Source organism: Streptomyces sp. NPDC048461 (assembly GCF_055587105.1).
On record NZ_JBVJGW010000018.1, the window covers coordinates 115,343 to 166,226 of the forward strand.

Here is a 50,884-nt window from a genome sequence, read left to right on the forward strand (position 1 = left end):
CCGCGTCGAGCAGTGCGGCGACGGCGGGGCGCTGGAGCAGGTCGCGGGCCTGCCAGGGGTGCAGGGGAAGGGGGACGGCGCCGTCGGGGAGCGGGATTCCGGGGGCGAGGCGGCCGAGGAGGCGCGCCGCCGAGACCGGCCGGCCGCTCTCGGTCCAGGCGGAGTCGGTGACCAGGGCGGACGGGGCCACCGCGAACCAGTGGAGGGGGAAGGATCCGTGGAGTTCGGGTGAGTAGCGGCGCACTTCGGCCTCGGAGAGTCCTTCGCGGCTCTTCGGGTCCGGTTGGAGGGGGTGGCCGAGGAGGAGGGACTGTTCGGCGGTGAGGAAGCGGTCCGCTCCGACCGGGGCGGGGGCGGTGGGGCGTTCCCGCCGGTCCGCGATGAACTCGGCGGTGCGGCGCACCGAGTCGGCGACGCGGCCGACGAGGTCGGCGCTGCCGGTTCGCGTGCCGGTGGGGGCGGTACCGGTGCCGGCGGCCGTGGTGGTATCGGATCCGTCGGCGGGCGTGCCGGTGCCGGCGGCTCCCTCGCGGGCGAGGAGCGCGGCGAGGGTGACGGCGTCCATTGTGGGGGCGGTGGCGGGAGCCCCTTCCAGTCGGGCTGCGGCGAAGCGGTGCCAGCCGGACGCCGACCAGTGCCGGACGGTGACGAGCAGAGCCGTGCCGGATGCGGGGAGGGGTACGCGCAGGGGGGTACCGGCCGGGCCGTCGGGCCGGGCGATCCCCGCTTCGCGTACCCAGCACCTGAGGAGGTTCTCCACGGCCGCCGTGTCGGCGACGGCGGTCGGGTCGGAGTGGTCCAACGGGTCTTCCCACAGGGCCCGTTCCCCGCCGGCAAGTCCCTGCCGCGACGCCCGCTGACCGGGCGTGCCGTCCTTTTGCCGCGGCACGGTGGCTTGCCCGTCGGCGGCCGGATCGGCGGGATCGTGCACCCGCGGAGCCCTCGCTGCCCCCGTACCGTCCGTCGGACCCGACGTGCTCGGGGTCGTCCGGGCCGCCGGCGTCCGGGCTGCCGGTTCCTCCGCGCTGGAGAGCTGCCCCGCCGTCGCAGTGCTCCGGGGCTCGGCCGTCACGTCGGCGTGGTTCGGGTGCGGGTCCGGGTCCACAGGACCGTTCAGCTGCTGTGGGGAGGCGGCGGACGCTTCCGCTGCCCGCACCGCCGGTTCGGGGGTGGCTCCGGGTTCGTCCGCCACGGGACCGGCGTGCGCGAGGTCGGAAGGCTGCCACGTGGCAAGGGCGGGGGCCTCCTTCGAACCCTCCGAGCCGGGCCAGGTGGGGAGGGCCGGGAAGGGCGGGTACTCGGAGGCGACCCACGAGAGTCCCGGGCCGGGGGCGGTCGGGGGAAGCTGCGGAGTGCTCGCCACCTGACCGGGCTCGCCGGTCTCCGCGGTACGGGGCCGGTCCGGGTACGGCACGAGCAGGTCGGCTGCCGCGTCCGGGCTCACGGGCGAGGCCGCGGACCGGGCGAGTGCCGAACCCTCCGCCGACGCCGGCGAAACGGACGGGACCGGGTGTCGTACCGGGCCCGCCGAGGTGGACCGGGTCGACTGCGGTGCGGCCGACGCCACCGCTGCGGGCGCTGTGGCGGACGAGGGCCGCTCCCCCACCGGGGTCGCCTCTCCGGCCGGGGTGGGCGGAGTCGGCTTCCCCGCCGGGACTGCCGGCACGGTCACGTGAGGTGGCTCCGCCATCGTCGACTCCGCCGGGACGGCGGGCGTTGCGGGCATCGCCGCCGCGGTCGGCGGCGCCGCCGGAACAACCGGTTCTGCTGACGTCTCCGAGGCAGCCGGAGCCTCCGGGCCCGCCGGGACAGCTGGCGCTAGCCATGCCCTCCCGGGCGGCGGAGTCGGCGCGCCGGGCGCCGGCCGGGCACGCTCGGCCAGGCCGGGGGGTTGGACGTTCCCGACGGCAGCCGCGAGCGGGGCGAAGAGCGCGTCCATGGCCGAGGGCGCGGGCGCGGGCGGGGGCGGGGCCATGCCAGGTGCCGTGGCGGTCCCCGTGGCCAGGCGCGAGGGCGAAGTCGACGCCGGGTCCGAGGGTGTGGCGGCAGTGGTGACCTCGGCCGCGAACCGCGTCATGGCCGTGGCCGGCACCGCGGCCGGGGCCAGGGCCATGTCTGCCCCCCGGGACGGGAGCTGCATCGCCGCCGGAGCCTGGGCCTTGGCCGAAGATGCGGCCGTATCCGGGGCTCCAAGTGCCGTCGCCGCTCCGGGCGCGGACGGAAGTACCGCCGACGCCGCGGCCAGGAACGGCGGCGCAGCCGTGCCCGCACCCCGGGGCGGGAACTGCGTCGCTGCCGGAGTCTGGGTTGCGGCCGGGGACGGGAACGCCGTTGCCGTCACACTCGGCGTCGAGTCCGGGGCTGCGGGTGGGGGCGTGGTCGGCAGCGCGGCCGTGGTGGCCGCTTCGGCCAAGGCCGCGCTGGCCTCAGCGGCCGGCGGCGAGAACTGGGCCGCGGTCGGAACCCGGGGGGTGACCGGGAGACCCGCCGGGGCCTGAGGGGCGGACGGGAGCCCCGCCGCAGCCTGGAGGGTAGCCGCCACTGACTCCGGAGCATGCGGGGCGGCCGGGGTTGCGTCCGCAGCCAGCGTCGACAGCAGGGCCTCGCCCGGGGCGGCGTCAGCAGCCGGCGGCGAGAACTGGGCCGCGGTCGGAACCAGGGGTGTGACCGGGAGACCCGCCGGGGCCTGGGGGGTCGACGGTGCAGACGCCGGAGGTTGCGGGGCTGCCTGGTGCGCAGCCGGAGGGTGCGGGGCGGCCGGGGGTGCGGCCGGGGTCGGAACCCCGGCCGCAGTCGGGGTCGGCAGCGCCGTCGCGGCCGGGTTCGGGAACACCGCCACGGCCGGGGGCTGGAGGCCCGGGGGGAGCGCCGTCGGCGGGGTCGCGGCCACGGGCGGGAGCGCGGGGGTGGCCGGGAACGCCGTCGCGGCCAGCGGCGGGAGCGCGGAAGTGGCCGGGAACGCCGTCGTCGCCGGGGGCGGGGTCGGCTGGTGGGGGTCGGGCATCGCGGGTCCTCCGGGTGCGGTCAGCGGGGCCGGCGGGCGGCGGCCGGGATGGCGTCGGCCAGGCGGTCGAGGACCGCCGAGGCCTGCTCGTCGGTCAGGGTCAGCGGCGGCAGCAGCCGGACGACGGCGGAGTGGCGGCCGCCGAGTTCGACGATCAGCCCCCGGTCCAGGCACTCCTGGCGGACGGCCGCGGCCAGCGCGGGCGCGGCGGCCCCCGTGTCGGGGTCGACCAGTTCGACGCCGATCATCAGGCCGCGCCCCCGGACCTCCCCGACGCAGGGGTGGGCCGGAGCCAGCCCGCGCAGGGCCGACGTCATCCGCTCCCCGAGCACCGCCGCGCGCTCGGCCAGGCGGTTCTCGCGTACGTAGGCCAGCGTGGCCGTACCGGCGGCCATGGCCAGCTGGTTTCCGCGGAACGTTCCGGCATGGGCGCCGGGCGGCCACACGTCGAGGTCGCCCCGGTAGACCACGACGGCCAGCGGAAGGCTGCCGCCGATGGCCTTGGACAGGACCATGACGTCGGGCACCACTCCGGCGTGGTCGACGCCCCAGAAGGCGCCGGTACGGCCGACCCCGGTCTGCACCTCGTCGGCGATCAGGGGGATCCCCCGGGCCGCGGTGATCTCCCGCATCCGGCGCAGCCACGCGTCGGGCGCCGGGAGGACGCCGCCCTCGCCCTGTACGGGTTCCACGATCATCCCGGCGGGCGCGGCCACCCCGCCCTTGGGGTCGTCCAGCAGGTTCTCCGTCCAGAGGGCGCCGAGTTCGGCCCCCTCGGGGCCGCCGACGCCGAACGGGCAGCGGAGGTCCTGCGGGTACGGCAGGCGCGTCACCCGTACGTCCGGCGCACCGCCCGAGGCGCCCAGAGCGCCGGCGGTCATGCCGTGATAGGCCCCGGTGAAGGCGAGCAACCCGTGGCGTCCGGTCGCGGCGCGCACCAGCTTGAGGGCGGCCTCGACCGCGTCCGTCCCGGCGGGCCCGCAGAACTGGATGCGGGCGTCGGCGGCCAGCGCGGGCGGGAGGTTGGCGAACAGCTCGGTGGTGAAGGCGTCCTTGACCGGGGTCGCGAGGTCGAGCACGTGCAGCGGGGCGCCGGAGTCCAGCACGCCCCGGATGGCTTCGAGCACCACCGGGTGGTTGTGCCCGAGGGCCAGCGTGCCCGCGCCGGAGAGGCAGTCCAGGTAACGACGCCCGTCGGCGCCCTCGATGGTCAGCCCCCGGGCGCGCACCGGGACGATGGGCAGGGAGCGCGCGTACGTCCGGGCCGCGGACTCCCGCTGCGCCTGCCGGCGCAGGATGCCCTCGCCGGCGACGGTCGCGCCGGGGCCCGCTCCGGGGCCCGCTCCGGACCCGCCGAAGTCCGCCGGACCGGCCGGAACCCCGGCCGGGGCCCCCGCGGGGGCCCCGCCCGCCGTGGACCCCGTCACGCCCCCGGGCGCCGGTGCCCGTACGCCCTGCGCGGGCACCTGCGGGGGAAGTTGCGCCGCGGCCGCAGCCGCCGCAGGCTCGGTCAAAGCCACGAGTGTCGGTCCTCCCGCACGGATTGCTCTTCCGGATTGCGCCTCGAACATGAACGCTGCTCCCCCATCCCCCGTACGTACCAACGACGATGGCGGCGACGGATCACGGGTGGGCCCAAGATCCTTGCCCGGCACGGGTCGCGCACCGGGAACCGCGGCCCCGGGCTGTGTCGTCATGGGCGGCAGCGGCATAGTGGGGTGCGGTACTCCACGCTCGAAAGAACTTCAGGGGGACGAAAAGACATGCGACCGAACCGACCGGTCACCGCGATCCTGTGCGCGGCCGCGCTCGCGCTGACCGCCTCGGCCTGCGGCCCCGGCGACGCGGAGGCCGGCGGCGACGCCAAGCCGACCGTGGCGGCGACCCTGCCGAGCACGGACGGGATCCAGATCCCGGACCACCTCAAGGAAAAGCTCAAGGAGCACGGCTTCGACCTGGAGAAGTGGAAGGGGGGCGCGTGGAAGAACTGGAAGAGGGAGGACTGGCTCCGCGAGGCGGGCGACTACGTCAACCCGATCATCGAGGGTCTGTGGGACTCCGACCGGATGCGTGACGCCGAGCAGCCGCAGCGCCCGTCCGTCGATCCGGACGCGGGCAAGGACCAGGGCGTCACCGACCCGGCCCCGGCCGCGGTGGCCGCCAAGCCGGCGGTCGCGCCGTACCACAAGAGCGTTCCGGAAGCCGGCAAGGTCTTCTTCGACGGGCCCGAGGGTTCGATGGTCTGCTCCGCGACCGTGGTCAAGGACCCGGCGCGTCCCGGCAAGTCCAACATGGTCTGGACCGCGGGCCACTGCGTGCACGCGGGCAAGGCGGGCGGCTGGTACCGCAACATCGCCTTCGTCCCGTCCTACAACAACGCCGGCAAGCCGTCCGCGCAGCTCAAGGGCGCGCCCCGCGAGCAGGTGGCCCCGTTCGGCGTCTGGTGGAGCGACTGGGCGCAGACCTCCGACCAGTGGATCGCGAACGGCGGCCCGACCGGCGGCGCGGGTGCCCCGTACGACTTCGCGGTGCTCCACGTGACCCCGGAGGCCGGCAGCGGCAAGTCCCTGGAGGAGACCGTCGGTTCGGCGCTCCCGGTGGAGTTCAACGCCCCGGCCGTGCCGAAGGTCGCCGGCATCACCGCCACGGGATACCCGGCGGCGGCTCCGTTCGACGGCCAGAAGGCCTACCAGTGCGCGGACAAGCCGGGCCGGCTGTCCCTGAACGCGGCCGACCCCGTGATGTACCGCATCGGCTGCACCATGACCGGCGGTTCCTCGGGCGGCGGCTGGATCGCGTCCGGCGCGGACGGCAAGCCGGCGCTGGTGTCGAACACCTCGATCGGCCCGGTCAAGGCGGGCTGGCTGGCCGGACCCCGGCTGGGTCCGGAGGCGAAGGGCATCTTCAACGCGGTGAGCGGCAAGTTCAAGTAGCCGGCGGGCGGGTGCCTCCCGCAGCGTGGTGAACGTACGGCTGAGGGCCCCCTGCGGTGCAGGGGGCCCTCAGCCGTTGTCAGGTCGGACGGCCGTTGTCGCGCCGGACGCCCGTTCTCGCGTCACACCCGCCGACGCGTCACCGCTTGGCCAGCGCGTACGGCGCCAGGTCGGAGGCCAGCTCCGGGTGGACCCGCGCCTTCAGCAGGGTGCCCTCCGGGGTGTGCTCCTCGGAGATCACCTCGCCCTCGGCGTGCGCCTTGGCGACCAGCGAGCCGAGGGTGTACGGCACCATGGCCTCCACCTCCACCTCGGGCCGCGGCAGCTCGGTGTCGATGAGCGCGAGGAGTTCCTCGATGCCCATGCCCGTGCGGGCCGACACCGCGAGGGAGTGGCGCTCGATCCGCAGCAGCCGCTGCAGGACGAGCGGGTCCGCCGCGTCCGCCTTGTTGATCACGACGATCTCGGGCACGTTCACCGCGCCGACCTCGCGGATCACCTCGCGCACCGCTGCCAGCTGCTCCTCCGGCGCCGGGTGCGAGCCGTCCACGATGTGCAGGATGAGGTCGGCGTCGCCGACCTCCTCCATCGTGGAGCGGAACGCCTCGACGAGGTGGTGGGGCAGGTGCCGGACGAAGCCGACCGTGTCGGCCAGGGTGTAGATCCGGCCGCTGGGCGTCTCGGCCCGGCGCACGGTCGGGTCGAGGGTGGCGAACAGCGCGTTCTCCACCAGCACGCCCGCGCCCGTGAGGCGGTTGAGCAGCGAGGACTTTCCGGCGTTGGTGTAGCCGGCGATGGCGACCGAGGGCACCTTGTTGCGGCGCCGTTCCTGCCGCTTGATGTCACGGCCGGTCTTCATCTCCGCGATCTCCCGGCGCATCTTCGCCATCTTCTCGCGGATCCGTCGCCGGTCGGTCTCGATCTTGGTCTCACCGGGGCCGCGGGTGGCCATGCCGCCACCGCCGCCGCCACCCATCTGCCGGGACAGCGAGGCGCCCCAGCCGCGCAGGCGCGGAAGCATGTACTGCATCTGCGCGAGTGCGACCTGCGCCTTGCCCTCACGGGACTTGGCGTGCTGGGCGAAGATGTCCAGGATGAGGGCGGTCCGGTCGACCACCTTGACCTTGACGACGTCTTCGAGCGCGATGAGCTGGCCGGGGCTGAGCTCGCCGTCGCAGACGACGGTGTCGGCCCCGCTCTCCATCACGATGTCGCGCAGTTCCCGCGCCTTGCCGGAGCCGATGAAGGTGGCCGGGTCGGGCTTGTCACGGCGCTGGATCACGCCGTCGAGCACGAGGGCGCCGGCGGTCTCGGCGAGGGCCGCGAGCTCCGCGAGGGAGTTGTCCGCGTCCGTCGCCGTCCCCGAGGTCCAGACACCGACGAGCACGACGCGCTCCAGGCGCAGCTGCCGGTACTCGACCTCGGTGACGTCTTCGAGCTCGGTGGAGAGGCCGGCGACGCGGCGCAGGGCCGCGCGCTCGGAGCGCTCGAACTGCTCGCCGTCCCGGTCTCCGTCGATCTGGTGGCTCCAGGCGACGTCCTCTTCCATCAGGGCGTCGGCCCGGAGGCTCTCGGTGAAGCTCGGCGAGTCCGGCACGTCCTGTGCGTCCCGCGCGTCCTGGGAAGGGGAAGAAGAGGAGGTCATTGGATCCTTACGTCGATTTCGTATGCGTCGGCCGCGGCCCGTGGAACGCGCGCCGTGTGTGCCGTCACGTTGCACGGCACACTGTCACGTTCAACGTGTCACATCTTCGGGTGATTCCCCGAACGACCCCGTCGATGGTGACATGCCCGCTCCACCCCGGTCACACGCTTTTCGGGGTGCCCCACTCGGGGTGCCCGGGCATCGCCGGGGTCGTCGTGCCGTACAGCCAGGGCTTCAGGAACGCTTCGAGGTCCCGGCCCGCCTCCTGGGAGGCCAGGCGTACGAAGTCCGCCGTGCCCGCGACGCCGTCCCGGTGCTCCGCCACCCAGCGGCGCTGGATCCGGTCGAAGGCCGCGGTACCGATCTCCTGCCGCAGGGCGTACAGGACGAGGGCGGAGCCGTCGTAGACCACCGGCCGGAACAGCCCGATCTTCTCGCCGGGGGCGGCGGCCTTCGGGGCGGCCGGGGGGCCGCCCGCGGCCCGCCACTGGTCGGAGCGCTGGTACGCCTCGCGCATGCGCCGCTCCAGGGAGTACTTCCCGAGGCCGTCGGCGTACAGCGCCTCGTACCAGGTGGCGTGTCCCTCGTTGAGCCACAGGTCTGACCAGGTGCGCGGGCTCACGCTGTCGCCGAACCACTGGTGGGCCAGCTCGTGGACCATCACGGCCTCGACGTACCAGTCGGGGTAGCCCTCCCCGGAGAACAGGCTGTGCTCGAACAGGGAGAGGGTCTGCGTCTCCAGCTCGAACCCGGTGGTGGCCCGGGCGATCAGCACCCCGTAGTTCTCGAAGGGGTAGCGGCCGACCCGCTTCTCCATCCACGCGACGTGGCCCGCGGTCTTCTTCAGCCAGGGGTCCAGCCGCTCCCGGTCGGCGGCGGGCACCACGTCGCGCAGCGGCAGGCCGTGCGGTCCCGTGCTGTGGACGACGGCGGAGCGGCCGACCGACACCTGGGCCAGCTCGGTGGCCATCGGGTGCAGGGTCCGGTACGTCCAGGTCGTGGCGGAGCCGGCCCGGCGGGCCGGGAGGGCGCCCGGAATGCCGTTGGCCACGGCCGTGAGCCCGTCCGGGGCGGTGATCCGGAAGGTGAAGAACGCCTTGTCCGCGGGGTGGTCGTTGCAGGGGAAGACCCGGTGGGCGGCGTCGGCCTGGTTGGCCATGGCCAGGCCGTCCTCGGTGGGCACCCAGCCTCCGTCGCCCCGTCCGCGCGGGTCGCTGGTGTGCCGGACGGTGATGTGCAGCGGCCCGCTGCCCGCCACCGGCCGCGCGGGGGTCAGCACGAGGTCCTCCCCCGCGCTCTCGAACCGGGCCGGCTCCCCGTTGACCTCGACGGAGGCCACCTTCCCGTGGGTGAAGTCCAGGTTGATCCGCTCCATCGGCCGCAGGGCCCGGGCATTGATCACGGTGACGGCGTCGAGGGGGGTCCGGTTGTCCTTGTACGTGAAGGACAGGTCGTACGAGAGCACGTCGTACCCGGGGTTCCCGAGCTCCGGGAACAGCCGGTCGCCGATGCCCAGCGGCGCCGGCGGGGGCAGCACGGCGGCGACGAGGGTCAGGGAGGCCGCGGCGAGCAGGGCGGCGCGCAGGCGCGGGGAGGTGAGCTGCATCCACCACCGCTTACCAGCGCCCGCCGCACGGCCGCGAACGGCGCGCGACGGAGCCACCCGAACGGGTCGGCCGGGTGGGGGAAGCCGCTACGCCCGGCTGACGTCGTAGACCCCCGGCACGTCCCGCATCGCCCGCATCAGCGCGGCCAGCCCCGTGGCGTCGGGCAGCTGCAGCGTGTACGAGTGGCGGACGCGCTGTTCGACCGGGGGTTCGACGGTGGCGGAGACGACCTCGACCCCCTCGCGGGCGATCGCCTCGGTCAGGTCGGCCAGCAGGTGCGGGCGGCCGAACGATTCGGCGAGCAGCGTGACCCGGCAGTCCGCGGTGGCCCGCCAGTGCACGGCGACCGAGGTGCGGCCCACCGCGCGCATCTGCGCGACGGCGGCGCACTGCACGCGGTGCACGGTGACGGCGCCGCCCCGGACCACGAAACCGGCGACCGCGTCGGGCGGTACCGGGGTGCAGCAGCCGGCGAGCCGCACGGTGGCGTCGGGCAGGTCGGCGACGGCGTTGCCCCCGCCGCCCCGGGCGCCGACCACGGACAGCGGCGCGCGGGCGGCCGAAGTGGTGGCCATGGCCGGGTCGGGGTGGGTCTGGAGCCAGCTGCTGATGGCGATCCGGGCGGCCGGGGTCCGCGCGTGGTCGAGCCACTCGGCGGCGGGCCCCGAGGAGGCGTCGTGCGCGAGCAGCAGCTGCACGGTGTCCCCGTCGGAGAGGGAGGAGGAGAGCGAGGTGAGGCGCCCGTTGACCCGGGCGCCGATACAGCCGTGCGCCGCCTCGCCGTGCTGGGCGTAGGCGGCGTCGATACAGCTGGCCCCGGCGGGCAGGCCCAGGGTGCCGCCGTCGGCCCGGAACACGGTGATCTCCCGGTCCTGGGCGAGTTCGGCGCGCAGGACGCTCCAGAAGGTGTCGGGGTCGGGCGCGGACTGCTGCCAGTCGAGCAGGCGCGAAAGCCAGCCGGGACGGGTCGGGTCGACCCTCTCCTCGTCGCAGTCGGCGGCCTCCGGCGGGGTGCCGGTGGTGTACGGATTGCCGAGCGCGACCACGCCGGCCTCCGCGACGCGGTGCATCTGCCGGGTCCGGACGATGACCTCGGCGACGTAGCCCTCGGGCGTGGCGACGGCCGTGTGCAGGGACTGGTAGAGGTTGAACTTCGGGGTGGCGATGAAGTCCTTGAACTCGGAGACGACCGGCGTGAAGCAGGTGTGCATCTCGCCCAGCACCGCGTAGCAGTCGGCGTTCTCGCCGACGAGGACGAGGACGCGGCCGAAGTCGGAGCCGCGCAGCTCGCCGCGCTTGAGCGCGATCCGGTGCACGGAGACGAAGTGCCGGGGCCGGACCTGTACCTCGGCGGCGATGCCGGCGTCGCGCAGTACGGACCGTACGGAGTCGGCGATGGCGGGCAGCGGGTCGCGCTCGCCTGCGTGGGCGGCGATGAGGGCGCGGGTGCGCTCGTACTCCTCGGGGTGCAGGATCGCGAAGACGAGGTCTTCCAGCTCGGTCTTCAGGGCCTGGACGCCGAGCCGCTCGGCGAGGGGGATGAGCACGTCGCGGGTGACCTTGGCGATGCGGGCCTGTTTTTCGGGGCGCATCACGCCCAGGGTCCGCATGTTGTGCAGACGGTCGGCGAGTTTGATGGACATGACGCGGACGTCGTTGCCGGTGGCGACGAGCATCTTGCGGAAGGTCTCGGGCTCCGCGGCGGCGCCGTAGTCGATCTTCTCGACCTTGGTGACGCCGTCGACGATGAAGCGGACCTCGTCGCCGAACTCCTCGCCGACCTGATCGAGGGTCACGTCGGTGTCCTCGACGGTGTCGTGGAGGAGCGACGCCGTCAACGTCGTGGTCTCGGCGCCGAGTTCGGCCAGGATCAGGGTGACGGCGAGCGGATGTGTGATGTACGGCTCACCGCTCTTGCGCATTTGACCGCGGTGCGAGGTCTCCGCGAGCAGGTAGGCGCGTCGCAATACGGACAGATCGGCGTCCGGATGATGGGCGCGGTGCGCCTCGGCGACGTGCCCGATGGCATCCGGGAGGCGGTCCCTGGACGTGGGCCCGAGCAGGGCCGCGCGCCCGAGCCGGCGCAGATCGAGCCTGGTCCGGCCGCGTCTGCGGAGCTCAGGGCGCGCTTCGGGGTGTGCTTCGGGGTTCGTGGCCTCTGCACTCATGGGCACCTCCGGCGGCTTCGACCGGCGGTGGCGGGCATGCGGTGAGCCCTCAGGGCCGGTGCCTGATATTACCGACCCCACCACGTGGCGCAGTCCACCTCTCGCTCAGCGTGAAACGGATCACCCATTAGAGGGAAGCTTCAGGCGAAAGCCGTTTCGGTGAGCCAGGCCGGGTCGAACTCGCCCTCGGCGACGATCACGGCGGGTCCGGTCATGTCGATCCGCCCGTCGGGGTGCTCGGTGATGACCAGCGTGCCGCCGGGGAGGTCGACGGTGTACGTGACCGGCGCGCCGGTGGCGGCCGGGTCCGCGCCGTCGCGGCGGATGGCGGCCACGGCGACGGCGCAGGCGCCGGTGCCGCAGGAGCGGGTCTCGCCGGAGCCGCGCTCGTGGACGCGCATGGCGACGTGCCGGGGGCCGCGGTCGACGACGAACTCGACGTTGACTCCCGTCGGGTAGGCGGACACCGGGGCGAAGGAGGGGGCCGAGAGGAGGTTCCCGGCGTCGTCGAGGCTGTCGACGAAGGCCACGGCGTGCGGGTTGCCCATGTTCACGTTGCGCGCGGGCCAGCTCGTGGCGCCGACCGTGACGGTGACCTCGCCGGCGGGGAGCTCGGCGCGGCCCATGGAGACGGTGACGTCGCCGGTCTTGTCGAGGTGGACGTGCTTGACCCCGCCCCGGGTGGCGATGGCGAGGTCGCCGGGCTCGACGTGGCCCGCATGCTGGAGGTAGCGGGCGAAGACGCGCACGCCGTTGCCGCACATCTCGGCGACGGAGCCGTCGCTGTTGCGGTAGTCCATGAACCACTCCGCCTCGCCGGCCAGGTGCGCCGCCTCGGGGTGGGCGGCGGACCGCACGACGTGGAGCACGCCGTCGGCACCGATCCCGGCGCGCCGGTCGCAGAGCCTGGCGACCGCGGACGCGGGCAGCTCGACGGCGTTGTCCGGGTCCGGGACGATCACGAAGTCGTTCTCGGTGCCGTGGCCCTTGAGGAAGGAGAGGGTGGTGTGCGTCACCGGCCCATGGTACCGAGGGCCAGGTGGGGGCCGCGGAAGCCCTCCCGGGCGGCACGGACGGCGTTCCCCGGCCGGAGCCCGGACACGGGGCTCCGGCGGGCCCACGGCCTAGCGGAGCCTGGCGACCCGGTAGACGGCCAGGGCGACGATGCCCAGCGCGATCACGGCGTACAGCGCGGCCATGCGCCAGTCGGGGCGGCGGCCGCTCCCCCGGGCGGGGAGCCCGGGCCAGGTGTAGCCGACGCGGCGGGCGGCCATCATGCCCCAGCCGCCGGCGCAGCAGCTGATGAGGAAGCCCAGCATGGCGACGACCGCTCCGCCGTCGCCGAACTCGAAGGCGAGGGGGAAGGCGAACATCAGCGAGCCGGTGGCGGCCAGCAGCACGATGGGGGCGATCTGCCACAGGCGCAGGCGGCGCTGCGGACGCAGTTCGACCTCGAATTCGGGGCCCGCGGCCGCGACGGCCTCGGCGGGGTCCGGGGCGTCCGGTCCGTCCGGGGTCAGGCGCGCGGGATCCGCGGGAAGCCCGAGCCCTGCGGGACCGTCAGGTCCGTCCGGCTGGTGCAGGAGCGTCGGGTCCGCTTCCCGCAGGGTGTCGTCCCGCCCGGTGTCACGAGGGCCGGCCTCCATCGCCACGCGCCCTCCCCACTCGGACTCAGTACGCCGCAGTTCAGCACCGATGACCACACCGGCACGAGTTTGATGATGGCACGCCCCCGGCCCCTCGACAGGCGCCCGGGGCGTCCCGATGCCATCACGTGATCAGGCTGTGACCGCTCGTTCGACCAACGACTGCGCGAGTCCGGGGAGTTCCCCGCGGTCGGCAACGGCCCCGCTGAGCCAGTTGACCCGCGGGTCCCTGCGGAACCAGGAGTCCTGGCGGCGCGCGAAGCGCTTGGTGGCCCGGACGGTCTCGTTCCGCGCCTCTTCCTCGGTGCACTCCCCGGCGAGCGCGGACAGCACCTGCTGGTAGCCGAGCGCCCTGGAGGCGGTGATTCCGTCGCGCAGGCCACGGGCCTCCAGCGCGCGGACCTCGTCGACCAGGCCGTCCTCCCACATGCGGTCCACGCGCAGCGCGATCCGCTCGTCGAGCTCGGGCCGGGCCACGTCGACGCCGATCTGGACGGTGTCGTAGACGGACTCGTGGCCGGGGAGGTTCGCGGTGAAGGGGCGGCCGGTGATCTCGATGACCTCCAGCGCGCGGACGATCCGGCGGGCGTTGCTCGGCAGGATGGCCTGCGCAGCGGCCGGGTCGGCGGCGGCGAGCCGGGCGTGCAGGGCGCCGGGGCCGCGGAGCGTCGCCTCCTCCTCCAGCCGGGCGCGGACCTCGGGATCGGTGCCGGGGAACTCCATGGCGTCGAGGGCGCCCCGGACGTACAGGCCGGAGCCGCCGACGAGGACCGGCGTACGGCCCTCGGCGAGGAGGGCGTCGATCTCGGCGCGGGCCAGGCGCTGGTACTCGGCGACGCTGGCCGTCTCGGTGACGTCCCAGACGTCGAGGAGGCGGTGCGGGACGCCGCCGCGCTCCCCCGGCGTCAGCTTGGCGGTGCCGATGTCCATCCCCCGGTACAGCTGCATGGAGTCCGCGTTGACGACTTCACCGCCGAAATGACGGGCCAGGGCTACGCCCAGATCGGACTTCCCGGCCGCGGTGGGACCTACGACGGCGATGACCCGCGGGGCGGGGGCTGCTTTCCTCACCGCCCCAGTCTCGCAAACCCGGCGGCATGTACCCGATCGGGCTACGTGACGGGGCCGGGCCGGAGTCGTTGCCCTGGCGTGGTTCCGGCCCGGCGCGCCACCGTGTGAGGCCGGTCCGGTCACCGCGGAACTTCACTCACACGAGTAGCGTTATGGGAGTAGACATGGGCATTTTTCGTCGGTTTTTCGGCAGTAAGGACGAGGCGGCGACCGATCAGGTCGCGGCCGAGGCCCTGACTGCGGAGTCCGGTTCGGCCGACGCGGCCGAGGCCGCGCCGGCTGTTGCGGAAGCGGAGGTCCCGGCCGAGGCCGTGGAGATTCCGAAGCAGCAGTCGGCCGAGGTCGCAGCGGACAGCGAGGCCGGCGAGGGCGCCCGTACGTAGCCACGCCAACGGAAGGTGCCCCATGGGTCTGCTGGACAATCTGAAGGCCAAGCTCGCTCCGGCCAAGGACAAGGTCGGCGCCCTCGCGCAGCAGCACGAGGGCAAGATCGGCGAGGGTCTGGACAAGGTGGCCAAGGCCGTCGACTCCAAGACCAAGGGCAAGTACAGCGGCCAGATCACGAACGGCACGGGCAAGGCGAAGGACGCCTTGGGCAAGGTCGCGCACAAGGACTCTCCCGGCGGGCCGACGCCGCCGGTCACTCCCTGACGCGGCCCGGAGGGGGCGCGCACCGGCTGCGGCCGGTGCGCGCCCCTTTCGTACGTCCGGAACCCGACCCGGTACGCCGCTAGGACCAGGCGGCGACGAAGTACCCGACCCCGTACGGCGCGTCCTCGTACAGCAGGCGCCCGTCCAGGCCCGCGCCCTCGGCGGCGCCCGCCAGGACCTGCCACGGGGCCCGGCCGGCGGCCTGCAGCTCGGCGGCGAGCCCGGCGTCGAGGGCGGCGAGCGCGGCGGTGTCGGCGGCGCCGAGCGCGCGGGCCGCGGCGGTGTCGAAGGCGGCGGCCCGCTCGTCGAGGTATCCGGGGGCCTTGAGGGTCCTGCAGGCGCTGCCGTCGCCCATCACCAGCAGCGCGACGCGGGCGTCCCGGGCGGCGAGCTCCGCCCCGGCCTCCAGGCACGCGGCGGTGTCCAGCGGCTCCGCGACGCCGAGCCCCTCCACCGGGGCGGCGCCCCAGCGGGCGTGCTCCAGCAGCCAGGCGCCCACGGCGAGGGACGGGGGCAGCAGCCGCGGCCCCTCGTCACCGGCTCCGAGCTGTACGCCGGCCTCGACGCCGTAGCCCCGGAAGGTGCCGCGGGCCCCCTGCGGGTACGGCCCTCGGTGGTCCCGGTCGGCGGCCCCGACGACGACCAGGAGGTCGGGGCGCGAGGCGGCGAGCACGGCGAGCGCGTCGGAGCAGGCGGTGCGCGCGTCGCCGAGTTCGGCGGCGGCGCCCGCCGCCACCTCGGGCACGAGCAGCGGCGGGGCGGGGCAGACAGCGGCGGCAACAAGCATGATCGGCAGCCTAACGCGGGTCCGCCGGGCGGACCCGGCGGCCGTCCCGGCGACGCGGACGGTCACGGCCGCCCGGCGGCGCGTTCCCCGGCGGTTCCGGCGGCGGGATCCGGACGCGGGTTCCGGACGCGGGTTCCGGACGCGGGGGCGTCAGCCCTGCGGCACCGCGCAGCCGGACGTCACGGCCGGCAGCGGCGCCGGAACGCCCAGGGTCGGAATGCCGAGCATGACGCCCGCCGGACCGGCCGGGGCGGCGTTGCGCTTCTCCCAGGCGTCTCCGGCGCGGGTGCGGCGCACGGCCAGCGTCGGGCCCTCGGCCAGCAGGTGGTGGGGGGCGGCGTAGGTGATGTCCACGGTGACGACGTCGCCGGGGCGGACCTCCGCGTCCGGCTTCGTGAAGTGCACCAGGCGGTTGTCGGGGGCGCGGCCGGAGAGGCGGTGGGTGGCGCCGTCCTTGCGGCCCTCGCCCTCCGCGACCATGACCTCGAGGGTGCGGCCGACCTGCTTCTTGTTCTCCTCCCAGGAGATCTCCTCCTGGAGCGCGACCAGCCGCATGTAGCGCTCCTGGACGACCTCCTTGGGGATCTGCCCGTCCATGTCGGCGGCGGGGGTGCCGGGCCGCTTGGAGTACTGGAAGGTGAACGCGTTCGCGAAGCGGGCCTCGCGCACGGCGTGCATCGTCTGCTGGAAGTCCTCCTCCGTCTCGCCGGGGAAGCCCACGATGATGTCGGTGGAGATCGCGGCGTGCGGGATGGCGGCGCGGACCTTCTCGATGATGCCGAGGAACCGCTCCTGCCGGTACGAGCGGCGCATCGCCTTCAGGATCGGGTCGGAGCCGGACTGCAGGGGCATGTGCAGCTGCGGCATGACGTTCGGGGTCTCGGCCATGGCCGCGATCACGTCGTCCGTGAAGTCGCGCGGGTGCGGGGAGGTGAAGCGGACCCGCTCCAGGCCCTCGATCTGCCCGCAGGCGCGCAGCAGCTTGCTGAACGCCTCGCGGTCGCCGAGGTCGGAGCCGTACGCGTTCACGTTCTGTCCGAGGAGGGTGATCTCCGAGACGCCCTCGGCGACCAGCGCCTCGACCTCGGCGAGGATGTCGCCGGGGCGGCGGTCCTCCTCCTTGCCGCGCAGCGCGGGGACGATGCAGAAGGTGCAGGTGTTGTTGCAGCCGACGGAGATCGACACCCAGGCGGCGTAGGCGGACTCGCGGCGGGTCGGCAGCGTGGAGGGGAAGGCCTCCAGCGACTCGGCGATCTCGACCTGCGCCTCTTCCTGGATGCGGGCGCGCTCCAGCAGCACGGGGAGCTTGCCGATGTTGTGCGTGCCGAAGACGACGTCGACCCAGGGGGCCCGCTTGACGATCGTGTCGCGGTCCTTCTGGGCGAGGCAGCCGCCGACCGCGATCTGCATGCCGGGGCGCTTGGTCTTCATCGGGGCGAGCCGGCCGAGGTTGCCGTAGAGCTTGTTGTCGGCGTTCTCGCGGACGGCGCAGGTGTTGAACACGACCACGTCGGCGTCGCCGTCGGAGCCTTCGGGGGCGCGCGTGTAGCCCGCGCCCTCCAGCAGACCGGACAGCCGCTCGGAGTCGTGCACGTTCATCTGGCACCCGTAGGTGCGCACCTCGTATGTTCCCTTGACGTCCACTGCCGTGCTCCGGTCGCTGCTGCTGGTCATACGACAAGGGTAGGCGGTACCCGGGAGCCCTCCGGTCCCGCGTGCGGGCTGCCCCGGGGGAGGCGGCGGCCGAAGAGGACGAGAGGACGAGCAGCAGGTCCTGGGCGTCGCGGTGGTTCCGCCCGGTGCCGAGGCGGCGGAGGCGGCCGGGGACGGGGTGCGGGGCTGCCGCGGCAGGACGCGCCGTGACAGGACGGCGGGCGGGTGGCAGGATCGCGGCCATGCCTCTCGTACCGCCCCGGATCAGCAGGCGCCACGCCCTGCGGGCCCTGGTGGCCGTCCTGGCCGTGCTCGGCGTCCTGGTGTGGTGGCTGAAACCGTTCGGGGAGCCGGAGCTCAAGGGCGAGCTGGCGTTCAGCACGGGCGTCCGTACCGGGGTCTACCACCGCTACGGGCAGTTGCTGGAGCAGGAGCTGCGCCAGGACATGCCCGAGATGAAGGTGCGGCTGGAGACCAGCGAGGGGTCCCAGCAGAACCTCCAGCGGGTGGCCTCCGGCGAGGCGGACTTCACGGTGGCGACGGCGGACGCGGTCGCCAAGTACCGGCAGGACGGCAAGCCCGGCGCGGCCTGGCTGCGCGGGGTCGCGCGGCTCTACGACGACTACGTGCAGCTGGTGGTCCCGGCGGGGTCCCCCGTGCAGTCGGCCCGTGACCTGCGCGGCAAGCGGGTGGCGGTCGGGCAGGACGGTTCGGGGGTGCGGCTCATCTCGGAGCGGCTGCTGACGGCGGCCAAACTGAACCCGCGCCGCGACATCACCCCGGTGTCGATAGGGATCGACACCATGCCGTCCGAGCTGGAGGCGGGCCGGATCGACGCCTTCTTCTGGTCCGGCGGCCTCCCGACGAACGCGGTGCGCGAGCTGTCGGAGCGGTTCGAGATCCGGCTCGTGCAGCTGGGCGACCTGGTGGAGCAGCTCCAGGCGAGCGGAAGTCCGGCCCGGTACTACCGGGCGGCCGTGATGCCGCAGGACGCCTACAAGCTCTCCCGGAACACCAGCGCGGTGGCCACGCTGGCCGTGCCGAACCTGCTGGTGACCACGGAGAAGGCGGACCCGGAGCTCACCGAGCAGTTCACGCGGACGGTGATCCTCAGCCGCGACGGGATCGGGCGCGAGGTGCACGCGGCGCAGCTGGTGGACCTGCGCACGGCGATCTACACCGATCCGCTGGACCTGCACGAGGGCGCCCGGCGCTACTACCGCTCGGTCAAGCCGTAGCCCGCGGCGCTCCGCGGCCCTCCCCCGGGCAGGGCGCTCCGCGGACCGTCCCCAGGCGACCCGGCTCCGGGGCTCAGGCGGGCAGCAGCATGGTCGCCGCCGCGGCCGCGCCGATCAGTCCCGCGTCGGTCCCCAGGGCCGCCGGGACCACCCGCAGCTCCTCGACGAAGGAGAGCGTGGCGTAGGCGGCGAGGTGGTGGCGGATCGGGGCGAAGAGGGTGTCGCCGGAGGCGGCGACCCCGCCCCCGATGACCGCGATGTCCGTCTCGACGAGGGTCGCGGTGGCCGCGATGGCGGCGGCCAGGGCGCGGCCGGCCCGGTCGAAGGCGGCGCGCGCGATCGGGTCGCCCGCCTCGGCGGCGGCCGCCACGCCCGCCGCGGTGGCGTCGTCGCCGGGGGTCCAGCCCTGGGCCAGGGCCCAGCGGGCGATGGCCGTACCGGAGGCGATCGACTCGACGCAGCCGTGGCCGCCGCAGGCGCAGCGCTCGCCGTCGAAGGCCACGCTGATGTGGCCGATGTGGCCCGCGTTGCCCGTGGGTCCGGGGTGGAGCTGGTTGTTGAGGATCAGGCCGCCGCCGACCCCCGTGGACACCACCATGCAGAGCGCGTTCGCGTGTCCCTGGGCGGCGCCGAGCCAGTGTTCGGCGGCGGTCATCGCGACGCCGTCACCGGCCAGGACGGTGGGCAGGTCCGTCCCGCGCGCCGCGAGTTCGGCCGCGACGCGGGCCTGGACCGGGAACTCCCGCCACGCCCCGATGTTGACCGGGCTGACCGTGCCCCGGGAGGTGTCCACCGGGCCCGCGCTGCCGATCCCGCAGCGGACCGCCGAGGGCCACAGCGCGGAGCCGGACAGGTCGGCGATCACCTCGGTCACCGCCGCCATGACGGCTTCCGCGTCGGTGCCGCGCGGGGTCGGGCGCCGGGTGGCGGCCGTCATCGTGCCGTCGGGGTGCACGAGCGCACCGGCGATCTTCGTGCCGCCGATGTCGATCGCCACGGTCGGTCCGGACGCCTGGGCGCCGGCCCGCGGCGCGGGGAAGGGGGCGGTGGGGGTGGTCACGGTGGCGGCTCCAGTGAGGGGTCAGGATTCAGTATGCGCCGAAGGCGCAGACGTGCTCTCCCGGGGCTCCAGCCGCGGCTGCTCGCCCTCGCGGATGCGCGGGGCGCTGCCGCCGAGGACGGCGAGGAGTTCCTCGGCCGCCAGCCGCCCGAAGCCCGCGGTGTCGCGTACGAGGGCGGTGAGCCGGGGGTGGGTGACCCTGCAGAGCGCGGAGTCGTCCCAGGCCACGATCGACAGCCCGCCCGGTACGGGGATGCCCCGTTCGGCGGCGACCGCGAGGCCGGCCAGGGCCATCACGTCGTTGTCGTAGACGAGCGCGGTGGGCGGTCCGGGTTCGGCCAGGACCCGGCGGGTGGCCGCGGCCCCCTCGGCGTCGGAGTAGTCGGTGACGACGGACCGCACCTGGCCGGGGCCGAGGCCGCGCGACGCGGCCTCCGCCCGCAGGGAGGCGATGCGGCGGGCGGTGTGGGCGAGGCCGGGCAGCCCGGCGACGTGGACGATGCGGCGGTGGCCCAGCCCGTGGAGGTGGTCCAGGACCTGGGCCATGGCACGGGCGTCGTCGGCGCGGACCGAGGACAGACCGGCGTCGGGTTCGGCCTCGCCGACGGTGACGGCGGGCAGGGCCAGCTGTGCCAGGAGCTCTGGACGCGGGTCCCGGGTGCGCGGGTCGACGACGAGCACCCCGTCGACGCGGCGCTCGGCCCACCAGCGGCGGTAGAGCGCGCACTCCGCGTCGATGTCCTCGACGACCTGGAACAGCAGGGCCGTCCGGGCGGCGGAGAGGGCCTCCTGGATGCCGGAGACGAGCTGGAGGAAGAAGGACTCGACGCCGAGGGTGTGCGCGGGCCGCGCGAGGACGAGCCCCACGGCGCCGGAGCGTTCGCCGGACAGGGCGCGCGCGGCGCTGTTGGCCTGCCAGCCGAGCTCGTCGGCGACCCGGCGGATGCGGGCGCGGGTGTCCCGGGAGACGCCCGGCCGGTCGTTGAGCGCGAAGGAGACGGCGCTCTCCGACACCCCGGCCCGGCGGGCGATGTCCTTGATGGTGGGTCTGCGGGCCATGGCCTGCCTCATTCGTCCTTCGGGTGGATCGCGTTCCGGGTGGATCGCGCGCGGCGGAACACGGACGGCAATGGCCGGACGGTACGCGATCACGCCACGGGACACCGCTCCGGCCGCCGCCAGCACGTACGGGCGGCCGCGCCGGGGCCGTGCGCACCGACGTGCGGAGGGGGACGGTCGGGCCGTCCCTTACGGATGCGGATGCGGATGCGGATGGGGGCACAGATACGGATGCGGACGCGTACCGGATGCCCGATTGTTTCCGGCGGGCGGAATACCGCTTCCTCTCTCCCGGAGACGTCCGATGTCGAGCCATTCCCCGCGCGTGACTAAAGCGCATTAGCTCCAGCAAGCCTGAGGCGTCGGATCCCCTGTGTCAACGGGGCTGAAGCGCTTGAGCACACCCGTCCCGAGGAGGGTTCGACGCCCTGTTGACTTACCGGTCGCCAACGCGGAAAGTGCGTCCTCCGGCATTTCCCAGAACTCGGACTCCGGGAACCCCCATGCACGGTGAATCCACTCCCCGCACCCTCCGCTTCGGCGCGAACTACACCCCGACACGGGGCTGGTTCCACCACTGGCTGGACTTCGACCTCGACGAGGTCCGGGCCGACCTCGACTCGATCGCCGCCCTCGGGCTGGACCACGTCCGCGTCTTTCCGCTCTGGCCGGTGTTCCAGCCGAACCGGACGCTGATCCGGCCGCGCGCGGTGGAACAGCTCGTCGCTCTGGCCGACGCGGCCGCCGAGCGGGGCCTCGACGTCACCGTGGACGGGCTGCAGGGGCACTTGTCGAGCTTCGACTTCCTGCCCTCCTGGACCGGGACCTGGCACCGCCGCAGCATCTTCGGCGATCCGGAGGTGGTGGCCGCGCAGGAGGAGTACCTGCGCACGCTCGCCGGCGCACTCGCCGACCGGCCGAACTTCCTCGGCATGACGGTGGGCAACGAGGTCAACCAGTTCGCCGGCGACCCGCACCCCGAGCCCGACCGGATCACCCGCGAGCAGGCCGGGCGCTGGCTGGAGCGGATGCTCGCCGCCTGCGAGGAGGGCGCGCCCGGCCGCTCCCACGTGCACGCCGAGTACGACGCCGCCTGGTTCCGGGACGGGCATCCCTTCACCCCGGCCCAGGCGGCGCGCCTGGGCGCCGCCACCGCCGTGCACTCCTGGGTGTTCAACGGCACCGCGCAGCGCCACGGCCCGTCCGGGACGGCGACCGAGCACCACGCCGCGTACCTGATCGAGCTGTCGAAGGCCTGGGCCCCCGACCCGCACCGGCCGGTGTGGCTCCAGGAGGTCGGGGCGCCCGCGCCGCTGATCCGGCCGGGACGGGCGGCGCGCTTCGCCGAGGCCACCGTGGCGAACGCCCTGGACTGCGCGGACGTCTGGGGGGTGACCTGGTGGTGCTCGCACGACGTGTCCCGCGAGCTGGCGGACTTCCCGGAGCTGGAATACGGGCTCGGCCTGCTCACCAACGACCGGCGGACCAAGCCGGCGGGCGCGGCCATCGCCCGGATCGCCGCTGAGTGGCGGGGCCGGGAGCACCGGCCGCCGGTACGGACCACCGCGCTGGCCGTGGACGTCGGCGGGGCGCAGGAGGCGCCGCGGCGCTCGGTGTGCGCGCCGGGCGGAGCCTTCTTCGAGGCCTGGGCGGCGCTCACCGCCGACGGGGTGCGCCCGGCGGTGGTGCTGGCCGAGCGGGCCGGGGACCAGGCCCACCTGGCGGCGCGCGGCATCACGGAGGTCCTCCACGTGCCGCCCCCCGCCTGACGGCCCGCGGCTCCCGCCCGCGCGGACGGCCGCCCCGCGCGGACCGCCGTTCCGACGCCGCCGGATCCGCGCCGCCTGCTGCCGCGGCCCACCGGTCGTCCGACCGCCGGCCGCGCACGGCGGGACCGGCGCCCGCCTCCTGCCGATCCGCCCGGTTCCGATCCCGCCCCCGCATCCCGACCGCATATCCCTCGCCCGCCCCTCCGGAGGAGCCCCGCATGTCCGAGACCGACCACGGCGTCGCCCCTCGTACCGCCGCCGACGCCACCACCGCCGCCCGCGGCCTCCCCGTACGCCCGACGCGGCGCGGGGTGCTCACCGCGGGTGCCGGGGCCGGGGCCGCCGCCCTGCTCGGAGCGCCCGCCCCCGCCCGGGCGGTCCCCGTGTCCGCGCCCCCGGCCACCGGGCCGGCGGCGGGCGGTCCGGCGGCGGGCGGTCCGGACGACGCCGACCCGGCCCCGTACGCCTCGTACTGGTTCCCGGACTCGCTCCCGCCCGGTACCCCCGGCCCGGGCATCGTGTGGCGCTCCCTGAAGCAGTGGACCCCCGAGTCCGATCCCGACCTCGCCCACAACACCGCCACCGTGCCGCTCGCCCCCCGCTTCACCCCGGTCCCGCCCCATCCGGGCGCCCGCGCCGGCCAGGCCCGGATCTCCTCGCTGGTCTCCTTCGGGCCGACCGCGGGGAACCCGTCGCAGGGCTCCCCGACCGCCGACTCCTACGCCCTGACGCACTGGGCGTACATCGACGAGCTGGTCTTCTGGGGCGGCTCCGCCGGCGAGGGGATCGTGCTGGCCCCGAACGCGCCAGTGGTCGACGCCGCCCACCGCAACGGGGTCCGCGTGCTCGGCAACGTCTTCCTGCCCCCCGTGGCCTACGGCGGCGACCTCCGGTGGACCCGCGACCTCGTCCACAGGGACTCCCTCGGGCGCTTCCCGATCGCCGAGAAACTGGCCCTGGTCGCGTCGGCGTACGGCTTCGACGGCTGGTTCGTCAACGCCGAGACCGACGGCGGGAACAGCGAACTCGCCTCCCGGATGCGGGAGTTCCTGCGCGCGTTACGGGCGGCCGGGGCTCCGCACGGGCTGCGCACCACCTGGTACGACGCCATGAACAGCACCGGCCGGGTCGGCTGGCAGGGGGCGCTGAACGGGCTCAACCAGGAGTTCTTCGAGGACCGGACCGGACCGGTCAGCGACACCCTGTTCGTCGACTTCCGCTGGACCCCGGAGAAGCTGGCCGCGTCCGGCACGCTCGCGGACCGCCTCGGCCGCAGCCGCCACGAGCTGTGGGCGGGCGTGGACGTGGAGTCCAACGGCTGGAACAGCGCGGCCCGTTGGGACGCGATCGTCCCGCGCGGGCGCGACCACGTCGTCAGCTACGGCTTCTACCGGCCGGAGTGGACGCGCAACCACCTCGCCGACCGCTCTCCCGGCGCCTTCCACCGCGCCGACGACCGGTTCTGGACGGGCGAGTCCCTCGATCCCTCCCGCCCCGCCCCCGAGGGCACGTGGCGGGCCCCCGCCACGGTCGTCGCCGACCGGTCCACGGTCGCCTCGCTGCCGTTCGCCTGCGCGTTCAACACCGGGCACGGGGAGCGCTGGTACGAGGCGGGCGAGGTGGTCTCCGACGCCCCCTGGAGCCACCTCGGGCTGCAGGACCGGCTCCCGGGCCGCCGCTGGGTCGTGGACACCTCCGGGACGCGGCCCGCCGTGGCCCTGGACTTCGCGCGGGCCTGGCGCGGGGGCTCCAGCCTGCTGGTGACGGGGCCGCTCACCGCGCCGGCCGCGGTCGGGCTGCACGCCACCCGCCTGCGGTTGACCCGCTCCACCGTGCTGGAGCTGGTGCACGCCGGCGGGGCGGTCCCGGTCGGGGTGGAGGTCGGGGTGGCCGTCCGCGAGCCGGCCGCCCCGGGGGCGCCGGTCCCGTACCTCTGGTTCCCGGCGCGGGAACCCGCCCCGGGGCCGGGCTGGCGCACCGCGCGGTTCGGGCTCGCCGCCCTCGCGGGCAGGACGGCGTACGGGCTCGCCGTACGGATCACCGCGCGCGGGAGCGGTCCGGTGGAGTGGCGGCTCGGCGCCCTGTCGGTGCGCGACGGCTCCGCCGGAGGGCGGCCGGCCCCGCCCGCCGCACTGAGGGTGGACGCCTCGGCCGTACGCGACGGCACGGCGGCGGTCCGCCTGTCCTGGCACCGGGCGCCGGGGCGGGGTGCGGGTCGGAGCCCGTTCCGGCACCACGAGGTCTCCCGCGTCCTGCGCGACGGCACCCGGCGCTTCCTCGGCGGCACCTGCGGGACGGCCCTGTACCTCCCGGCGGTCCCCCGCGCCGGCCGGGAGCGGGCGGTCACCTTCGAGGTACGGGCCGTGGACGAGCTGTACGCGGTCTCCGCCCCGGCCCGCACCGCGCTCGCCTGGGACTGAGCGCTCAGGCGGCGCCGGGGTCGGTGCGCGGGACGGTCACGGTCACCCGGAGCCCGTGCGGCGGGTTGTTCTCGTATGCGAGGGACCCGCCGCCCGCGGCGAGCAGGGCCCGGGAGATCGACAGGCCCAGGCCGGAGCCCTTGACGTTCTGGTGCCGTCCGCTGCGCCAGAAGCGGTCGCCGACGCGCAGCAGCTCCTCCTCGGTGAGGCCGGGCCCGCGGTCGGCGACGACCACGCGGACGGTCCGTGCGGCGGCCGCGACCGACACCTCGACCTCCTCTCCCGAGGGGGTGAACTTGAGGGCGTTGTCAATGACGGCGTCGAGCGCGCTGGACAGCGCGATGGGGTCGGCCCAGCCGGTGACGGCGCTGCGGCCGGTCACGGTGAGCCGTACGCCCTGCTCCTCGGCGTACGGGCGCCAGGACGCCGCCCGCTCGGCGACGAGCGCACCGATGTCGGTGAGGCTGATCTCCGCGGAGGCGTGCTCGGCGAGCGCCAGGTCGAGCAGGTCGTCCAGGACCTGCGTGAGGCGCTTGCCCTCGGTGCGCACGGAGGCGATCTCCTCGTTGCCCTCGGGCAGTTCCAGGGCGAGGAGCTCGATGCGCAGGAGCAGCGCGGCGAGCGGGTTGCGCAGCTGGTGGGAGGCGTCGGCGACGAACGCCCGCTGCTGCTCCAGCACCTCTTCGACGTTGTCGGCCATCTCGTTGAACGAGTGGGCCAGGCGCTGGAGTTCCGGCGGTCCGCCGGCGGCCGCGACCCGCGAGTTCATCCGTCCGGTGGCGATGCCGTGGGCGGCCGCGTCCAGGGTCTGGACGGGCTTGAGGACCCAGCTGGTCAGGCGCAGGGCGGCGCCGAAGGCGACGAGCATGGCGGCGGCCAGTCCGCCCGCGATGATCAGCCAGCCGCGCAGGATCCGGCCGCGCATCAGGTCGGTCGGCGATTCGGTGGCGACGACGGCCACGACGTCCCCGTCGAGGATGACCGGGGAGGCGACGAGCAGCTTTCCGTGCGCCTGCCAGGGCCACACCTGCGGGGGGTCGTGGCTGCGGCGCCCGGCGAGCGCCTCGACGAAGGCGGCCCGGCCCTTGCCCTTCTCCGGGAGCTCCCACCAGCCCGGAGCCCGGGCCATGGCGTTGTCGTCGCGGTAGAAGATGCCGACGCGGATGCCGTACAGCTCCTGGTAGCGGGCGAGCTCCAGCTGCAGGGTCGCGCGGCGCTCGTCGGCGCCGGTGGACCCGGAGCCCTCGGCGTCGACGACGAACTGGGCGAGGGCGGCGAAGCGGGCGCTGTCGTCGATCCGGTCGACCACCACCCGCTGCTGCTGGCCGGCGGCCAGGCTCACGGCCAGCGGGAACCCGAGGGCGAGCAGCATGCCCGCCATCAGGACGACGAGCAGCGGGAGCAGCCGGGCACGCACGTCGGGATCCCGCTAGGGGGCGGCCGGGGCGACGAGCCGGTAGCCCACCCCGCGGACGGTCTCGATGAGGGCGGGCATGCGCAGCTTGGAGCGCAGCGAGGCGACGTGCACCTCCAGGGTGCGGCCCGTGCCCTCCCAGCTGGTCCGCCAGACCTCGCTGATGATCTGTTCGCGGCGGAAGACGACCCCGGGCTGCTGGGCGAGCAGGGCCAGCAGGTCGAACTCCTTGCGGGTGAGCGGCACGTCGGCGCCGTCCACGCTGACCCGGCGGGTGGGCAGCTCGATGCTGACGGTGCCGAGCCGGACCACGGCGGGCGTGCCGGTGCCGGTGGCGGCGGCCTCCTCGGAGGCGCCGGCCCGCCGGGCGACGGCGTGGATGCGGGCGAGCAGCTCGCCGGTGTCGTACGGCTTGGTGACGTAGTCGTCGGCGCCCATGTTCAGCCCGTGGATGCGGGAGCGGACGTCGGCCCGGGCGGTCACCATGATGACGGGCGTGGCGGTGCGCTTGCGGATCTTGCCGCAGACCTCGTAGCCGTCCTGGTCGGGCAGGCCGAGGTCGAGGAGGACGACGCCGAAGGGCGGGGCTCCGGCGGGCAGCAGCGCCTGCAGGGCCTCCTCGCCGTTGCGGGCGTGGGTGACCCGGAAGCCGTGCCGGGCGAGGATCGCGGACAGGGCGGCGGCGACGTGGTCGTCGTCCTCGACGAGCAGCAGTCTCATGCCGTCCCCCTCTCCTCTTCTTGCTCTTCAGCTTCCGTACGCATGGCCACCCTGCATCCACGCCGATGCGGAGTCCCACGTCAAGGGGGTTCCGGTACGGCGCGCCTTCCGTTATGCACCCGGTACGCGCCCGGAGCGGCCGCGGGGGCGGCGCGCACGGAGCGTGTCCGGGCGAGGCCGGATCGTTATCCTCAATTCTCCCTCAGATGTGATGACGTTGTGCGCGCCACGTCACTACTGTCCTCCCAACCGAGGAGGACGGAGCAAGAAGCCGATGAGCGGAGTATCAGTGACCAAGGACGTGCAGGACGCGGCCGGTGCCGCGGACGACCTGGTCGTACTGAGCAACGTCAACAAGCACTTCGGCGCGCTGCACGTGCTTCAGGACATCGATCTGAGCATTGCCCGCGGTGAGGTCGTCGTCGTGATCGGTCCTTCGGGATCGGGCAAGTCCACGCTGTGCCGGACCATCAACCGTCTGGAGACCATCGACTCGGGCACCATCACGCTCGACGGGAGCCCGCTGCCCGCGGAGGGCAAGGCGCTGGCCCGGCTGCGCGCCGACGTCGGCATGGTCTTCCAGTCGTTCAACCTCTTCGCGCACAAGACGGTGCTGGAGAACGTCATGCTGGGCCAGCTCAAGGTCCGCAAGACGGACCAGAAGGTCGCCCGCGAGAAGGCCGTGGCCCTGCTGGACCGGGTGGGCGTCGGCTCGCAGGCCGACAAGTACCCGGCGCAGCTGTCCGGCGGTCAGCAGCAGCGCGTGGCGATCGCCCGCGCGCTGGCGATGGACCCGAAGGTGATGCTGTTCGACGAGCCGACCTCGGCTCTCGACCCGGAGATGATCAACGAGGTGCTGGAGGTCATGCAGCAGCTCGCCCGGGAGGGGATGACGATGGTCGTCGTCACGCACGAGATGGGCTTCGCCCGCTCCGCGGCGAACCGCGTCGTCTTCATGGCCGACGGCAAGATCGTCGAAGAGGCCGCGCCCGAGCAGTTCTTCAGCAACCCGCGCAGTGACCGGGCCAAGGACTTCCTGTCGAAGATCCTGCACCACTGAGGTTCGGGTCTGGTAGTGATCCGGTGACGGGCCGCAGCCCGACCGGTCCCTGCCCCCTGCGCACGTGCCCGTAAAGCGTCGCTCGTCGTTCAACAACGTCTCATCCGAGGGAAGTTCACCATGAAGATCTCCAAGGTTGCCGCGACCGCGGCCATCGCCGTCGCTCTCGCCCTGACCGCGACCGCCTGTGGCGGCAGCGCCAAGGACGCCGCGAGTGACGGCGGTGCGTCCGGTGGCACCGCCAAGGACAAGCTCGTCGTCGGCATCAAGTTCGACCAGCCCGGCCTGGGCCTGAAGACCCCGGACGGCAAGTTCACGGGCTTCGACGTCGACGTCGCGACGTACGTGGCCAAGGAGCTCGGCTACCAGCCGGACCAGATCGAGTTCAAGCAGGCCGTCAGCGCCGAGCGCGAGAACCTGATCGGCAACGGCGACGTGAAGTTCATCGTCGCGACCTACTCGATCAACGACAAGCGCAAGGAGAAGGTCGACTTCGCCGGCCCGTACTTCCTCGCGCACCAGGACCTGCTGGTCCGCGCCGACGACACCTCGATCACCAAGGCCGAGGACCTGAACAAGAAGAAGCTCTGCTCGGTCACCGGTTCGACCTCGGCGCAGAACGTCAAGACCAAGCTGGCCCCCGAGGCCGACCTGCTGGAGCAGGGTGGCTACTCCGAGTGCCTCACCGGCCTGGAGAACAAGGCCGTCGACGCGCTGACCACGGACAACTCGATCCTGGCGGGCTACGCGGCGCAGGAGAAGAACAAGGGCAAGTTCAAGCTGGCCGGGCTGAGCCTGAGCAACGAGAACTACGGCATCGGTCTGAAGAAGGGCGACAAGGAGCTCCAGACCAAGATCAACGCCGCGCTCAAGAAGATGGTCTCGGACGGCAGCTGGCAGAAGGCCGTGGACACCAACCTCGGTCCGGCCAACTTCAAGAGCGAGCCTGCCCCGCAGATCACCGAAGGCAGCTGATTCATCGGTGAGGAGCGTCGCCGCCCGCCTGCCGCGGGCGGCGGCGCACCTCACCGGCCATCCTGGGGAGAGCGCAGGGCATCGTGTTCGATTTTCTTGATTCCGGGCAGTACGACGTGCTCGGAGCCTTCTGGGTGACGGTTCAGCTCACCCTCTACTCGGCGGCCGGATCCCTGGTCTGGGGCACCGCCCTGGCCGGGATGCGGGTCAGCCCGGTCCCGCTGCTGCGGAGCTTCGGCACCGCGTACGTCAACCTGGTGCGCAACACCCCGTTGACCTTGCTGATCATCGCCTGCTCGCTGGGACTCAACCAGACCCTCGGCATCGCTCTGGGCGGCAGCACGTTCAAGGAGATCGGCTTCCGGCTGGCGGTCCTCGGACTGACTGCCTACACCGGCACCTTCGTCTGCGAGGCGCTGCGTTCCGGCATCAACACCGTGCCCGTCGGCCAGGCCGAGGCGGCCCGCGCGCTGGGGCTGAGCTTCTTCCAGGTGCTCACCCTGATCGTGCTCCCCCAGGCCTTCCGGGCGGTCATCGCACCGCTCGCCAACGTACTGATCGCGCTCACCAAGAACACCACGGTGGCCGCGACCATCGGCGTGGCCGAGGCGGCCCTGCTGATGAAGGAAATGCTCGAGAACGAGGCGCAGGCGGTCTTCGCGGTCTTCGCGGTCTTCGCCCTCGGTTTCGTCCTGCTGACCCTGCCCACCGGTCTTCTGCTGGGCTGGGTCGCCAAGCGAGTGGCGGTGAAGCGATGAGTTCCGTGCTGTACGACACCCCCGGCCCCAAGGCCAAGGTGCGCAACTGGATCTACAGCGGGATCTTCGTCGTGCTGTTCGGGCTCGTCCTGTGGTGGGCGCTGTCCCTCATGGGCGAGAAGGGCCAGCTCGACGCCGACAAGTGGACGCCGTTCGTCACCGACAGCCGGGTCTGGACCACGTACCTGCTCCCCGGCCTGGTGGAGACCCTCAAGGCCGGCGCGCTCTCCATGGTGATCGCCCTCCCGCTGGGTGCGCTGCTGGGCATCGGCCGGCTGTCGGACCACGCGTGGGTGCGGGGGCCGGTCGGGGCGTGGGTGGAGTTCTTCCGCGCCATCCCGGTCCTGATGCTGATGCTGTTCGGCAGCGCGCTGATGGCGCCGCAGTTCCTGGACGTCCCGTCCGACACCCGGCCCTTCTGGGCCGTGGTCACGGGCCTGGTCCTCTACAACTCGGCCGTCATCGGCGAGATCGTCCGGGCGGGTGTGCTCTCGCTGCCCAGCGGCCAGACCGACGCCGCCAAGGCGATCGGCATGCGCAAGGGCCAGACGATGTTCTACGTGCTGATCCCGCAGGCCGTGACGGCGATGCTGCCGGCCCTGGTCAGCCAGCTCGTGGTGATCCTCAAGGACACCGCGCTCGGCGGCGCGCTGCTGGGCTTCGCGGAACTGCTCTCCACGAACCGGCAGATCTCGGCCAACTACAGCAACACCATCGCGACGCTCGTCGTGATCGCCCTGATCTACATCGTGGTGAACTTCGGCCTCACCAGCTTTGCCTCCTGGCTGGAGCGCCGGCTGCGGAAGTCGAAGAAGGGCACCGGCGCCGTGGTCGGCGCGGCCGATGTCGACGACATGGCCACCGGCGGGGTCTGACCCCCTCCCCGGTCCGGACCCCCCGGTGGGTCTGACGTACGGTCAGTCATAGTGCGCAGCCCGCGTGGTGCGGCGGAACCCTTCCGCCGCACCACGCGGCGTTGACGCGACCGGTGTCACTTGACGCAGGCACCTCCAGTGGGTTGCATACCTTCTGTGATCACATACCGGACATCGGGAGCCGCGCCATGGACCCGGTGATCGTCGTCGGCGCGGGGCCCGTCGGACTGTCCCTGTCCCTCGCCCTGGCCGGCCAGGGCGTACCCACCGTCGTGCTCGACGAGGGGCCCGGCAAGGAGGAGCCCCGGCCTGCCCGTACGGTCGTACTGCACTCCGACACCGCGGCCATGGTGAACCGGCTGGGCTGCACGACCCTGCGCGACGAAGGGGCGTACTTCGCCGCCTGGCGCACCGTACGGCGTCGGCAGTCCGCCCAGCGCAGCACCTTCGACGACGGCCCGGCCCCCCTGCACCTGCCGCAGCACGCCCTGACCCGCGGACTGCGCGACGCCGCCTCCGCGCACCCGCTCGTCCAGCTGGTCACCGACAGCCGCCTCGACTCCGTGGAGCAGGACGGCCGCGGGGTCACCGCCCACACCCGGGGCTCCGAGACCACGTGGTGGCGGGGGAGCTTCCTGGTCGGCTGCGACGGCGCCCGCTCGACCGTGCGCAAGCTGCTCGGCATCCGCTTCCCGGGCCGGACCGCCGTGGAACGCCACGCGGTGGCCGCCCTGCGCACCGAACTCCCCTGGCCGGGCGAGGCATTGCTGCACCGCAATCCGCCGTCCGGGCCCGACGAGGCCACCGCCCGGCCGCTGCCCGACGGGGTGTGGCGGCTGGACTGGCTGCTGCCGCCGCGCGGCGACCTGGTGACCCCCGACGCGCTGGTCCACCTCGTGCGCGACACCCTGGCGGTGTGGTGCGGGGGTACGACTCCGCCGTACGACCTGATCGACACCGGGGTCCACACGCTGCACCACCGGCTCGCCCGGCGCTGGCGCGAGGGCCGCGCCTTCCTCGCGGGGGACGCGGCGCACCTGCTGGGCGCCCTCGGCACCCAGGGCGTCGAGGAGGGGCTCCGGGACGCCGAGAACCTGGCGTGGAAGCTGTCCCTGGCCTGGCACCAGGGGGCCTCCGAGGCCCTGCTCGACTCGTACGAGGCCGAGCGGCGCACCGCCGTCGCCTCCCGGCTGCGCGCCGCGGACCAGGCGATGCCGGTGCTGCGGTCCGGCGGCGGCCTGCGCACGTACCTGCCCGGGGCGGCCCGTTCCGCCGAGTCCCTGCTCGCCGACGGCCACCTCGGGCGCGGCCCGCTGGGCGCGGAGCCCGCGTACGCCCCGCCCGTGGCCGTACGCGAGGTGCCGACGGCCACGGAACCGGGCGGACCGGTGGCGAACGTGGCGGTGACCGCGACCGACGGCTCGACCGTGCCGCTGCGCGACCTGCTGGGCGGCCGGCTGCTGGTGGTCCTGGTCGCCCCGGGCACGGGGGTCTGGGACCGCCGCCACTGGCTCGGCGCCGGGCTGATGCCGCGGCTCGCGGCCGCGGTGGGCGCCCTGCCCGTCCGGACCGACCTGCTCGTCGCCGACAGCTACCCGGGGGCCCCGGCGCACACCGTGCTCCTCGTACGGCCCGACGGACACCTGGCGGCGACCTTCGCGGGGGTCCGCCCGGCGGAGTTGTACGAGGCGGCGGACGCCGTCCGGGCCGGAGCCCCGGACCCTGCGCCGCTGCCGGCCCCCTCGACGACGCCCACGGTGGTGGTCGACTGACGGCCGCCCCTGGTCGGCGGCCGTGCTCGACCGGGACTCGAACCGTGATCGATTGACCCTCCCGCGGACTCGTGGTTCACTCGCGAACATGACCGGCAACGACGTACGCCTGTGGCGGAGGGTCCATATGGACCTGCTCCGCTACGCGGGCTGCGTGTGTCGCCCTTCCTGCTGATTCGCCTCTCCTCCGCGCGCCCCGTGCCGTCACCGGCCCGCGCGCACCTCCGCGAACCCCAGGAACGGTCCCCTTCATGTCTGCACCCACGCACGCCCCCGCTCCGGCATCCGTCCCCGTCCCCGCTCCGGGTCTCGTGCCGGCGCCGGCCGCCGCACCGGCACCGGCTGCGCCTCCCGGCCCGACGGCGCCTTCGGGCCCGACGGCGCGCGAGCTCCTCGACTTCGCCCTGAACACCGCGGCCGACCCCGACGTCGTCGCGTCGCTGCCGCTGGACCCGCAGGGCCGCACCTGGATCCGGCTGGACGGGCCCGCCGGCAGCGAGGCGTGGCTGATCGGCTGGCCGCCGGGCACCGGCACCGGCTGGCACGACCACGCGCAGTCGCGGGGCGCGTTCGCCACCGCCCGGGGCCGGCTCACCGAGAACTCGCTGGCCGTACGCCTGCCCTCGGAGGGCTGGAAGTCCCTGGAGCTCGCCCCCGATGTGGACCGCCTGCGCCACCTGGACGCGGGATCCGGCCGGGCCTTCGTCGAGCACCACGTCCACGAGGTGCTGAACGAGTCCACGGAGGAGCACGCGATCTCGGTCCACGCCTACTACCCGCCGCTGCCGCTGATCCGGCGCTACAGCCGCACCGGACCGGTCCTCAGCCTGGAGCACGTCGAGCGTCCGGCGGACTGGCAGTGAGCGCCCCGGTCGGCATCGACGAGCTGCTGGAACGGATCCGCGCGGGCTACACCCGGGTCGGCCCGGAGGAGGCCGCCGCAGCCTCCCGGTCCGGGGCCGTGCTGGTGGACATCCGCTACCAGGCCCTGCGCGAGCGGGACGGCCTGATCCCGGGCGCGCTGGTGATCGAGCGCAACGAACTGGAATGGCGACTGGACCCGCGGGGCAGCCACCGCGTCCCCGAGGCCACCGGCCACGACCTCCAGGTGGTGGTGATCTGCAACGAGGGCTACGCCTCCAGCCTCGCGGCGGCGTCGCTCCACGCCCTGGGCCTGCACCGCGCCACGGACCTGACCGGCGGCTTCCAGGCCTGGAAGTCGGCGGGGCTGCCGGTCGTCCCCTCCTGACGCGCTCCGGGGTGCGCTCCGCCGTGTGCCCCGCCGCGGTCCGGCGCGGGCGCGGTCGCCGCTCCGGGCGCTCCCCCGGTCACTCTCCCGGGTAGCCCAGCCCGTCGGCGTCCTCGCCCTCCGCCTCCAGCGCGCGGCGCACCACCCGCAGGGCCATGCCCTCCGGGTACCCCTTGCGGGCGAGCATGCCGGCGAGGCGCCGGATGCGCTTGTCCCGCTCCAGGCCCCGGGTGGCGCGGAGCTTGCGCTCCACGAGCTCCCGGGCGGTCTCCTCCTCCTGGTCGGAGTCCAGCTGTTCCAGCGCCTCCTGCACGAGGGTGGTGTGCACCCCCTTGGTGCGGAGCTCCTGTGCCAGCGCGCGACGGGCGAGGCCCCGGCCGCGGTGCCGGGACTCGACCCAGGCTCCGGCGAAGGCGGCGTCGTCGATCAGGCCCACCTCCTCATACCGGGAGAGGACCTGTTCCGACACCTCCTCGGGGATGCCCCGCTTCGCCAAGGCGTCCGCGAGCTGCCGCCGGGTGCGCGGCATCCCGGTGAGCAGGCGCAGACAGATCGCCCGCGCCTGCTCCTCGGGGCTCTGGGGCGGCAGTTCCGGGCGGTCTTCACGGCCGCGCCGGCGCTCGCCGCCCCTCTCCTGCTCCCGCACGGGTCAGCTCTTGGCCACGGCGGCCTTGGCCGTCGTCTTGGCCTTCGATGCGGGGGCGGGTACGGCGGCGGCAGCCGCGGCGTCGGCCGTGTCCGCACCGGCGGCGGCCTCGGGAGCGGCGGCGGCGTCGGTCTTGCGGATGCCCACGCCGAGCTTCTCCTTGATCTTCCGCTCGATCTCGTCGGACAGGGCGGGGTTGTCGCAGAGGAACTTCCGCGCGTTCTCCTTGCCCTGGCCGAGCTGGTCGCCCTCGTACGTGTACCAGGCGCCGGCCTTGCGCACGAAGCCGTGCTCCACGCCCATGTCGATCAGGCCGCCCTCGCGGCTGATGCCGTGGCCGTAGAGGATGTCGAACTCGGCCTGCTTGAACGGCGGCGCGACCTTGTTCTTGACGACCTTGACGCGGGTGCGGTTGCCGACCGCGTCCGTGCCGTCCTTCAGGGTCTCGATGCGGCGGATGTCGAGGCGCACCGAGGCGTAGAACTTCAGCGCGCGGCCACCGGTGGTGGTCTCGGGCGAGCCGAACATCACGCCGATCTTCTCGCGGAGCTGGTTGATGAAGATCGCGGTGGTCTTGGACTGGTTGAGCGCACCGGTGATCTTCCGGAGCGCCTGGCTCATCAGGCGGGCCTGGAGACCCACGTGGGAGTCGCCCATCTCGCCCTCGATCTCCGCGCGCGGCACGAGGGCCGCCACGGAGTCGATGACGATCAGGTCGAGGGCACCGGAGCGGACCAGCATGTCCACGATCTCCAGCGCCTGCTCGCCGGTGTCCGGCTGGGACAGGATGAGGTTGTCGGTGTCCACGCCGAGGGCCTTGGCGTACTCGGGGTCGAGCGCGTGCTCGGCGTCCACGAAGGCGACGGTGCCGCCGGCCTTCTGCGCATTGGCCACGGCGTGCAGGGTCAGGGTCGTCTTACCGGAGGACTCCGGTCCGTAGACCTCGATCACGCGGCCGCGGGGCAGCCCGCCGACGCCGAGCGCGATGTCCAGCGCCGTCGACCCGGTGGGGATGACCTCGATGGGGTCGTTCGGCTTGTCGCCGAGGCGCATGACCGCGCCCTTGCCGAATTGCCGTTCAATCTGTGCGAGCGCGGCGTCGAGAGCCTTCTCGCGGTCGGTGCCTGCCATGGGTTCCACCCGATTTGCTTGAGTCGATCGCTTCACGCCTTTGACGCTAATGCCTGCCACTGACAACGCGCCTCCACCACCGTTCCGGCTGTGGACAACCAATCAGAATGGATGTTCGATTTCCCTGTCAAGCGCGCCACGCCCGACCCGGCCGAACCGTCCCGCGCCCGGCGCTGCGCGGGGCCGGAACCGCGTGTCCGCCCCCGCGGCGACCTGCGGTAACGCCGTGGACGGCCTGCCCCCGGCTCACGTATGTTCCGTCGGTGCATCTCCGTGAGTTCGTGAGGCGCGCGTCCGTTCCGTACCCGTGGGGGGTCTTCCATCATGTCCGCATCCGGCGATCTGCGGCCCCGTCCCTTCCTGCCGTCCCCGGCGGCAGGGCCCTCGCGGGCGCTCGCCGCCGGAGTCGTGTCGGTGCTCGCCGCCGCCGCTCTGGCCGCCCTCTTCGCGCTCTACACCGACATCCGGCTGTACGCCCTCCTCGAAGGCGACGGGGGCTTCACCTACGCCGCGCAGGACGACCTGGACCGGGCCGAGGCGCTCTTCGGAACGGCGGGCCGGCTCCAGGGCTTCACCTTCGGGCTCTGCGCGCTCCTCTTCGTCGGCTGGTTCCACTCGATGCGCCGCGCCGCCGGGGCGCTCGCTCCGGAGGCGTTCCGCAGGGGGCCCGGCTGGGCCGTCGGGTCCTGGTTCATCCCGGTGGCGAGCTTCTGGCTGCCGTACCGGATCGCGGTCGAGATGTGGGGCGCCCTCGGCCGCGGCGTCCGGAGCGGCGGCGCGGCGTCCGGAGCGGCAGCGGCCCTCTGGCCGGTGAACCTGTGGTGGGGCCTGTTCGTCGCCGAGCTCGTGTACGGCCGGTACGCCGTCGGGCGCTACCGGAAGGCCGAAGGCCTCCTGGAGATCCGCGACGCCGCCCTGCAGGTGATGGCGGCCGACGTCCTCCAGGCCGCCGCCGCCGGGGCCGCCGTGTACGTCGTCGTCCGCCTGACCGCGATGCGGGAGCGGGGCGCCGGGACGACCGCGTAGCGACGGCGGCGGACGGCAGACGGACGGCCGGCGGACGGGGGGAGCGGCGGGGCGGTGCCTGCGGCCGGCGCTACCGCGCGGGCGCGCCCTGTCCGGCGGCCGCGGCCGGCTCCGGCGTCCCGCTCCCCTCCCCCTCCGGGCGGCCCTTCCCCGGCAGCAGGAAGGTGATCGCGAGGAAGGCCGCGAGCAGGCAGGCCTGGGCGACGAGCGCGTGCCGGAAGCCCTCCGTGAAGTCGCCCTGCGCGGCCCGGTCGAAGAACAGCGAGCCGAAGACGGCCACGCCGATCGAGCCGCCGATCGACTGGACCGCCGACAGGACCCCGGACGCGGACCCGATCTCCTCGTCGTCGACGGCGGCCAGGATGAAGCTGAACAGCGCCGCGATGACCATGCCGGAGCCGACGCCGGCCACCGCGACGCCCGGGGCGACGTCCCAGATCGAGAAGGTCTCCACGCGCCCCAGCTCGTACCAGAGCAGCGCCGACCCCCCGAGCTGCACCAGCGGGCCGAGCTGGAGCACCGCCCGCCCGATCCGGTCCGCGAGGAACGCTCCGCTGACGGCGCCGCCGACCGCGGTGCCGAGGGCGAGCGGCAGGTTGCCGAGGCCGGCCTCGCCGGCGGTGAACTGCCGGCCGATCTGGAGGTACAGGGTCAGCACGAGCTGGGTACCGACGAGACCGGCGAAGAACAGGGCGATCCCCCCGAGCCCCACGGTGAAGGCGGGTTTGCGCAGCAGCCCCGGGGTGATCAGGGGCATGCGCCCGGCGGCCGCCGTGCTCCGCTGCCGCAGGGCGAACAGCCCGAACGCGAGCACCGAGCCGGCCATGGACAGCCAGGTCCACAGCGGCCACCCGGCCTCCTGCCCCTGGTTGAGCGGGAGGACCAGCAGGGCGCAGGCGGCCACCACGAGGGCGGCGCCGACCCCGTCCACGGACACCGCGCGGTCGCCGGGCTTCTTCGGCACGACCTTGGCGGCGACGGCCATCGCCGCGATGCCGATCGGGAGGTTGATCAGGAAGACCGTCCGCCAGCCGAGGCCGAAGAGGTCGGCGGAGATCAGTCCGCCGCCCAGGACCGGTCCGATGATGCCGCCGAGCCCGAGCACAGGGCCGAAGATCCCGAAGACCTTGGTGAGTTCGGCCCCGGAGAAGTTCTCGCGCAGCAGTCCCAGCCCCTGCGGGAGCAGCACGGCGCCGGCGGTGCCCTGGAGCAGGCGGAAGCCGATCAGCGTCTCGATGTCCGGCGCCAGCGCGCACAGCAGCGAGGCGGCGGTGAAGGTGCCGAGGCCGATCAGGAACATGCGGCGGCGTCCGTACCGGTCGCCGAGGCGGCCGCCCAGCACCAGCCCGGCGCCGAGCGTGAGCGCGTACCCGCCGATGACCCACTGCAGGCCGACGGCCGACGCCCCCAGGGACTCCTCCAGCGCGGGCCCGGCGACGTTGACGATCGATGCGTCCAGCAGGTCCATGACCTCGGCGACGAGCATCACGGCCAGGATCAGCCACCTCCACCGGTAGGGCTGCTCTTCCATTTTACCTCAGATCATTGATTACCAATATTCTTAGCAATATTCAGAGTATCGTCGGCCCCATGGATGTCAACGCCGCGGCCCCGCACGCAGACGAGGACACGAGCGGCGGCGCGAACGCGGACGCGCTCCGCACCCAGCTGCGCCACCTGACCCTGCGCCAGCAGCGCTTCGAGCGGTACCTGGGCCGCCGCCTGCACGCGGACCCGGCCGGCCTCGCGGTCATGGACCACCTCGTGAACGTCGGCCCGGCCTCCCCCACGGACCTCGCGCGCGGACTGGACACCTCCACCGCCGCCATGACGCTCGTCATCGACCGACTGGTCGCCGGCGGCCACGCCACCCGGGAGCCGCACCCCACCGACCGCCGCAGGGTGGTCGTCACGCCCGCGGCGGACTGGGAGTCGACGGCCTGGGAGTACGTCTCACCGCTGGTCCGGGGCATCACGGACGCGGCCGACGCCCTGACGCCCGGGGACCGGGCGACCGTGACGGCCTTCCTGCAGCGCGTCATCGGGGCCTACGACGAGGCGACGCGCCCCTGACGGGACACCGCGGCCACGGCGCCCGTCAGTGACAACCCAGGGTTGACACCCGCTCGACTGTCAACCTACGGTTGCCTCTATGACGAACCCTTCCGTGGAACCCGTTCGCATGACCAACCCGGTACGCCTCGACGACCTGATCGAGGCCATCAAGAAGGTCCACACCGACACCCTGGAGCAGCTCAGCGGCGCCGTCGTCGCCGCCGAGGCACTCGGAGACGTGGCGGACCACCTCATCGGCCACTTCGTCGACCAGGCCCGCCGCTCCGGCGCCTCCTGGACCGACATCGGCCGCAGCATGGGCGTCACCCGCCAGGCCGCCCAGAAGCGCTTCGTCCCCAAGGCCGACAAGGAGGGCGAGGCGGCGATCGACCCCAGCCAGGGCTTCGGCCGCTTCACGCCCCGCGCCCGCAACGTCGTCGTGACCGCGCAGAACGAGGCGCGCGCCGCCGGCAACACCGAGATCCGCACCGAGCACCTCGTCCTCGGCCTGCTGGCGGAGCCCGAGGGCCTCGCCGCGCACGCGCTCGCCGCCCAGGGGGTCGTGGCCGAGGACCTGCGCGCCGCCGCGGTCGCCGCCCTGCCCCCGGCCGAGGCCGAGGTCCCCGACCTGGTGCCCTTCGACGCCTCCGCCAAGAAGGCACTGGAGCTCACCTTCCGCGAGGCCCTGCGGCTGGGCCACCCCTACATCGGCACCGAGCACGTCCTGCTCGCCCTCCTGGAGCTGGAGAACGGCTCGGGCGTGCTCAGCGGGCTCGGCGCGGACAAGGCCGGGGTCGAAGCCTGGGTCAGCGACGCCCTGGCATCCGTACTCGGTTCCACGGACGGGACGCCGCAGTAGAGGCGTGCGCGTCCTCCGTCAGCGCGTACCGCTTCACGTACGCGCCGAGGAACGCCTGCAGCGTGGCGATGGCCGGGATCGCGATCAGCGCCCCGACCGCGCCCAGCAGGGCGGTGCCCGCGATCACCGAGCCGAACGCCACCGCCGGGTGGATGTCCACGGTCTTCGAGGTCAGCTTCGGCTGGAGGACGTAGTTCTCGAACTGCTGGTAGACCACCACGAACCCGAGGACGTACAGCGCGTACCAGGGGTTGACCGTGAAGGCGATCAGCATCGGCAGCGCGCCCGCGAGGTAGGTGCCGATGGTGGGGATGAACTGGGAGACCAGCCCCACCCACACCGCGAGCGCGGGCGCGTACGGCACGCCGAGGACGGCCAGCAGGATGTAGTGCGCCACGCCTGAGATCAGCGCCATCAGCCCGCGCGAGTAGAGGTAGCCGCCGGTCTTGGCGACGGCGATCTCCCAGGCGCGCAGCACCTCGGCCTGCTTCGCGGGCGGCAGTACGGAGCACAGCGCGCGCCGCAGGCGCGGTCCGTCGGCGGCGAAGTAGAAGGAGAACAGCCCGATCGTCAGCAGCTTGAAGAGCCCGCCGAGCACGGTGGCGGACACGTCGAGCACGCCGCTGGCGCTGTTCTGCACGTACTTCTGAAGCCAGTCGGAGTGCAGCATGCTGTCCTGGATGTCCAGGCGGGACAGGTCGGTGTGGAAGGTCGCGTTGATCGAGTCGATGACCGAGTCGAGGTAGTTCGGGAAGCCCTCGACCATCGCGACGATCTGCCCGGCGAGCATCGAGCCGAGCAGGGCGAGGAAGCCCGCGGTGAAGACGAACACCGCGAGGAACACCAGGAAGGTGGCGAATCCGCGCCGCATGCCGCGGGCCGCCATCCTGGCCACCGCGGGCTCGATCGCGAGCGCGAGGAAGAACGCGATCAGGATGTTGACCAGCAGACCGATCAGCTGGTGGAAGGCCCAGCTGCCGAGCTGGAAGCAGGCGACGAGGGCCAGTACGAGGATCACCGCGCGCGGCAGCCAGCGCGGCATCCGCTCGCCCGCACCCGCCGGGTGGCCGCCCCGGGGCGGTCCGCCGGGCGCGGCCGGGTCCGCCGGCCGCGGCGGCTGCCCGGGCGTCTCGGGCGCCCCGCCCGTCACGGGCACCCCGGCAGCGGAGTGCGGGGCGTCTGCGGGCTGGTCGGTCGTCTCATCAGTGGGTGCCACGCGGCCAAGTCTGGCCCACCGGCCGCCCATCCGGCGAAGCCGCCTCCCGCCGCCCGGCGCCGGCGCTCCCGCCCGTCCGGGGTCAGCGCATCGAGGCGGGCACGTCCATCGCGGAACACACCGCGCGCCACACGTCCTTGGCCTCCCAGCCCGCGTCCAGCGCCTGGTGGACGGTGCGTCCGCCCAGCTCCGTCATGACGTGGTCCCGTGCGAAGGAGTCCGCGTAGCCCGCACCGAAGTGCTCCGCCATCCGCTCCCAGAAAATCGTCAACCGCATGCGTCCAGTATCCCGCCCCGGAGAGTGCACCCGTCCCGTTCGTCCCCCTCCGGCGCACCGCCGCGCCCTACGTTTCTCGCATGTCTGGAGACCAAGCTCCCCCGCCGGCCCCGACCGTCCCGACCCAGGACCGGTTGGCCCGCGCCGAGCAGTTCATCTGGCTCACGGCCCGGGTGCTGGAACAGCGCCGGTTCGCGTTCCACTTCCTCGGCGCGGACGCCGACCCGGTGGACACCGCCCTCGGCGCCTACCTGGGCGGGGACGGCGGCTACGGGCACGCGCTCGATCCGGATCTGCGCGGCCCGGTCAGCCAGCCCCTGCACACCGCGCACGCGCTGCGCGTCCTGGACGGCCTGGGCCGCTGTTCCGGGCAGCGCATCGAGCGGCTCTGCGGCCACCTGACCCGGGTCTCCACCCCGGACGGCGCCCTTCCGGCGGTCGTCCCGGACCCCCGCGGCCACCTCGCGGCCCCGTACCGCCCGGCCCCCGGCGACCCCCCGGGCGAGCTGCTGGCCACGGGCCCGGTCGTGGGCCTGCTGCACCGCAACCGGATCTGGCAGGCCTGGCTGTTCCGGGCCACGGACTTCTGCTGGGACCGCGTCGAGAACCTGCGCCACCCGCATCCGTACGAGGTCCGGAGCGCGGTGGCCTTCCTCGACGGCGTCCCCGACCGGGCGCGCGCCGCCGCGGCCGCGGACCGGCTGGGGCGCCTGGTGCGCGAGCGGCGGCTGGTGGTGCTCGACCCCGGGCGGCACGGCGCGCACCCGCCCGCCCCGGGCGGCGCGCCGGACGAGCCGCTGTTCCCGCACGACGTCGCGCGGGAGCCCGGCTCGCTGGCCCGCGGCTGGTTCACCGACGAGGAGGTGCGCCGCTCGCTCGACTTCCTGGCCGCGCGGCAGCAGCCGGACGGCGGCTGGCCGGTGCACCGCCGGGAGCGGGCTCCCGGCAGCTCGCTGGAGCGGCGGCCCATCGCCACCCTGGAGGCGCTGCTCACCCTGCGGGCGTACGGGCGCCTGCCGGACGGGGCCGCTACCAGCCCAGCGCCCGGACCCCCGCGGTGACCAGCACGGCCGCGGCGACGACCACGAGGAACGGCGCCCGCAGCACCAGCGCCAGCCCGGCGGCGGCGAGCCCGGCGGCGCGGGCGTCGAGGACGAGCTCGTGGCCGGTGCTGAAGGTCTGCTGGGCGGTGAGCGCGGCCAGCAGCGCGACCGGCAGCAGGGCGGACAGGCGGCTGACCAGCGGCCGCTCCAGCGCCGCGGCGGGTACGAGCAGCCCGGCGAGCTTGACGGCGTAGCAGCCGACGACGGTGAGCCCGATGGCGATCCAGACGTTCACGAGCGGCGACCCTTCATCCACAGCACCACGGGAGCGGCGAGCGCCGCGATCAGCACGGGGACCCCGGCGGGCAGCACGGGCAGGAAGGCCAGCCCGAGGACCAGCGCCAGAGCCGCGACGGCCCGCTCGGTGGACGTCCTCAGCATCGGCGCGAGCAGCGCCAGGAACACGGCGGGACCGGCCGCGTCCAGCCCCCAGGCCCTGGTGTCACCGATGGCCTCGGCGCCCAGGGCGCCCAGCAGCGTGGTGAGGTTCCACAGCACGTAGAGGGTGAGCCCGGTGACGGTGAAGCCGAGCCGGGCCGTCTTCCGGTCGGGCTGGGCCAGCGCCACGGCGGTGGTCTCGTCGATGACCCAGTGCGCGGCGAGCGGCCGTACGGGCCGGGGGAACGCCAGCAGCTGGGACAGCCGCAGGCCGTAGAAGGCGTTGCGGGTGCCGAGGAAGAACGCGCCGGCGGCCGCGGTGAACGGGTTGCCGCCCGCGGCCAGCGCCCCGACCAGGGCGAACTGCGAGGCCCCGGTGAAGACGAGCAGGCTGAGCACGCAGGCCTGGAGCGTGCTGATCCCCGCCCCCGCCGCGGTCACCCCGAAGGCGAACCCGGACAGCCCGACGGCCACCCCGACCCCGAGCGCGTCCCGGACGACCGCGCCCCGCGGCTTGTCGGCGGCCCCGCCGGGGGCCTCTGATATCACCATCTGATGTTCTCCCACGCCCCGAAGGTACGCAGGGCCCGGCGGTCCGGTCTTGTACGTTCTTGCGCGCCCCCGACCCGCGCCCCCGACCCGCGCCCCCGACCCGCGCCCCCGACCCGCGGTTCCGGTTCCGGCTGCGGATCCGGCCCGGGCATCCGGTCAACGGCCCGGGTCAGTGGCCCCGGCCCGCGGCCCGGCCCGTCCGGTACGCGCCGGGCGGCACCCCCACGATCCGGGTGAAGTGCCGGTTCAGGTGCGGCTGGTCGGTGAACCCGACGGCGACCGCCGCCTCCGCCGGCGGGGTCCCCGCGTCCAGCAGTCCGCGCACCCGCCGGACCCTGGCGTCGGTCAGCCAGGTGTGCGGCGGCATTCCGTACCGGTCCCGGAAGGCCCTCAGCAGGGCGAACGGACTGGTCCCCAGCCCGGCGGCGAGCTGCTCCAGCGAGGGCGGGTCCGCCATCCGCTCCTCCAGCACGGCCCGCGCGGCCGCCGCGTCGGCGGCGCCGGCGCCGCGCACCGCGCGCGGCGGGAGCGGGCCCGCGTGCCGGCCGAGCATCCGCGCCACCACGCCCCGCAGCAGGGTGTCGGCGGCCAGCGCGTTCCCCGCCTCGGCGGCCCGGTGGACGTCCGCGATCGCCCGGGACGCGTCCGGGTCGGTGACCATGTCGGCGGTGAAGCCGGGGGTTCCGCGCAGCGTCCCGATCTCGGCCGCGACCTCGCCGATCAGCGCGCGGGAGGGGTAGAGCGTCGCGTACGCCCATCCCTCGGGCACCCCGGCCCGCGCGGCGTGCGCGACCTCGGGGTTGATCAGCACCACGCTCCCCGGCCCGGCCCGCAGGGTGCCGCCCGGCAGACCGATCTCCTCGACACCGCCGGTGACCGCCGCGATGACGTACCCGTCGTGAGTGTGCCGCGGGAAGGTGTGGCGGACGTAGCGGGCGCGCAGCAGGTCCAGCCCGGGCAGCTCCGGGTACCGCCAGTGCCGGGCCCACTCCCGGTGGTCCTCGTCCGTCCCCATCCCCCCATTCTGCGCCTCGCCGCGGACCCTCGTTTCCCCAGGTCCGGACCGTTGTCGGTGCCGGGGTGCAGGATGGGGGGATGGTCGGCTCCGCGCTCGCATCGTTCTCCCCCGCGACCCGCTCCTGGTTCACGGGGGCCTTCGCCCTGCCCACCTCGGCCCAGGAGGGTGCGTGGCGGGCGATCGGCGAGGGCTCGGACGTCCTCGTCGTGGCGCCCACCGGCTCGGGCAAGACGCTGGCAGCCTTCCTCGCCGCCCTCGACCAGCTCGCCTCGACGCCGCCGCCGGCCGAGCCGAAGATGCGCTGCCGGGTGCTGTACGTCTCGCCGCTGAAGGCGCTGGCGGTGGACGTCGAGCGCAACCTGCGCAGCCCGCTGACCGGCATCCGCCAGGAGTCGGTCCGGCTCGGGCTGCCCGAGCCGGAGATCCGCGTCGGGATCCGCTCGGGGGACACCCCGCCCGCCGAGCGGCGCTCCCTGGCCACCCGCCCGCCGGACATCCTCATCACCACGCCCGAGTCGCTGTTCCTGATGCTGACCTCGGCCGCCCGGGACGCCCTCGCCGGCATCGAGACGGTGATCCTGGACGAGGTGCACGCCGTCGCCGGCACCAAGCGCGGCGCGCACCTCGCCCTGTCGCTGGAGCGGCTGGACGAACTGCTGCCGCGCCCCGCGCGCCGCATCGGTCTCTCCGCGACGGTCCGCCCGGTGGACGAGGTGGCCCGCTACCTGGCGCCGCGGGGCAAGGTGGAGATCGTCCAGCCGCCGTCCACGAAGGAGTTCGACCTGTCGGTCGTCGTGCCGGTGCAGGACATGGGCGAGCTGGGCGGCTCCCCGGCCACCGAGGGGCGCGAGGGCGGGGACAAGCCGTCCATCTGGCCCCACGTGGAGGAGCGGATCGCCGACCTCGTGCAGGCCCACCGCTCGACCATCGTGTTCGCCAACTCCCGCAGGCTCGCCGAGCGGCTCTGCAACCGGCTCAACGAGATCGCGTACGAGCGCGCCATGGGCGAGAAGCTCCCCGAGGGCTCGCCCCCCGCCGAGATCATGGCCCAGTCGGGCGCCGCCCACGGCGCGCCGCCGCTGCTGGCCCGCGCGCACCACGGGTCGGTGTCCAAGGAGCAGCGGGCCCTCGTCGAGGAGGACCTGAAGGCGGGCCGGCTGCCCGCCGTCGTGGCCACCTCCAGCCTGGAGCTCGGCATCGACATGGGCGCCGTGGACCTGGTGGTGCAGGTGGAGTCCCCGCCCTCGGTGGCCTCCGGGCTGCAGCGCGTGGGCCGGGCCGGCCACCAGGTGGGCGCGGTGTCCACCGGGGTCGTCTTCCCCAAGTACCGGGGCGACCTCGTGCAGGCGGCCGTGGTCACCGAGCGGATGCGCACCGGGTCGATCGAATCCCTGCGCATCCCCTCCAACCCGCTCGACGTCCTCGCGCAGCAGCTGGTCGCGATGACCTCGATGGACACCTGGCAGGTGGACGAGCTCATCGCGCTCGTGCGGCGGGCGGCGCCGTTCGCCGCGCTGCCCGAGTCGGCGTTCACCGCGGTACTGGACATGCTGGCGGGCCGCTACCCGTCGGACGCGTTCGCCGAGCTGCGGCCGCGCGTGGTGTGGGACCGGGTGGCCGGGACGGTCACCGGGCGGCCCGGGGCCCAGCGCCTCGCGGTCACCTCGGGCGGCACCATCCCGGACCGCGGCCTCTTCGGCGTCTTCCTCGCGGGGTCGGACCCGAAGAAGGGCGGCGGGCGGGTCGGCGAACTGGACGAGGAGATGGTGTACGAGTCCCGCGTCGGGGACGTGTTCACCCTGGGCACCACGTCCTGGCGGATCGAGGACATCACCCGCGACCGGGTCCTCGTCACCCCGGCCCCCGGGGTGCCGGGCCGGCTGCCGTTCTGGAAGGGCGACCAGCTGGGCCGCCCGCTGGAACTGGGGCGCGCGGTCGGCGCGTTCCTGCGCGAACTGGGCGCCCTCTCCGCCGAGGACGCCCGGCTGCGGCTGCTGGCGGCCGGTCTGGACGACTGGGCCGCGGAGAACCTCCAGGCGTACCTCGCGGAGCAGCGCGAGGCCTGCGGCCACGTGCCGGACGACCGCACCATCCTCGTGGAGCGCTTCCGCGACGAGCTGGGCGACTGGCGGGTCGTCGTCCACTCCCCCTTCGGGGCGCAGGTGCACGCCCCGTGGGCGCTGGCGCTCGGCGCCCGCCTCGCCGAGAAGTACGGCATGGACGCCCAGGTCATGCACGCCGACGACGGCATCGTGCTGCGGCTGCCGGACGCCGACCTGCTGTCCATGGACCTCCTGGACCACGACCCGGCGGGCGCGCCCGCCTTCGAGTTCGACGACGAGCAGGCCCCGCTGGGCGCGGCCGACGTCGTCTTCGAGCGGGGCGACGTCAACCGGATCGTCACCGACCAGGTCGGCGGCTCGGCCCTGTTCGCCTCCCGCTTCCGCGAGTGCGCGGCCCGCGCCCTGCTGCTGCCGCGGCGCAGCCCCGGCAAGCGCACCCCCCTGTGGCAGCAGCGCCAGCGCGCGTCCCAGCTGCTCCAGGTCGCCTCCGAGTTCGGCTCGTTCCCGATCGTGCTGGAAGCCGTACGGGAATGCCTCCAGGACGTCTTCGACGTGCCCGGCCTGACCGAGCTGATGGGCGACATCGAGGCCCGCCGCGTCCGCCTCGTCGAGGTCACCACCCCGGAGCCCTCGCCGTTCGCCCGCTCGCTCCTCTTCGGCTACGTGGCGCAGTTCCTGTACGAGGGCGACTCGCCGCTGGCCGAGCGCCGGGCGGCCGCGCTGTCGCTGGACTCGCGCCTGCTCGCCGAGCTCCTGGGCCAGGCCGAGCTGCGCGAGCTGCTCGACGCGCAGGTGCTGGAGGAGCTGGAGCGGGAGCTCCAGTGGCTCACCGAGGACCGCCGGGCGAAGGACGCCGAGTCGGTGGCCGACCTGCTGCGCCTGCTGGGCCCGCTCACCGGCGCCGAGCTGGCCGAGCGCGGCGCGGATCCGGCCTGGGCCGCCGACCTGTCCGCGGCCCGGCGCGCGATCTCCGTCCGGATCGGCGGACAGGACCACTGGGCGGCCGTCGAGGACGCGGGCCGGCTGCGGGACGCGCTGGGCACGGCGCTCCCCGTCGGGGTCCCGGAAGCGTTCACGGAGCCGGTCAAGGACCCCCTCGGGGACCTCCTCGCCCGGTACGCCCGCACCCACGGCCCGTTCACGACCGCCGCCGCGGCCGCGCGCTTCGGCCTGGGCGCGGCGGTCACCGAGGGCGCGCTGCACCGGCTCGCGGCGGCGGGCCGGGCGGTCCAGGGCGAGTTCCACCCGGCGGGCATCGGCCAGGAGTGGTGCGACGCGACGGTGCTGCGCCGGCTGCGCCGCCGGTCGCTGGCGGCGCTCCGCCAGGAGCTCGAACCGGTCCCGCCGACCTCGCTGGCCACCTTCCTCCCGCAGTGGCAGCACGTGGGCGGCGCCCTGCGCGGCATCGACGGCCTGGCCCGGGCGGTGGAGCAGCTCCAGGGCGCCCCGGTGCCGGCGTCCGCGCTGGAGCGCCTGGTCCTGCCCTCCCGGGTCGCGGGCTACTCCCCCGCCCTGCTGGACGACCTGACCACGGCCGGAGAGGTCGTCTGGGCGGGCGCCGGGGCCCTCCCGGGCAAGGACGGCTGGGTCTCGCTGTACCTGGCGGACGCGGCCCCCCTGCTCCTGCCCCCGCCGCACCCGCTGGAGACCGGCCCGCTCCACCAGGCGGTCCTGGACTCGCTCGCCGGGGGGTACGGACTGTTCTTCCGCCAGATCACCGACTCCGTACGGGCGGTCCACCCCGAGGCGTCGGACCTGGCGCTGTCCGAGGCGCTGTGGGACCTGGCCTGGTCGGGCCGGCTCACGAACGACACCCTGGCCCCGCTGCGTTCCCTGCTGGGCTCGGGGCGCACGGCGGGCGCGACGGCCCACCGGGCCCGGCGGACGGTCCCCCGCGGCCGCTACGGCACCCTGAGCGCCACCGTGTCCCGTACCGGCCCGCCGACCGTGTCGGGCCGCTGGTCCCTCCTGCCCGTCCCGGCCGCCGACCCCACCCACCGCGCCCACGCCCTGGCCCGTACGCTGCTGGACCGCCACGGCGTGGTCACCCGCGGAGCGGTGGCGGCGGAGGGCGTGGAGGGCGGCTTCAGCGCGGTCTACCGCATCCTGTCGGCCTTCGAGGACAGCGGCCAGGCCCGCCGGGGGTACGTGGTGGAGGGCCTGGGGGCCGCGCAGTTCGCGATGGACGGCGCGGTGGACCGGCTCCGGGCCGCCGAGCGCAACCCTCCGCCGCTGGCGGCGGTGGTCCTGGCCGCGGCCGACCCGGCGAACGCGTACGGCGCGGCCCTGCCCTGGCCGGAGCCCCCGGAGGGGGCCACCCACAAGCCCGGCCGCAAGGCGGGCTCGCTGGTGGTGCTGGTCGACGGCGAACTCACCCTGTACCTGGAGCGCGGCGGCAAGACCCTCCTGGCCTGGCCCCCGCCGGAGGACCCCCGCCTCACGGCGGCGGTCGGGGCCCTGGCCGACGCCGCCCGCGCGGGAACCGTCCCGGCCCTGACGGTGGAGCGCGTCAACGCGGCCGCCTCGCTGACGTCCCCGTACGGCCCGCCCCTGGAAGCCTCCGGCTTCCACGCCACCCCCCGAGGCCTGCGCCTGCGCACCTGACGCCACCGGGGGACCCGCCACGGACAGCCGGCGCACCGGCAGCCCCGGCTCGGCTGCTCCGGCTCCGCTACGCCGCGGTCAACAGGCCGACGGCAACCGGCGCAGCGGTCCGCCCCGCGGCGGTCCCCGGCACGGCCGGCGCGGCGGTTGCCGACCCTGGACACGACCGCCCGACCGGGGTCGCCCGGACCCTGCCCTCCCGTCCGGCACGGGACCCCGCACGAGGCCCGGCGCCGCGCGACAATGTCCGCATGCCCGAAGGAGACAGCGTCCACCGCGCCGCCGCCCGCCTCCACGCGGCCCTCGCGGGCCGTCCCCTCACCCGGAGCGACCTCCGCGTCCCCCGTTTCGCCACCGCCGACCTCACCGGCCGCACCACGCTCGACGTCACGCCCCGGGGCAAGCACCTCCTCGCGCGGTTCGAAGGCGGCCTCACCCTCCACAGCCACCTCCGCATGGACGGCGCCTGGCACGTGTTCCCCGTCGGAGCCCGCTGGCGCGGCGGCCCCGACTACGAGGTCCGGGCGGTCCTCGGCACCGCCGAGCACACCGCCGTCGGGTACCGCCTCCCCGTTCTGGAGCTGATCCGGACCGCCGACGAGGAGCAGGCCGTCGGCCACCTCGGCCCCGACCTCCTCGGCCCGGACTGGGACCCGGCCCGGGCGGCGGCGAACCTCCTCGCGGCCCCCGACCGCCCGCTCGGCGAGGCCCTCCTCGACCAGCGCAACCTCGCCGGGATCGGCAACATCTACAAGTCCGAGCTCTGCTTCCTGGCCCGGACGACCCCCTGGACCCCCGTCGGAGCCCTCCCCGACCCCCCGGCGACCCTCCCCCGCATCGCCGCCGCCGCCCAGCGCCTCCTCGCCGCCAACATCGGCGACCGGTCCGGCGGCCGCCGCAACACCACGGGCATCGGCCGCCCCGGCCCCGACCTCTTCGTGTACGGCCGTGCCCGGCGCCCCTGCCTGCGCTGCCGCACCCCCGTCAGGGAAGCCGAGCAGGACGGCCGCCCCACGTACTGGTGCCCCAGCTGTCAGGCCGGACCCACCCCCTAGTTGACGCTCCGTCAGATTGGGTCGTACGGTCCCGGCATGCCCACACCCACACCCACACCCACACCCACGCCCCCGCCCACACCCACGCCCCCGCCCGCAGCCACGCCGCCCGCCCCCCACGACCTCACCGGCCGCACCGCCCTGATCACCGGCGCCGCCGGCGGCATCGGCCGCGCCACCGCCCTCGCCCTCGCCGGGGCGGGCGCGCACGTGCACTGCGCCGACCGCGACGAGCCCGGCCTCGCCGAGACGGCCGCCCTCGTCGCCAAGGCCGGCGGCGCCGCCACCGTCCACGCCCTCGACGTCACCGACCGGGCCGCGCTCCGGGCCGCCGTCGCCGCGGCGGGCCCCCTCGACATCGCCGCCGCGATAGCCGGGATCATGCACACCAGCAGCGTGCTGGAGACGACCGACGAGGACCTCGACCGGATCCTGGACGTCAACTTCAAGGGCGTCCTGCGCACCTGCCAGGAGGCGGCCCGCGCCATGATCGCCGCGGGCCGCCCCGGCTCGATCGTCACCATGGCCTCCGGCGCCGTGGACGCCGCGCAGTCCGGCCTGCTCTGCTACAGCGCCTCCAAGGCCGCGGTCGTCCAGCTGACCAGGACCCTCGCCACCGAGGCCGGCCCGCACGGCATCCGGGTCAACGCCGTCGCCCCCGGCTGGATCCGCACGCCGATGACCGGCCGCCACAGCCCCGAGGTCCAGGAGCAGACCGAGGCGATGATGATCCGGATGTCCCCGCTGCGCCGGGTCGGCGAGCCCGAGGACATCGCCCAGGCCGTCCTCTACCTGGTCTCCGACGCCTCGTCCTTCATGACGGGCCAGATTCTTCGCCCGAACGGCGGAGTCGCGATGCCCTGGTAGCGGCTCCCCCGCCGCCCCCGGCGATCCGCGCCTCGCCTACGCCGGCCACACCGTGCACCCCGGTCACGTCCACCGCGGCCGCCGCAGCGGCCCCCGCGGCCCGCCGGGCCTTCCGTACCGGGCCCGGCACGCAGTGCACCGGCAGGAGCCCCAGCCCCCACCCGCCCACGGCCACGGCGCCCTCCACGGGCCCCGCCTCGGCGGGTGCGAAGACGAGGCGCAGCACGGCCCACCACCACAGCACGCCCACCGTCAGCGCGAGGGCCTGAGCGACGGATATGCGCAGCGACCGCCGCACGGCTACCTCCCAGGGGCCGGGACCCGGACGCCCCATCCTCCCGCACCCCCCTCGCCCCCGCACCCAGAACGGCACGGAGCCCCCGGCCGGGGGGGGCGCCCCCCCCCCGCGGGCCGCGCCACACAAAAACCCAACGCAACAGACCCACCGAGGCGCGCCTAACCGCCCCAGCACCCGCCGCCCTTGGACTCCCCCCCCCGCC

The 50,884-nt window shown here is 74.4% G+C and carries 43 protein-coding genes (1 of these 43 only partly in view); 21 read left to right on the forward strand and 22 right to left on the reverse strand.

Annotated features, from left to right (window positions below; translation table 11 throughout):
• Both ACZ6S8_RS27515 and ACZ6S8_RS27520 read right to left on the reverse strand, forming a co-directional pair.
• Positions 1-931 carry the start of an IucA/IucC family protein gene (locus ACZ6S8_RS27515; RefSeq protein ID WP_469460123.1) on the reverse strand. The gene continues 995 nt to the left of window position 1, outside the view, so only the first 931 of its 1,926 coding nucleotides appear in the window; the start codon lies at positions 929-931; the stop codon falls past the left edge of the window.
• A 2,093-nt stretch (positions 932-3,024) separates the two neighbouring features.
• A complete protein-coding gene (locus ACZ6S8_RS27520; RefSeq protein WP_469460081.1) occupies positions 3,025-4,575 on the reverse strand; it encodes a diaminobutyrate--2-oxoglutarate transaminase family protein in 1,551 nt (516 codons plus the stop codon).
• Positions 4,576-4,767: 192 nt separating this feature from the next.
• On the opposite strand from ACZ6S8_RS27520, the gene ACZ6S8_RS27525 reads away from it, so the two are divergent.
• On the forward strand, positions 4,768-5,937 hold the full coding sequence (locus ACZ6S8_RS27525; RefSeq protein ID WP_469460082.1) for a trypsin-like serine peptidase: 1,170 nt from the start codon (positions 4,768-4,770) through the stop codon (positions 5,935-5,937).
• 139 nt (positions 5,938-6,076) lie between these two features.
• On the opposite strand, the gene hflX is transcribed toward ACZ6S8_RS27525, so the two are convergent.
• The 6 genes from hflX to miaA all read right to left on the reverse strand — a co-directional run bounded on the left by hflX (position 6,077) and on the right by miaA (position 14,074).
• Positions 6,077-7,582 carry a GTPase HflX gene (hflX, locus tag ACZ6S8_RS27530; RefSeq protein ID WP_469460083.1) on the reverse strand — a complete coding sequence of 502 codons (1,506 nt, stop codon included), beginning with the start codon at positions 7,580-7,582 and terminating at the stop codon, positions 6,077-6,079.
• Between the two features lie 160 nt (positions 7,583-7,742).
• Positions 7,743-9,188, reverse strand: coding sequence for a M1 family metallopeptidase (locus ACZ6S8_RS27535; RefSeq protein WP_469460084.1), 1,446 nt, complete (start codon positions 9,186-9,188; stop codon positions 7,743-7,745).
• Positions 9,189-9,275: 87 nt separating this feature from the next.
• Positions 9,276-11,357, reverse strand: coding sequence for a RelA/SpoT family protein (locus ACZ6S8_RS27540; RefSeq protein WP_469460085.1), 2,082 nt, complete (start codon positions 11,355-11,357; stop codon positions 9,276-9,278).
• A 140-nt stretch (positions 11,358-11,497) separates the two neighbouring features.
• Positions 11,498-12,373, reverse strand: a complete 876-nt coding sequence (gene dapF / locus ACZ6S8_RS27545) for a diaminopimelate epimerase (protein WP_469460086.1) — start codon at positions 12,371-12,373, stop codon at positions 11,498-11,500.
• A gap of 108 nt (positions 12,374-12,481) precedes the next feature.
• Positions 12,482-13,003, reverse strand: coding sequence for a hypothetical protein (locus ACZ6S8_RS27550; RefSeq protein WP_469460124.1), 522 nt, complete (start codon positions 13,001-13,003; stop codon positions 12,482-12,484).
• A gap of 132 nt (positions 13,004-13,135) precedes the next feature.
• The gene (gene miaA / locus ACZ6S8_RS27555; RefSeq protein WP_469460087.1) at positions 13,136-14,074 is read right to left on the reverse strand and encodes a tRNA (adenosine(37)-N6)-dimethylallyltransferase MiaA; all 939 of its coding nucleotides are present in this window, start codon (positions 14,072-14,074) and stop codon (positions 13,136-13,138) included.
• Positions 14,075-14,238: 164 nt separating this feature from the next.
• Here miaA and ACZ6S8_RS27560 point away from each other — a divergent pair, with 164 nt between their 5' ends.
• Positions 14,239-14,457 carry a gliding motility protein gene (locus tag ACZ6S8_RS27560; protein ID WP_469460088.1) on the forward strand — a complete coding sequence of 73 codons (219 nt, stop codon included), beginning with the start codon at positions 14,239-14,241 and terminating at the stop codon, positions 14,455-14,457.
• 22 nt (positions 14,458-14,479) lie between these two features.
• Entirely contained in the window at positions 14,480-14,725 is a 246-nt protein-coding gene (locus ACZ6S8_RS27565) for an antitoxin (RefSeq protein WP_267723876.1), read from the forward strand.
• A 79-nt stretch (positions 14,726-14,804) separates the two neighbouring features.
• Here ACZ6S8_RS27565 and ACZ6S8_RS27570 read toward each other — a convergent pair whose 3' ends face one another.
• The gene (locus tag ACZ6S8_RS27570; RefSeq protein ID WP_469460089.1) at positions 14,805-15,512 is read right to left on the reverse strand and encodes a class III extradiol ring-cleavage dioxygenase family protein; all 708 of its coding nucleotides are present in this window, start codon (positions 15,510-15,512) and stop codon (positions 14,805-14,807) included.
• Positions 15,513-15,662: 150 nt separating this feature from the next.
• Positions 15,663-17,186: a tRNA (N6-isopentenyl adenosine(37)-C2)-methylthiotransferase MiaB gene (gene miaB / locus ACZ6S8_RS27575; protein WP_469460090.1), complete on the reverse strand. Its 1,524-nt coding sequence runs from the start codon at positions 17,184-17,186 to the stop codon at positions 15,663-15,665.
• 221 nt (positions 17,187-17,407) lie between these two features.
• Here miaB and ACZ6S8_RS27580 point away from each other — a divergent pair, with 221 nt between their 5' ends.
• Positions 17,408-18,403 carry a TAXI family TRAP transporter solute-binding subunit gene (locus ACZ6S8_RS27580; protein WP_469460091.1) on the forward strand — a complete coding sequence of 332 codons (996 nt, stop codon included), beginning with the start codon at positions 17,408-17,410 and terminating at the stop codon, positions 18,401-18,403.
• 73 nt (positions 18,404-18,476) lie between these two features.
• Here the strand turns inward: ACZ6S8_RS27580 and ACZ6S8_RS27585 are convergent, their stop codons facing one another.
• Together ACZ6S8_RS27585 and ACZ6S8_RS27590 are read right to left on the reverse strand one after the other, a co-directional pair.
• A complete protein-coding gene (locus ACZ6S8_RS27585) occupies positions 18,477-19,400 on the reverse strand; it encodes an ROK family protein (RefSeq protein WP_469460125.1) in 924 nt (307 codons plus the stop codon).
• Between the two features lie 84 nt (positions 19,401-19,484).
• Positions 19,485-20,522: a LacI family DNA-binding transcriptional regulator gene (locus tag ACZ6S8_RS27590; protein WP_469460092.1), complete on the reverse strand. Its 1,038-nt coding sequence runs from the start codon at positions 20,520-20,522 to the stop codon at positions 19,485-19,487.
• Positions 20,523-21,025: 503 nt separating this feature from the next.
• Here ACZ6S8_RS27590 and ACZ6S8_RS27595 point away from each other — a divergent pair.
• Positions 21,026-22,291 carry a glycoside hydrolase 5 family protein gene (locus ACZ6S8_RS27595; protein ID WP_469460093.1) on the forward strand — a complete coding sequence of 422 codons (1,266 nt, stop codon included), beginning with the start codon at positions 21,026-21,028 and terminating at the stop codon, positions 22,289-22,291.
• A gap of 218 nt (positions 22,292-22,509) precedes the next feature.
• The gene (locus ACZ6S8_RS27600; RefSeq protein WP_469460094.1) at positions 22,510-24,711 is read left to right on the forward strand and encodes an endo-beta-N-acetylglucosaminidase; all 2,202 of its coding nucleotides are present in this window, start codon (positions 22,510-22,512) and stop codon (positions 24,709-24,711) included.
• Between the two features lie 4 nt (positions 24,712-24,715).
• Here ACZ6S8_RS27600 and ACZ6S8_RS27605 read toward each other — a convergent pair whose 3' ends face one another.
• Both ACZ6S8_RS27605 and ACZ6S8_RS27610 read right to left on the reverse strand, forming a co-directional pair.
• Positions 24,716-26,128, reverse strand: a complete 1,413-nt coding sequence (locus tag ACZ6S8_RS27605) for a sensor histidine kinase (protein ID WP_469460095.1) — start codon at positions 26,126-26,128, stop codon at positions 24,716-24,718.
• A 12-nt stretch (positions 26,129-26,140) separates the two neighbouring features.
• Entirely contained in the window at positions 26,141-26,845 is a 705-nt protein-coding gene (locus ACZ6S8_RS27610; protein WP_267726784.1) for a response regulator transcription factor, read from the reverse strand.
• A 274-nt stretch (positions 26,846-27,119) separates the two neighbouring features.
• Between ACZ6S8_RS27610 and ACZ6S8_RS27615 the strand changes: the two genes are divergently transcribed.
• From ACZ6S8_RS27615 to ACZ6S8_RS27650, 8 genes are all read left to right on the forward strand, one after another.
• Positions 27,120-27,905 (forward strand): amino acid ABC transporter ATP-binding protein, encoded by a 786-nt coding sequence (locus ACZ6S8_RS27615; RefSeq protein ID WP_469460096.1) that lies wholly within the window; start codon positions 27,120-27,122, stop codon positions 27,903-27,905.
• Between the two features lie 120 nt (positions 27,906-28,025).
• Positions 28,026-28,880 (forward strand): glutamate ABC transporter substrate-binding protein, encoded by an 855-nt coding sequence (locus ACZ6S8_RS27620; protein WP_469460097.1) that lies wholly within the window; start codon positions 28,026-28,028, stop codon positions 28,878-28,880.
• Between the two features lie 83 nt (positions 28,881-28,963).
• Positions 28,964-29,638: an amino acid ABC transporter permease gene (locus tag ACZ6S8_RS27625; RefSeq protein WP_469460098.1), complete on the forward strand. Its 675-nt coding sequence runs from the start codon at positions 28,964-28,966 to the stop codon at positions 29,636-29,638.
• Positions 29,635-30,513 carry an amino acid ABC transporter permease gene (locus ACZ6S8_RS27630; RefSeq protein WP_469460099.1) on the forward strand — a complete coding sequence of 293 codons (879 nt, stop codon included), beginning with the start codon at positions 29,635-29,637 and terminating at the stop codon, positions 30,511-30,513. The genes ACZ6S8_RS27625 and ACZ6S8_RS27630 overlap by 4 nt, the downstream gene beginning before the upstream one ends.
• A gap of 188 nt (positions 30,514-30,701) precedes the next feature.
• Positions 30,702-32,285 (forward strand): FAD-dependent oxidoreductase, encoded by a 1,584-nt coding sequence (locus ACZ6S8_RS27635; protein WP_469460100.1) that lies wholly within the window; start codon positions 30,702-30,704, stop codon positions 32,283-32,285.
• A gap of 127 nt (positions 32,286-32,412) precedes the next feature.
• Positions 32,413-32,460, forward strand: coding sequence for a hypothetical protein (locus tag ACZ6S8_RS27640; RefSeq protein WP_311314449.1), 48 nt, complete (start codon positions 32,413-32,415; stop codon positions 32,458-32,460).
• Positions 32,461-32,536: 76 nt separating this feature from the next.
• A complete protein-coding gene (locus tag ACZ6S8_RS27645) occupies positions 32,537-33,148 on the forward strand; it encodes a cupin domain-containing protein (protein WP_469460101.1) in 612 nt (203 codons plus the stop codon).
• The gene (locus tag ACZ6S8_RS27650) at positions 33,145-33,534 is read left to right on the forward strand and encodes a rhodanese-like domain-containing protein (protein WP_469460102.1); all 390 of its coding nucleotides are present in this window, start codon (positions 33,145-33,147) and stop codon (positions 33,532-33,534) included. Before ACZ6S8_RS27645 ends, ACZ6S8_RS27650 begins: the two co-directional genes overlap by 4 nt.
• 79 nt (positions 33,535-33,613) lie before the next feature.
• On the opposite strand, the gene recX is transcribed toward ACZ6S8_RS27650, so the two are convergent.
• Both recX and recA read right to left on the reverse strand, forming a co-directional pair.
• Positions 33,614-34,180: a recombination regulator RecX gene (recX, locus tag ACZ6S8_RS27655; protein WP_469460103.1), complete on the reverse strand. Its 567-nt coding sequence runs from the start codon at positions 34,178-34,180 to the stop codon at positions 33,614-33,616.
• Between the two features lie 3 nt (positions 34,181-34,183).
• The gene (gene recA / locus ACZ6S8_RS27660) at positions 34,184-35,311 is read right to left on the reverse strand and encodes a recombinase RecA (RefSeq protein ID WP_469460104.1); all 1,128 of its coding nucleotides are present in this window, start codon (positions 35,309-35,311) and stop codon (positions 34,184-34,186) included.
• 324 nt (positions 35,312-35,635) lie between these two features.
• Here recA and ACZ6S8_RS27665 point away from each other — a divergent pair, with 324 nt between their 5' ends.
• Positions 35,636-36,337, forward strand: a complete 702-nt coding sequence (locus tag ACZ6S8_RS27665) for a DUF4328 domain-containing protein (protein ID WP_469460105.1) — start codon at positions 35,636-35,638, stop codon at positions 36,335-36,337.
• 70 nt (positions 36,338-36,407) lie between these two features.
• Here ACZ6S8_RS27665 and ACZ6S8_RS27670 read toward each other — a convergent pair whose 3' ends face one another.
• Positions 36,408-37,868, reverse strand: a complete 1,461-nt coding sequence (locus ACZ6S8_RS27670) for an MFS transporter (protein WP_469460106.1) — start codon at positions 37,866-37,868, stop codon at positions 36,408-36,410.
• Positions 37,869-37,927: 59 nt separating this feature from the next.
• Between ACZ6S8_RS27670 and ACZ6S8_RS27675 the strand changes: the two genes are divergently transcribed.
• Together ACZ6S8_RS27675 and ACZ6S8_RS27680 are read left to right on the forward strand one after the other, a co-directional pair.
• On the forward strand, positions 37,928-38,410 hold the full coding sequence (locus ACZ6S8_RS27675; RefSeq protein WP_469460107.1) for a MarR family winged helix-turn-helix transcriptional regulator: 483 nt from the start codon (positions 37,928-37,930) through the stop codon (positions 38,408-38,410).
• A gap of 79 nt (positions 38,411-38,489) precedes the next feature.
• Complete coding sequence (locus ACZ6S8_RS27680; protein WP_469460108.1) at positions 38,490-39,251, forward strand: Clp protease N-terminal domain-containing protein; 762 nt, start codon at positions 38,490-38,492, stop codon at positions 39,249-39,251.
• Here ACZ6S8_RS27680 and ACZ6S8_RS27685 read toward each other — a convergent pair.
• Positions 39,199-40,293: an AI-2E family transporter gene (locus ACZ6S8_RS27685; protein ID WP_469460126.1), complete on the reverse strand. Its 1,095-nt coding sequence runs from the start codon at positions 40,291-40,293 to the stop codon at positions 39,199-39,201. The two genes, ACZ6S8_RS27680 and ACZ6S8_RS27685, sit on opposite strands and share 53 nt — an antisense overlap.
• Positions 40,294-40,549: 256 nt before the next feature.
• Positions 40,550-40,744: a DUF3046 domain-containing protein gene (locus tag ACZ6S8_RS27690; RefSeq protein WP_267726798.1), complete on the reverse strand. Its 195-nt coding sequence runs from the start codon at positions 40,742-40,744 to the stop codon at positions 40,550-40,552.
• 80 nt (positions 40,745-40,824) lie between these two features.
• On the opposite strand from ACZ6S8_RS27690, the gene ACZ6S8_RS27695 reads away from it, so the two are divergent.
• Positions 40,825-41,805 carry a hypothetical protein gene (locus tag ACZ6S8_RS27695; RefSeq protein WP_469460109.1) on the forward strand — a complete coding sequence of 327 codons (981 nt, stop codon included), beginning with the start codon at positions 40,825-40,827 and terminating at the stop codon, positions 41,803-41,805.
• On the opposite strand, the gene ACZ6S8_RS27700 is transcribed toward ACZ6S8_RS27695, so the two are convergent.
• The 3 genes from ACZ6S8_RS27700 to ACZ6S8_RS27710 form a co-directional block, all read right to left on the reverse strand.
• On the reverse strand, positions 41,774-42,082 hold the full coding sequence (locus ACZ6S8_RS27700; protein WP_267726801.1) for an AzlD domain-containing protein: 309 nt from the start codon (positions 42,080-42,082) through the stop codon (positions 41,774-41,776). The two genes, ACZ6S8_RS27695 and ACZ6S8_RS27700, sit on opposite strands and share 32 nt — an antisense overlap.
• Positions 42,079-42,777 (reverse strand): AzlC family ABC transporter permease, encoded by a 699-nt coding sequence (locus ACZ6S8_RS27705; protein ID WP_469460127.1) that lies wholly within the window; start codon positions 42,775-42,777, stop codon positions 42,079-42,081. Before ACZ6S8_RS27705 ends, ACZ6S8_RS27700 begins: the two co-directional genes overlap by 4 nt.
• A 169-nt stretch (positions 42,778-42,946) precedes the next feature.
• Entirely contained in the window at positions 42,947-43,792 is an 846-nt protein-coding gene (locus ACZ6S8_RS27710) for an AraC family transcriptional regulator (protein ID WP_469460110.1), read from the reverse strand.
• 80 nt (positions 43,793-43,872) lie between these two features.
• Here ACZ6S8_RS27710 and ACZ6S8_RS27715 point away from each other — a divergent pair, with 80 nt between their 5' ends.
• The 3 genes from ACZ6S8_RS27715 to ACZ6S8_RS27725 all read left to right on the forward strand — a co-directional run bounded on the left by ACZ6S8_RS27715 (position 43,873) and on the right by ACZ6S8_RS27725 (position 50,384).
• Positions 43,873-48,462: an ATP-dependent helicase gene (locus ACZ6S8_RS27715; protein WP_469460111.1), complete on the forward strand. Its 4,590-nt coding sequence runs from the start codon at positions 43,873-43,875 to the stop codon at positions 48,460-48,462.
• A gap of 251 nt (positions 48,463-48,713) precedes the next feature.
• Positions 48,714-49,517, forward strand: a complete 804-nt coding sequence (locus ACZ6S8_RS27720) for a DNA-formamidopyrimidine glycosylase family protein (protein WP_469460112.1) — start codon at positions 48,714-48,716, stop codon at positions 49,515-49,517.
• Between the two features lie 36 nt (positions 49,518-49,553).
• Positions 49,554-50,384: an SDR family NAD(P)-dependent oxidoreductase gene (locus tag ACZ6S8_RS27725; protein ID WP_469460113.1), complete on the forward strand. Its 831-nt coding sequence runs from the start codon at positions 49,554-49,556 to the stop codon at positions 50,382-50,384.
• Positions 50,385-50,884: the final 500 nt, after the last annotated feature.

Coding starts and splice junctions, on each gene's coding strand:
- ACZ6S8_RS27540 (WP_469460085.1), bottom strand. CDS start 11,357: ATGAGTGCAGAGGCCACGAACCCCGAAGCACACCCCGAAGCGCGCCCT.
- ACZ6S8_RS27525 (WP_469460082.1), top strand. CDS start 4,768: ATGCGACCGAACCGACCGGTCACCGCGATCCTGTGCGCGGCCGCGCTC.
- ACZ6S8_RS27665 (WP_469460105.1), top strand. CDS start 35,636: ATGTCCGCATCCGGCGATCTGCGGCCCCGTCCCTTCCTGCCGTCCCCG.
- ACZ6S8_RS27645 (WP_469460101.1), top strand. CDS start 32,537: ATGTCTGCACCCACGCACGCCCCCGCTCCGGCATCCGTCCCCGTCCCC.
- ACZ6S8_RS27595 (WP_469460093.1), top strand. CDS start 21,026: ATGCACGGTGAATCCACTCCCCGCACCCTCCGCTTCGGCGCGAACTAC.
- ACZ6S8_RS27615 (WP_469460096.1), top strand. CDS start 27,120: ATGAGCGGAGTATCAGTGACCAAGGACGTGCAGGACGCGGCCGGTGCC.
- ACZ6S8_RS27565 (WP_267723876.1), top strand. CDS start 14,480: ATGGGTCTGCTGGACAATCTGAAGGCCAAGCTCGCTCCGGCCAAGGAC.
- ACZ6S8_RS27695 (WP_469460109.1), top strand. CDS start 40,825: ATGTCTGGAGACCAAGCTCCCCCGCCGGCCCCGACCGTCCCGACCCAG.
- ACZ6S8_RS27685 (WP_469460126.1), bottom strand. CDS start 40,293: ATGCCGCGCTGGCTGCCGCGCGCGGTGATCCTCGTACTGGCCCTCGTC.
- ACZ6S8_RS27535 (WP_469460084.1), bottom strand. CDS start 9,188: ATGCAGCTCACCTCCCCGCGCCTGCGCGCCGCCCTGCTCGCCGCGGCC.
- ACZ6S8_RS27715 (WP_469460111.1), top strand. CDS start 43,873: ATGGTCGGCTCCGCGCTCGCATCGTTCTCCCCCGCGACCCGCTCCTGG.
- ACZ6S8_RS27675 (WP_469460107.1), top strand. CDS start 37,928: ATGGATGTCAACGCCGCGGCCCCGCACGCAGACGAGGACACGAGCGGC.
- ACZ6S8_RS27670 (WP_469460106.1), bottom strand. CDS start 37,868: ATGGAAGAGCAGCCCTACCGGTGGAGGTGGCTGATCCTGGCCGTGATG.
- ACZ6S8_RS27680 (WP_469460108.1), top strand. CDS start 38,490: ATGACGAACCCTTCCGTGGAACCCGTTCGCATGACCAACCCGGTACGC.
- ACZ6S8_RS27560 (WP_469460088.1), top strand. CDS start 14,239: ATGGGCATTTTTCGTCGGTTTTTCGGCAGTAAGGACGAGGCGGCGACC.
- ACZ6S8_RS27600 (WP_469460094.1), top strand. CDS start 22,510: ATGTCCGAGACCGACCACGGCGTCGCCCCTCGTACCGCCGCCGACGCC.
- ACZ6S8_RS27550 (WP_469460124.1), bottom strand. CDS start 13,003: ATGGAGGCCGGCCCTCGTGACACCGGGCGGGACGACACCCTGCGGGAA.
- miaB (WP_469460090.1), bottom strand. CDS start 17,186: ATGACCAGCAGCAGCGACCGGAGCACGGCAGTGGACGTCAAGGGAACA.
- ACZ6S8_RS27710 (WP_469460110.1), bottom strand. CDS start 43,792: ATGGGGACGGACGAGGACCACCGGGAGTGGGCCCGGCACTGGCGGTAC.
- ACZ6S8_RS27620 (WP_469460097.1), top strand. CDS start 28,026: ATGAAGATCTCCAAGGTTGCCGCGACCGCGGCCATCGCCGTCGCTCTC.
- ACZ6S8_RS27570 (WP_469460089.1), bottom strand. CDS start 15,512: ATGCTTGTTGCCGCCGCTGTCTGCCCCGCCCCGCCGCTGCTCGTGCCC.
- ACZ6S8_RS27630 (WP_469460099.1), top strand. CDS start 29,635: ATGAGTTCCGTGCTGTACGACACCCCCGGCCCCAAGGCCAAGGTGCGC.
- ACZ6S8_RS27705 (WP_469460127.1), bottom strand. CDS start 42,777: ATGGTGATATCAGAGGCCCCCGGCGGGGCCGCCGACAAGCCGCGGGGC.
- ACZ6S8_RS27580 (WP_469460091.1), top strand. CDS start 17,408: ATGCCTCTCGTACCGCCCCGGATCAGCAGGCGCCACGCCCTGCGGGCC.
- recA (WP_469460104.1), bottom strand. CDS start 35,311: ATGGCAGGCACCGACCGCGAGAAGGCTCTCGACGCCGCGCTCGCACAG.
- hflX (WP_469460083.1), bottom strand. CDS start 7,582: ATGACCTCCTCTTCTTCCCCTTCCCAGGACGCGCGGGACGCACAGGAC.
- ACZ6S8_RS27520 (WP_469460081.1), bottom strand. CDS start 4,575: ATGTTCGAGGCGCAATCCGGAAGAGCAATCCGTGCGGGAGGACCGACA.
- ACZ6S8_RS27720 (WP_469460112.1), top strand. CDS start 48,714: ATGCCCGAAGGAGACAGCGTCCACCGCGCCGCCGCCCGCCTCCACGCG.
- ACZ6S8_RS27610 (WP_267726784.1), bottom strand. CDS start 26,845: ATGAGACTGCTGCTCGTCGAGGACGACGACCACGTCGCCGCCGCCCTG.
- ACZ6S8_RS27590 (WP_469460092.1), bottom strand. CDS start 20,522: ATGGCCCGCAGACCCACCATCAAGGACATCGCCCGCCGGGCCGGGGTG.
- ACZ6S8_RS27690 (WP_267726798.1), bottom strand. CDS start 40,744: ATGCGGTTGACGATTTTCTGGGAGCGGATGGCGGAGCACTTCGGTGCG.
- ACZ6S8_RS27635 (WP_469460100.1), top strand. CDS start 30,702: ATGGACCCGGTGATCGTCGTCGGCGCGGGGCCCGTCGGACTGTCCCTG.
- ACZ6S8_RS27725 (WP_469460113.1), top strand. CDS start 49,554: ATGCCCACACCCACACCCACACCCACACCCACGCCCCCGCCCACACCC.